Origin of the sequence: Mycobacterium pseudoshottsii JCM 15466 (assembly GCF_003584745.1) — a bacterium.
GTDB classification, from domain to species: domain Bacteria; phylum Actinomycetota; class Actinomycetes; order Mycobacteriales; family Mycobacteriaceae; genus Mycobacterium; species Mycobacterium marinum.
Genome location: NZ_AP018410.1, coordinates 922,743 through 980,413, shown reverse-complemented (window position 1 = coordinate 980,413; position 57,671 = coordinate 922,743). Strand labels below are relative to the sequence as shown.

Here is a 57,671-nt window from a genome sequence, read left to right as displayed (position 1 = left end):
CCATAGCGACCGGACCTACCCGACGCTGTGCCGATTGTTCGCCGAGCTCGGCGTGGCCACCCAAGAGTCAGAGATGTCGATGTCGGTGCGCGCCGACGACATCGGGCTCGAATATGCCGGAGCGCTGGGACCGCGCGGCCTGTTTGCCTGCTCGGCGGCATTGCGGCCGCGCTACCTGATGATGCTGGCCGAGATCCTGCGCTTCCACCGGGCCGCCTCCAGATTGCTGCGCGAGGACACCGCCGGCAGCGCTGGGGACGATCTGGAGACGCTGGAGGCGTTTCTCAAGCGGCACCGCTTCTCGTCGTTCTTCGTCGACTACTTCATCACGCCGTTGGTGGCCGCCGTGTGGTCGTGTGCCGCTGGCGATGCGTTGCGCTACCCGGCCCTGTATCTGTTCGTCTTTCTCGAGCATCACGGCATGTTGTCGGTGTTCGGGTCACCGACGTGGCGCACTGTCACCGGCGGCAGCGTCAACTATGTGCGTGCCATCGCCTCGAGTCTGGACGAGGTTCGCACCGGCGCCGCGGTGCATTCGCTGCGCCGGACGGCCGACGGGGTCGTGATACGGGCCGGTGGCGACGCGCCCCGCTGTTTCGATGCCGCTGTCGTCGCCGTGCACCCCGATCAAGCCCTGCTGTTGCTCGATGATCCGACGACCTGGGAGCGCAACGTCTTGGGGGCAATCCCCTACTCGACCAATCGCGCCCTGCTGCACACCGACGAATCGGTGCTGCCACGGCACCACCGGGCCCGGGCATCGTGGAACTACCTGGTGGCCCCCGGACAGGACCATGTGGTGGTCAGCTACGACGTCAGCAGGTTGATGCGCATTGGCGGCAACCGCCGTTTCGTGGTCACCCTCGGTGGCCACGACCGGGTGGATACCCGATCGGTGATCGCCGAGATGACCTATAGCCATCCCTTCTACACGCCGGAATCGGTTGCCGCCCAGCGTGTTTTGCCGACGCTCGACGACGATCGGGTGGTGTTCGCCGGGGCCTACCACGGCTGGGGATTCCACGAGGACGGCGCCGCATCGGGACTACGCGCGGCGCGGCGGCTCGGAGCCGACTGGCCGGCCCGAACCCGACCGGAGGCGATGTTGTCATGCTGACTCAAACCCGGGTAATGGCACCGGCGATCTACCGCACCACCATCACCCATGCGCGGCGGGTCCCGGTGCACCACTCGTTCGGATACCGCAGCTACAGCTGGTATGTCGACGTTGACGACTTACCCCGGCTGCCGTGGTGGCTACGGCCGATGGCCCGGTTCCACGCCGATGACCACTTCATCTCCCCGCCGCAGGGATCCCTTCGGGACCGCCTGGAGGCTTTCTTCGCCGAACAGGGCGCCGAAATCCCTGACGGCCGCGTGACCGCGCTGCTGCAGGCGCGCGTATTCGGCTACGTCTTCAATCCGTTGAGCGTCTTTTGGTGCCACGACCGCGACGGCAGGCTGCGCCACGTGGTGGCAGAGGTGCACAACACCTACGGGGGACGCCATGCCTACCTGCTACCGCCGGCCGAGCTGCCGGTGGCCGCCGTCAAGAATTTCTACGTCTCACCGTTCAACCAGGTCGACGGGTACTACCTGATACAAGCGCCACGGCCCGAAGCCGAGGTGGACGTCACGGTTTCGCTGCACCGCGAGAACCGGCAGAGCTTCACCGCCAACCTGCACGGGAAACGACTACCAGCGACAACCAAGCAAGTCGCGATCATGCAAATCATTGCGCCGTTGGCCCCGTTGGTGGTGGCCGCCCGCATCCGGATACAGGGGATCAAATTGTGGTTGCGTCGAGTTCCGGTGGTACCGCGATGAGTGTCGACACCGTCCGCGAGCCCCTCCAAGAACGCTCCGAAGTCATCGATTCGCGGCGCTGGCCGGCGGTGGCAAAGCCGCCGTCGGGCCCGCTTTCCGCGGTGGCTGCCGCAATCGCGCACCGCCTGCTGCGCCGCGCGGTTGCCCGCCTGCCACTACGACTGGTCTACCCGGACGGCACCTCGATCGGTGCCGCCGATGGGCCCACCATCGTGGTGCACCAGCCGGCCGCGCTGGCCCGGCGGATCGGGCGAAACGGCCTGATCGGCTTCGGCGAGTCCTACATGGCCGCGGAGTGGTCATCAAACGATCTCGCCGCGGCGCTGACGGTGTTCGCCGAGTCGGTGGCCGAGCTGATACCACCCTCCCTCCAGTGGCTGCGACCCATTGCACCGGCTTTTCGGCCGCGCTGGCGAGACCCCAGCCGCGATGAGGCCCGGCGCAACATCGCCGAACACTACGACCTGTCGAATGAGCTGTTCGCGCAGTTCCTCGACGACACCATGACGTATTCGTCGGCGCTCTTCGACCAGCTACCCGCCGCCTGGCCGGATCTGGCTGCGGCCCAACGGCGCAAGATCGATCGGTTACTCGATATGGCCGAGGTTCGCGACGGTAGCCGGGTGCTCGAGATCGGCACCGGCTGGGGCGAGCTGTGCATCCGGGCGGCGTCGCGGGGCGCGCAGGTCCGATCGATAACCCTCTCGGTCGAACAGCAGCGGCTGGCGCGCAGGCGGGTCGCCGAGGCGGGCCTATCCCATCTGGTCCAGATCGACCTGTGCGACTACCGCGATGTCGGCAGCGAGGGCGCAGCCTATGACAGCGTGCTCTCCGTCGAGATGATCGAGGCGATCGGATACCACTCGTGGCCAAAGTATTTCGCCGCGCTGCAGCGGCTGGTACGGCCGGGCGGGAAGGTGGCGATCCAGGCGATCACCATGCCCCATGACCGGATGCTGGCCAGCCGCAATACCTTGACCTGGGTGCAGAAGTACATCTTTCCGGGCGGACTGCTGCCGTCCACCCAGGCGATCGCAGACATCACCGAGCGCCACACCGCCTTGCGCACCATCGACACGGCCTCACTACGACCGCACTACGCGCAGACCTTGCGGCTGTGGCGGGAGCGGTTTCTGCAGCGCCAGGGTGAGCTGGCACAGTTGGGCTTCGACGACGTGTTCAAACGGATGTGGGAGCTGTACTTGGCCTACTCGGAGGCCGGATTCCGGTCGGGTTACCTCGACGTCTACCAGTGGACGTTCGAACGTGAGGATGGCCGGTGATCGGAGACGGAATTCTGCTGATCTCCGGCGCATCGGCCGCCGCGCTGATCGTCGTGCATTCGGTGACATTTGCGATCGGCCACCGCATCGGCCGCTACAACGTCGTCGACGCGGCCTGGGGTCTGGGGTTCGTCGCCGTTGCCGCCGTTTCGGCGGTACTGGGCAGCGGCGACCCGACCCGCCGGTGGCTACTGCTGGCGCTGGTGGCTATCTGGGGTTTGCGGCTGAGCTGGCACATCCACCGCAAGACGGTCGGCAAGGGAGAAGATCCGCGCTACACGGATCTGCTCCGCGGCGCCACGCTGGGGCAGGTGGTGCGCAAAGTGTTCGTGCTGCAAGCATTCTTGACGCTGTTCATCTCCTTCCCGTTGCAGCTGTCTGCCGTCACCGGGCCGACGCCGAAGCCGCTGCTGGCCGTCGGGGCGCTGGGCGTAGCGGTGTGGCTGCTCGGCGTCGTCTTCGAGGCCCTGGGCGACCACCAGTTGCGGGCGTTCAAGGCCGACCCCGCCAACCGGGGCGCCATCATGGATCGCGGCCTGTGGGCCTGGACGCGCCACCCCAACTACTTCGGCGACGCCTGCGTCTGGTGGGGATTGTGGCTGGTCACCATCACCGGCTGGGTCCCGCTGATCACCGTGGGCTCACCGCTGCTGATGACGTACTTCCTGGTCGACGTCAGCGGCGCGCGACTGACCGAGAAGTACATGAAGGATCGTCCCGGATTCGGCGAATATCAACGGCGGACGGCGTATTTCGTGCCCCGGCCGCCTCGATCGGCGCGTCATCAATGACCGGCCCGACGATCTTGGCGCCAACTGGCGATAGGCTACCGATCGATGACCGGACCGCCGGGGCGCAGCGACGACCTCAACGCCCTATTGCGCCAGATCGCGCGGGGCGAGCGCGACGCGTTCGCCATGTTCTACGACCACACCTGTACGCGGGTGTATGGACTGGTGGCACGGGTGTTGCGTGATGCCGGCTACAGCGAGGAAACCACCCAGGAGATCTATCTCGAGGTGTGGCGGACGGCATCGGATTACGACGCCACCAAGGGCTCTCCCCTGGCCTGGTTGCTGACCATGGCGCATCGGCGCGCGGTGGACCGGGTGCGCGCCGAGCAGGCCGGCAGCCAGCGGGAGTCGCGCTATGGCGCGGCCAATGTCGATCTGGCCAGTGACGTGGTCGCCGATTCGGCGATCGCCGGTGATGAACGTCGCCGGGTGGTGGAGTGCCTGGATGGGCTGACCGATACCCAGCGGCAGTGCATCGAGCTGGCCTACTACGGCGGGCTGACCTATGCCGAAGTGTCGCAGCGGTTGGCCACCAATCTTTCGACGATCAAATCACGCATGCGCGACGCGCTGCGCGGTCTGCGCAACTGCCTGGATGCGTCATGACCGAGCCGACCGACTTCCAACTGCTCGAGCTGGCGACACCGTATGCCCTGCATGCGGTCTCCGACGAGGAGAGACTCGACATCGAGCGCCAGCTTAGCGCAGCACCGGCGCCGGTGGCCGCCGCATTCGACGAAGAAGTTCGGTCGGTGCGCGAAACGATGTCGGTGGTATCGGCCGCCACGGCCGCGCAGCCACCAGCAGAGCTGCGCCAGGCGCTGCTCGCAGCCGCGGAGCCCGCTCAGAGCCGCCGTCAACCACGTTGGCGCACTGCAGTTTTCGCTTCCGCCGCGGCGATCGCGGTGGGGCTGGGCGCGTTCGGCCTGGGCGTCCTGACCCGACCGTCGGCATCGCCGACGGTCGCCGAGCAGGTGCTGGCCGCGCCGGATGTGCAGACGGTCTCCGGCCGGCTCGGCGGCGGAACGGCCACCGTGATGTTCTCCCGCGATCGCAACGCGGGTGTGTTGGTGATGAACAATGTGCCGCCGCCGTCTCCGGGCACCGTCTATCAGATGTGGCTGGTCGACGCCAAGGGGCCGACATCGGCGGGAACCATGGGCCCCACGGCGGTCACGCCGTCGACAAAAGCGACGCTGACCTATCTCGGCGACTCGACGACGCTGGCGTTCACCGTCGAGCCCGGCACGGGTTCGACCAAGCCGACCGGCACGGTGCTGGCCGAGCTGCCGCTACGCTGACCCGTCCGGCGCTAGTTCCACAGGCTCTTGATCATCGCGGCCACGGCACCCACCACCACCAGCGCGACGCCGGCAAGCAGCGTCAAATTCAGCCATAGATGCAGGCTGCCCTCCGCGGTATTGACCATGACATCGGCGATGCGGCGGATGTCACCCGTGGTGCGGTTGAGCGCTTCGTTGACGTATCGGCCGCCGACTTCGATGCCCGCCCAGCCGGCAGCGCCGACCATTAGCGCCGAGACACCCAGACTACTCAGCGCCTTGCCGCGGCGGCGGGCGGTGATCAGCGTCAGCAGCCCGCAGACCACCGCGAGGGCCGCCGCCCCGATGCTGACGCAGGGACCCCAGACCGCGACTCGGCGCAATTGGCCTTGATGCAGGGGCTGGGGAGTCGACACCGTCAACGGAACTCGCAAGGTGTCGGGCACCGTCACGTGATAGCTGCTCAAGACCTGCTGGATGGAACTGTCGTTGAGCATCGGCGCCAGGTCGACCACCCAGCGCTCGCCGTCGGCCGCGGACTGCGCTTCGCTGAACAACCAGTCGTGTGCCACCCGATTCGCCTGAGCGAACAACGGCGGAAATGCTGCGCTGGCGGTAAACGACATGGCCGCCTCCTGCACCGCCGACCCGTCGATCGCGTCGTGCTGGCCGCCGCGCTTGGCGATGAGCGCCATGGCACGGGTGCTGAGTTCAGCGGCCATCGCCGACTGCAGCACCGGATCATCGGCGGCCCGGCCGGCCAGCGCGGTGTAGCCGTCACGATCGATGATGTGTGTCTGCGCCCACGCGGCCGGGACCGCCACCGCCAGCGCGACCGTGGTGGCCAGCCATAAGACCACCGTCGCAAGCAATCGCACGCCTAGAACCTACTGGGCGATCCCGCGCAGGTAGGCAGCCTGTCCCAGGTGTTGGGCGCAGTCGTCGACCACGCTGATCAATCGGACGCTCGCGGTGACCGGCGGATCCCAATGGGTGTCCACCACGCGGGACAGTTCCTCGGCGGTCACACCCGCGACGTACTGCAGCGTCAGGGCGTGCACCGCGTGGTAGTAGTCGGCCAGCAGCTCGGCCGGCGCACGCACTTTAGCCACATCCTGCGCGCCGTGCCCGTAGCCGGTGTCGCCGCGGGGCAGGTCCAGCCCGAACCGGTCCACCCAGCCATCACGAGTCCGCGCCTGTTCGACCCCGGCGATGTCGGCCACCTGGACGTCCTGGACCCGCGCACTGTGCCAGATCAGCCAGGCGATGCTGTTGGCGGCCGGTGTTGGCCGGTAGTTGGCCACTTGCTCGGTCAGACCGTCGGTGAGTTCATCGACGTGTTCGATCACTCGGGTGAACGCGTCGCGCAGCAGCTCGCGGGCCGCGGCATCGGAGGTAGCCATACGGCCGACTCTACGAGCGCCATCGGACCTGGCACCACCGACCGCCGCGGTCGTAAATTGATTAGATGAGCTACGACCTCCTCATCCGTAACGGAACCATCGTTGACGGGCTGGGGGGTGAGCCGTACGTCGGCGACGTCGCGGTACGCGACGGCATCATCGTGGCCGTCGGGCCACCCGACGACTCGGTCAACGGCGACGCCGCCGGGCGGGTGATCGACGCCAGCGGCCTGCTGGTCACCCCGGGGTTCGTCGACCTGCACACCCACTACGACGGTCAGTCAATCTGGTCAGACCGACTGACACCATCATCGGCGCACGGCGTGACGACCGTGCTGATGGGCAATTGCGGGGTGGGTTTTGCGCCGTGCCGCCAGCAGGACCACGACGTGCTCGTCGACGTGATGGCCGGTGTCGAGGACATCCCCGGCGTTGTCATGACCGATGGCCTGCCCTGGACCTGGGAGACGTTCCCCGAATTCATGGACGCGTTGGAGGCGGGAGCACGCGACATCGATGTGGCCGCCTTTCTGCCGCACTCCCCGCTGCGGGTCTATGTCATGGGTCAGCGCGGCGCCGACCGCGAGCCGGCCACCCCCGAAGACCTGGCCACCATGCGGGCACTGGCCAAACAGGCCATCGAGATCGGTGCGCTGGGGTTCGCGTCGTCGCGGCTGACCATCCACAAAACCGAGAGCGGATCGCCGATTCCGAGCTACGACGCCGCCCGTGCGGAGATCGAAGAGATCGCCAAGGGCGTCGTCGACGGCGGCGGTGGCCTGTTGCAGTTTGTGCCCGACATCCCAGCCGGCGGCTACCAGCCGGTGTTGCAGACCGTGTTCGATGTCGCCGAGGAGGTCGGGCTGCCAGTCACGTTCTCGTTGGTGGTCGGCAACGTCGGCGAACCCAGCTGGCCCGATGCCATCACAATGGTCGAGAACGCGAACAAGAACGCGGGCGAGGGAACCCGCTTCACCGCGCAGCTACTGCCCCGTCCGATCGGGCTGATCATCGGACTGCAGCTGTCGGCAAACCCATTTGTGCTCTATCCCAGCTACCGCGAGATCGCACATCTGCCGTTGGCCGAGCGTGTCGCCGAAATGCGCAAACCCGACGTCCGGGCCCGCATCCTGGCCGATAAGCCCGGCGTCGGGCATCCGATTCTGTATGTGGCGCAGGCCTGGGACTGGATCTTTCCGCTGACTGAGGACCCCAACTACGAGCCGGCGGCGGCCGACAGCATCGGGGCTCGGGCTCGCGCCCGCGGCGTCAGCCCGATGGAGGAGGCCTACGACCGGCTGCTCGACGACGACGGGCACGCCATGTTGCTGGTCGCGACCAGCAACATGGAGAACAACTCGCTGGACACTGTCGGCAAACTATTGCATCGCGAAGACGTGGTGCTCGGTCTCGGCGACGGGGGCGCCCACTACGGGATGATCTGCGACGCCAGCTACTCGACCTACTTTCTGACGCACTGGGTTCGCGATCGGGCATCCGGGCGATTCAGCGTGGCCGAAGCCGTCCGCGAACTCACATCCGTGCCGGCCCGGGTGGCCGGCCTGGGCGACCGCGGACGCATCGCGGTCGGCTACAAGGCCGACCTCAACGTCATCGACCACGCCGCACTCCGACTGCACAAGCCGGTCATCAGGTACGACCTGCCCGCGGGCGGGCGGCGCTTGGATCAGACCGCCGAGGGCTATGTTGCAACCGTGGTATCGGGTCAGGTGATCGCCGAGAACGGGGTGCCGACCGCTGCCCGGCCCGGCAAGCTGGTCCGCGGACGGCAGCCAGCCCCGGTCCCGGCGTGAGGGAACTTGGGGGTTCCTGTAAACCCCCTATGGATCGACATTTTTCCGATGCCGATACGGCCACGGTAGCGGCCGTCGCCAGGTAGTTTGGGCTGGTGACAAACCCGCATTTTGCGTGGTTGCCGCCAGAGATTAATTCGGCACTAATGTTCGCCGGTCCCGGAGCGGGGCCGCTGCTTGCCGCTGCCGCGGCTTGGGGCGGTTTGGCCGAGGAATTGGCGTCAGCGGTGTCGTCATTCAGCTCGGTCACCTCCGAGTTGACCAGTGGCTCATGGCTGGGCCCCTCGGCGGCAGCCATGATGGCTGTCGCCACCCAATACATGGCGTGGCTCGGTGCGGCTGCGGCACAGGCGGAGCAGGCGGCCGCACAGGCCGCTGTCACGGCAGGCGCGTTCGAATCGGCTCTGGCGGCGACGGTGCAGCCCGCGGTGGTCACGGCCAACCGCGGGCTGATGCAGGTGCTGGCGGCCACGAACTGGCTGGGTTTCAACACCCCCGCGATCATGGACATCGAGGCCGCCTACGAGCAGATGTGGGCGCTCGACGTGGCGGCCATGGCCGCCTACCACGCCGAAGCGTCGGCGGCCGCTTCGGCGCTGGCGCCCTGGAAGCAGGTGCTGCGCAACCTCGGTATCGACATCGGCAAGAACGGCCAGATCAACCTGGGCTTCGGCAACAGCGGCACCGGCAATGTCGGCAACAACAACGTCGGCAACAACAACTGGGGCAGCGGCAACACCGGAAGCAGCAACGTCGGCACCGGTAACACCGGAAGCAGCAACATCGGTAGCGGCAACACCGGTAACAGCAACGTCGGGTTGGGCAACCTGGGCAGCGGGAACGTCGGCTTCGGCAACACCGGCAACGGCGACTTCGGGTTCGGCCTGACCGGCGATCATCAGTTCGGCTTCGGCGGCTTCAACTCGGGTAGCGGCAACGTCGGAATCGGAAACTCGGGCACCGGCAACGTCGGCTTCTTCAATTCCGGCAACGGAAACATGGGTATCGGCAACTCAGGCTCCCTCAATTCGGGCCTGGGCAACTCCGGGAGCATGAGCACCGGTTTCGGCACCGCCAGCATGAGCAGCGGCATGTGGCAATCGATGCACGGCAGCGACATGGCAAGCTCTACCAGCTTGGCCAGCTCGGCCACCTACGCAACGGGCGGCACGGCCACCTTGAGCTCGGGGATCCTGAGTTCGGCGCTGGCACACACCGGCGGCCTGAATCCGGCGCTGGCCGGCGGATTGACCCCCACCGCAGCCACCCCGGCTGCCGCCGCTCCCGCGGCCGCGGCGCCGGTAGCGGCGGCGGCTGCCGACGCCGGCCCCGTCTCTGCGGGTGCAAACAGTGGCTCCACCGCGGGCGCGGGCCTACGCAGCCCGGCTGCCGGATACTCCGGCCTGTACAACTCGGCTAACAGCGATGCGGGTGCGCGAAGCGTCGCCACCCGTGAAGCGCCGGCAAACGCCGGTGCGGGCATCCCCAGGTCCAGCTTCTATCCGAACCGCGAGACGGCTGACAGCGAAGCCGACATCCAGCTGCCGCTGCGCACGGAGTAGTCACACCCCATCCGGCCGGCATCTATCCTCGATTGCATGGCTGCCAAGAAGGTGGACCTCAAGCGGTTGGCCGACGCCTTGACCGACTACCCGTTCGCCTACCTGATCACCGTTGACGACGACCACCACGTGCACACGGTGACCGTGGAACCGGTGCTGCGTGGCCTGCCCGACGGACCGGACGGACCGCGCGCGGTCATCGAGGTCGGGCTGATCGGCGGCCGCACCCGCGCCAACCTGACCAGCCATGGTGATGCCACGCTCCTGTGGCCGCCACCCGAACCCGGCGGCTATTCGCTGATCGTTGATGGGCGCGCCGAGGTATCCGACGCCGGCACCGAAACGGCCCAGTGCGCTGTGCTGCCCACCAAGGCGTTGCTGCACCGCAACGCCGACTCTGCCGCCACAGCCAGCGGCTGCCTGCATGACTGCGTCGTGTTCTCCGAGCCTTCCTAGCGCGCCCGTACACACACGAAAAAGCCCGGCCCCCCGAAGGGAACCGGGCTTTTTCGTGCTTGCGAACTTGCGCGCCTTGCGGACTTAGAAGTCCATGCCGCCCATGCCGCCGGTCGGGTCGCCCGCGGGAGCGGCCGCCTTCTCCGGCTTGTCGGCGACAACGGCCTCGGTCGTCAGGAACAGACCCGCGATGGACGCCGCGTTCTGCAGCGCCGAACGGGTCACCTTGACCGGGTCGGCAACGCCGGCCTTGAGCAGGTCCTCGTACACACCGGTGGCGGCGTTCAAGCCGGTACCGGCGGGCGAGTTACGGACCTTCTCGGCCACCACACCGGGCTCCAAGCCACCGTTGAAAGCGATCTGCTTCAGCGGAGCCTCGAGAGCCACCCGGACGATGTTGGCGCCGGTGGCCTCGTCACCGGATAGCTTCAGCTCGTCCAGCGACGGGACCGCGTGCAGCAGGGCGACGCCACCACCGGCGACGATGCCCTCCTCAACGGCAGCCTTGGCGTTACGGACCGCGTCCTCGATGCGGTGCTTGCGCTCCTTGAGCTCCACCTCGGTGGCAGCCCCGGCCTTGATCACCGCAACACCGCCGGCCAGCTTGGCCAGGCGCTCCTGCAGCTTCTCACGGTCGTAGTCGGAGTCGCTGTTCTCGATCTCGGCGCGGATCTGGGCCACCCGTCCAGCGATGGCGTCGGAGTCACCGGCGCCCTCGACGAGGGTGGTCTCGTCCTTGGTGATGACGACCTTGCGGGCCTTACCCAGCAGCGAGATGTCGGCGGTCTCGAGGGAGAGGCCAACCTCTTCGCTGATGACCTGACCACCGGTGAGGATGGCCATGTCCTGCAGCATCGCCTTGCGGCGGTCACCGAAGCCGGGGGCCTTGACCGCCACCGACTTGAAGGTGCCACGGATCTTGTTGACGACCAGGGTGGACAGCGCCTCGCCCTCGACGTCCTCGGCGATGATCAGCAGCGGTTTGCCGCCCTGAATGACCTTCTCCAGCAGCGGCAGCAGGTCCTTGACAGTGGACACCTTGGAGCTGACCAGCAGGATGTAGGGGTCCTCCAGGACCGCTTCCTGACGCTCGGCGTCGGTGACGAAGTAGCCCGAGATGTAGCCCTTGTCGAACCGCATCCCCTCGGTGAGCTCGAGCTGCAGGCCGAAGGTGTTGGACTCCTCGACGGTGATGACGCCCTCGTTGCCCACCTTGTCCATCGCCTCGGCGATCAGGTCGCCGATCGACTGGTCGCCGGCGGAGATGGCTGCGGTCGCCGCGATCTGCTCCTTGGTCTCGACCTCTTTGGCCGACTTGAGCAGGATCTCGGTGACCTTCTCGACTGCCTTCTCGATGCCGCGCTTCAGACCGAGCGGGTTGGCACCGGCCGCAACGTTGCGCAGGCCTTCCTTGACCAGCGCCTGGGCCAGCACGGTGGCCGTCGTCGTGCCGTCACCGGCCACGTCGTCGGTCTTCTTGGCAACTTCCTTGACCAGCTCAGCGCCGATCTTCTCGTACGGGTCCTCCAGCTCGATCTCCTTGGCGATGGACACACCATCGTTGGTGATCGTGGGGGCACCCCACTTCTTCTCCAGGACGACGTTGCGACCCTTGGGGCCCAACGTCACCTTTACCGCGTCGGCGAGGGCGTTCAGGCCCCGCTCGAGGCCGCGACGGGCCTCTTCGTCGTACGCAATTGTCTTGGCCATTGCGAAGTGATTCCTCCGGATTGGGAATGAAACGGGGGTCACCGGGTAATGGCAACCCCGTTACTTACGCTGGCCGGGCGCAGTGCCCGCGACGGACGACCGAAGCCAGGTCGCAGATCACGACCAGGCCCGTTCTCACCGTCCCGACCTAGCACTCGCGGGTCGCGAGTGCCAACGTCATTTTTAGCACTCGCCTATGTCGAGTGCAAGGACGCCCCCACCCGCCGACGATACGGCGCGCGCCGCGGCGGGCGGGCGCTCGGCCCGAACAACAGCCTGTCGCGTGAAGCGTTGGGCCACACTGGGGTGATGTCGCTCGCCATGCCTGCCTACCCGCCCTATCCGCCAGCGCGCTACACCGGCGAGAAGGGAGAGGTCAGTGCTCGGCTGAAACGTCGGGACGAACCTCCCAACCTGGAGTTGGGCGGCACCAAGTACCACTACCTGGCCACCCAGAAAACCACTGACGGCGATTTTGGGCTCTACCGCGTCGATATCGCACCGGCCGGAGGTGGGCCGGGTCCGCATTTCCACAAGACGATGTCGGAGTCCTTCTTCGTCCTGTCCGGGTCGATGCGCATGCACGACGGGCGAGACTGGGTCGACGCATCCGCCGGCGATTACCTCTATGTACCGCCCGGCGGAGTGCACGGCTTCCGCAACGAGTCCGACCAGCCGGCATCGATCCTGATCCTGTTCGCCCCCGGCGCCCCGCGCGAGGACTACTTCGAGGGGTTCCCGGGCCTGGCCGACATGACCGACGACCAACGCCGGGAGTTCTTCGTCGCGCACGACAACTTCTGGGTCCAATAGTTCTGGCGGCCGGGCCGCCCGGGCCGGAAGTGAGTATGTTCTGGCCATGAGCGCTAAAGGGAAAGCCAAGAGTCATTGGTCGGCCTCCGACATCCCGGATCAAAGCGGCCGGGTGGTGGTGGTCACCGGCGCCAATACCGGGCTCGGCTACCACACCGCCGAGGCGCTGGCCGGCCGCGGCGCCCACGTCGTGCTGGCGGTACGCAACCCCGAGAAGGGCAACGCCGCCGTGGCACAGATCGTTGCGGCCAAGCCCCAGGCCGACGTCACGTTGCAGGCCCTGGACCTGAGCTCACTGGACTCGGTGCGCAGCGCCGCCGATGCATTGCGTTCGGCCTACCCACGCATCGACCTGCTGATCAACAACGCCGGCGTGATGTGGACACCGAAGCAGGTGACCAAGGACGGCTTCGAGATGCAGTTCGGCACCAACCACCTGGGCCACTTTGCGCTGACCGGGTTGTTGCTCGATCACCTGCTGCCGGTACCCGGCTCGCGGGTGATCACGGTCAGCAGCCTGGGCCACCGCATTCGGGCCGCGATCCACTTCGACGATCTGCAGTGGGAACGCAGCTACAACCGAGTCGCGGCATATGGACAGTCCAAGCTGGCCAACCTGCTGTTCACCTACGAGCTGCAGCGCAGGCTCGCGGCGGACTCCCAGGCCGCGACGATCGCCGTCGCGGCCCACCCCGGCGGCTCCAATACCGAACTGGCCCGAAACCTGCCACGGATGTTGGTTCCGCTAGCCAACATTCTCGGCCCGGCGCTGTTCCAGAGCGCGCAGATGGGTGCTCTGCCGACGCTGCGCGCCGCCACCGATCCCTCGGCGGCCGGCGGCCAGTACTACGGTCCGGACGGTTTCGCCGAGCAGCGCGGCCACCCGAAAATCGTCCAGTCCAGCGCTCAATCTCACGACGAGGACCTGCAACGTCGGCTTTGGACGGTCTCCGAGGAGCTCACCGGGGTCAGCTTCCCCGTCTAGCGGGCCGATAATGGCCGCATGCGGTCGGTCGAGGAGCATCAGCGGGTCGTCACCAACATGGTCCGGGCCCGTCCCGTCGCCAAGGTCCCATTGCAGCAAGCGCAGGGCCTGGTGCTCGCCGACGACGTGGTCGCCTCACTGCCGCTACCGGTGTTCGACAACTCCGCGATGGACGGCTACGCGGTGCGGGCCGAGGACACCGTGGGCGCGAGTGCGCAGCACCCGGTGGTGTTGCCAGTGGCCGAGGACATTCCGGCGGGGCGCGTCGACCAACTGAGGCTGCACCCGGGGACGGCGCACCGGATCATGACCGGGGCGCCGGTACCCGCCGGCGCGACGGCGATCGTGCCGGTGGAAGCCACCGACGGGGGCCTCGAGACGGTACAGATCGGCCAGCCCGCTGTCGCGGGCAAGCACATCCGGCGCGCGGGTGAAGATGTCGCCGCCGGTACCACCGTCCTGCAAGCCGGCCAGCTGGTGACACCGGCAGCGCTGGGCTTGGCCGCCGCGCTGGGGCTGGCCGAGCTCAGCGTGATCCCCCGCCAGCGCGTGCTGGTGGTCTCCACCGGCACGGAGCTGGTACCGCCGGGCACGCCACTGCAACCCGGACAGATCTACGAGTCCAACGCGGTCATGCTGACTGCCGCGGCCCGCGACGCCGGTGCGGTCGTGGTAGCCACCGACACCGCTGGGGACGACGTCGCGCAGTTCGTCGCGATTCTCGACCGACACGCGGGTGCCGCGGACCTGATCATCACCAGCGGGGGCGTCAGTGCCGGAGCCTATGAGGTTGTCAAAGACGCCTTCGGCCGCGAAGGCGATCAGGGCGTCGAGTTCGTCAAGGTGGCGATGCAACCGGGAATGCCCCAGGGCGTCGGCCTGGTGGCCGGCACGCCGATCGTGACCCTGCCCGGCAACCCGGTCAGCGCGCTGGTGTCCTTTGAGGTGTTCATCCGTCCCGCGCTGCGCCTGACCATGGGTCTGCCGGATCCGCGGCGACCACAGCGGACCGCGGTGATGACCGAGACGGTCACCTCACCGCGCGGCAAGCGGCAGTTCCGGCGCGCGATCCTCGACATAGGCACCGGACAGGTCACCAGCTACGGGCCGCCGGCCTCGCACCACTTGCGCTGGCTGGCCTCGGCCAACGCCTTGCTGGAGATTCCGGAGGATGATGTGGAGGTGTCCGCCGGAACCCAGGTACAAGTCTGGGATTTGACCTAAACCACGGCGACCGCGCCCGATATCGGTCCAACGCCCGACTGATCGCGCCCCGGATCCAGGCCGGGAGCCCGCGGATCGACTATCCCCAGAAAATGAGATACCGAACGCAAAAATGAGACGATATTGTCTCGACAATTACATTTATGGATCTGGCATAAACCCGCCTCTGTAAAAAGGCTTTACATTTAGCCTACTAAATATAACGTTTTGATAACTCTTGACAGATCTCCAGAGTGATCAAGAATGCGAAACAAATACGATCCGTTCGACTGCTGCTTAATCGCCAAAAGCCAGGGAAACGAACGGGATACGCATGTCTTATCTGATAGCGACACCAGATTTATTGAGCGCGGCGGCAACGGATTTGGCCGGTATTGGCAACACCATCGGCCAGGCCAGCTATGCGGCGGCCGCCCCGACGACCGCGGTGATATCCGCCGCCGCCGATGAGATATCAATGCAGATCGCGGCGCTTTTCGGCGCGCACGGCCAATCTTTCCAGGCAGTCAGCTCCCAAGCGGCACTATTTCATGATCAATTCGTGCAGGCCTTGACCACCGGCGCGAGCTCATACGCGAGCGCCGAGGCGGCGTCGCAAAATCTGCTCAACTTGGTGAACGCCCCCACCCAGGCGCTGCTGAATCGCCCGTTGATCGGCAACGGAGCCAACGGGGCCGCGGGAACCGGCGCGAGCGGTGGCGACGGCGGAATACTGATCGGCAATGGCGGGGCCGGCGGATCGGGCGCGACCGGCCTCACCGGCGGGGCCGGCGGCAACGGCGGCGCCGCCGGGCTGCTGGCCGGCACGGCCGGCGCGGGAGGCTCGGGTGGCCTCGGAGCGGCCGGCGCCGTCGGAGCCGGCGGCCAAGGCGGAACCGGTGGGCTATTCAGCGCGGGCAGGGCCGGCGGCACCGGTGGGGTGGGCGCCAGCGGTGGCACCGGCGGTGCGGGCGGCCTCGGGCTGTTCGGCGCCGGCGGAATGGCCAACGCCACGGTCGGCGGGACCGGCGGGGCCGGCGGGGCCGGCGGGGCCGGCGGGGCCAGCCTGCTGTTCGGCAACGGTGGCGCGGGCGGGCTCGGCGGCGGCGGAGCGACTGCCGGGGGCGCGGGCGGGCAGGGCGGCGACGCCGGCACCTTCTACGGCGACGGCGGCGTCGGCGGGGCCGGCGGCAACATCCCCGGCAGCAGCGGCGGGGCCGGTGGGGCCGGCGGCAACGCCGGCCTGTTCCACGGCGACGGCGGGGCCGGCGGCACCGGCGGAGTCGCGACCAGCGCCGGCGGTGCAGGTGGGGCCGGCGGCAACGCCGCCGACCTGGTCGGCACCGGCGGGGTCGGTGGGGCCGGCGGAACCAGCTTCGATGCCGGTGGGGCCGGCGGCATCGGCGGCAGCGCCGGCGCCCTGTTCGGCGCCGGTGGAGCCGGCGGGTCGGGCGGCTTCGGCCAAGTCAGCGGCGGCGCCGGCGGGAACAGCGGCATGGTCTACGGCGACGGCGGGGCCGGCGGCATCGGCGGCGCTGCTGCCGGCGGCAAGGGCGGCGACGGCGGGGATGCCGCAACGCTCTTCGGCTCCGGCGGGACCGGCGGCCACGGCGCCGCGGGCGCCGTCGCCGGCGGCGATGGCGGCCGCGGAGGCACCGGCGGCGGGCTCGCCGGCTCCGGTGGGACCGGCGGCAACGGCGCCGTGGGCACCGTCAGCGGTGTCGGCGGCGACGGCGGCAACGCCGCCGGCCTGTTCGGCGACGGCGGGACCGGCGGCAACGGCGGCCTGGCCACCGCGGGTGGGGCCGGCGGCGACGGTGGGGCCGGCGGCAAGGCAGCACTGATCGGCAGCGGCGGCAACGGCGGCGCGGGCGGATCCGGCACCGTGGACCCCGGCGGTAACGGGGGCCGAGGCGGTGACGCCCAGCTATTCGGAACCGGCGGCAACGGCGGCAATCCCGGCTTGGGCGTCCCAGCTGGGACAGCGGGCGAAGCCGGCGCTCCCGGGCTGGCCACGTCAAACCAGGCTCTTCTCGACTTAATCAACGCGCCCACCCAGGCGCTGCTGGATCGCCCGCTGATCGGCAACGGCGCCAACGGCGCCGCGGGAACCGGGGCCAACGGCGGCGACGGTGGGATCTTGTTCGGCAACGGTGGCGCCGGTGGTTCCGGCGCGGTCAACGGCCTGGGAACCGGCCAGGCCGGCGGCAACGGCGGGGCCGCGGGGCTGCTGTCGGGCGGCGCAGGGGTCGGTGGCACCGGCGGAATCGGGGCCGTTCTCGGTGGGGCCGGTGGCACGGGCGGCATGGCAGGTCTATTCACCGCCGGCGGTGCCGGCGGTGAGGGCGGAGGCGGCCAGAGCGGCGGGGCCGGCGGCGCTGGAGGCGTTGGACTGTTCGGGGCCGGCGGCAATGGCGGCACCGGCGGGTTCAGCCTGGTGACTGGCGGGGCCGGCGGAGCCGGCGGCGACGGCGGTGCCGCCGGGGCGTTCTCCGGCAACGGCGGGGCCGGCGGCGCCGGTGGCATCGCTCCCGCAGGCACCGAAGGCGGGGCCGGCGGAGCCGGCGGCAACGCCGGCGTGTTCTCCGGCACCGGTGGCGCCGGCGGGGCCGGCGGAGCCCGCCAGACTGTCGGTGGCGCCGGCGGCACCGGGGGCGGCGCCGCCACTCTCTTCGGTGCCGGCGGTGCCGGCGGAGCCGGCGCGATCGGCCTCGACACCGGCGGGGCCGGCGGAGCCGGCGGCTCGGCTGGCGCCCTCTCCGGTACCGGCGGGGCCGGCGGGGCCGGCGTCGGCGGCGGCGGAGGCGGCGGTGGTGCCGGCGGGGCCGGCGGCAACGCCGGCGTGGTCTATGGCGACGGCGGAGCCGGCGGCGCCGGAGGCGGCGGCACGGTCGCTGCCGGTGCGGCCGGCGGATCCGGCGGCAACGCCGCCATGCTCTTCGGCGACGGCGGGGCCGGCGGGACCGGCGCGGTCGGCGCGGCAGTCGGCGGGAACGGCGGAACCGGAGGCGACGGCGGCGGGCTCAGCGGGTCCGGCGGGGCAGGCGGAAACGGCGCAGGTGGCGGCACCGGCGGGACCGGCGGCGACGGCGGCAGGGCTCGCGGGCTCCTTGGCGACGGCGGGACCGGCGGCGACGGCGGCTTTGGCGGTATCACTTCCGGGGACGGCGGCAACGGCGGCACCGGCGCCCTGATCGGAGACGGCGGCAACGGCGGCGCGGGCGGGATCGGCCTCGGGGCTGCGCCGGGTGGTGACGGCGGCAAGGGCGGCGACGCCCAGTTGGTCGGCACGGGCGGCAATGGAGGCATTCTCGGTCTTGGTTTGCCACCGGGCACCGCCGGAACGGGAGGCACTGGCGGCACACTGATAGGCGAGAACGGGCACGACGGCGCATGACCTTGTTGACGGCGCCCCGGTGTGCTCAGGCACATCGGGGCGCCGTCCGTACACTGACCGCCACGGCGCTCCGTAAGATGGCCGCGTGGCACGACGTCCCCGCCGTTCCGACTCATCCTCCGCGGAACCGACTCTGAGCCCGCAGCATCTGCTGGCGTTGGTGCGATCCACCATCCCGCCGATACACCCGGCCGGGCGCCCCTTCATCGCTGCGGGCCTAGCCGTGGCCGGTGTCGGATACCGGCACCGCTGGGCGCGCCGGACGGGGCTGCTGGCCGCCGGCGCCTGCGCCGGCTTCTTCCGTCACCCGCCCCGGGTACCACCGAGCCGGGCCGGCGCCATCGTGGCACCCGCCGACGGCGTGATCTGCGTGATCGACACCGCGGCACCACCGGCCGAACTCAGTATGGGCGACGCGCCGCTCCCCAGGGTCAGCATCTTCTTGTCGGTATTCGACGCCCACGTGCAGCGGGCCCCGGTCAGCGGCGAGGTCGTCGCCGTCCAGCACCGGCCCGGCCGCTTCGGGTCGGCCGACCTGCCCGCGGCGAGCGACGACAACGAACGCAACAGCGTGCGCATCCGCACCGCCAACGGTGCTGAAGTGGTCGCGGTACAGGTTGCCGGGCTGGTAGCGCGCCGCATCGTGTGCGACGCACACGTCGGAGACAAATTGGCGATCGGCGACACTTACGGTCTGATCCGTTTCGGCTCTCGCCTGGATACCTACCTGCCACCGGGCACCGAGCCGGTGGTCATAGTTGGCCAGCGCACGATTGCCGGCGAGACCATATTGGCTGACCTGCCATGACGACCAAGCCTCGGAGCAGGCGCGCGGTAAACCTGCAGATCTTGCCCAGCGCAATGACGGTGCTGTCCATCTGCGCCGGGCTGACCTCGATCAAATTCGCCCTCGAACACCAGCCGGTGCCCGCGATGGCGCTGATCGCGGCGGCGGCCATTCTGGACGGACTCGACGGCCGGGTGGCCCGCATTCTGGACGCCCAGTCGCGCATGGGCGCAGAAATCGACTCCCTGGCCGATGCGGTGAATTTCGGCGTGACGCCCGCGCTGGTGCTCTATGTCACGATGCTGTCGAAGTGGCAGGTCGGTTGGGTTGTGGTGCTGCTCTACGCGGTGTGCGTCGTGCTTCGGCTGGCGCGCTTCAACGCGCTGCTGGATGACGGCACCCAGCCCGCGTACGCACACGAATTCTTCGTCGGAATGCCCGCACCGGCGGGCGCGGTTTCCATGATCGGCCTGCTGGCCTTGAAGATGCAGTTCGGTGAGGGCTGGTGGACCTCGGTGTGGTTCCTGGCTTTCTGGATCACCGGCACATCGATGCTGATGGTCAGCGGGATCCCCATGAAGAAGATGCATGCCGTGGCGGTGCCGCCCAATCTGGCCGCGGTGCTGCTGGCGGTGCTGGCCATCATGGCGGCCGCCGCGGTGCTGGCTCCCTACATCTTGATCTGGGTGATCATCATCGCCTACGTGTGTCACATTCCGTTCGCGGTGCGCAGCAAGCGCTGGCTGGCCGAGCATCCCGAGGTGTGGGGCGACAAACCCAAGCAACGACGCGCCGCGCGGCGCGCGATTCGCAGAGCGCAGCCGCATCGCCGGTCGGTGGCGCGCCGTTCGGTGGCGCGGCTGGGGCTGCGCAAGCCGGGCGGGCGGTTGTGACCAGCCCCTATGGGGCTCCACAGCTGACGCTGACCGCCCGGCTGAACACGTCGGCGGTGGACTCACGTCGCGGCGTGGTGCGGTTGCACCCGAGCGCCATTGCCGCCCTCGGGATCCGGGAGTGGGATGCGGTTTCGTTGACCGGGTCCCGAACGACCGCGGCGGTGGCCGGCATGGCTGATGACCAGGTCCCGGTCGGCACCATATTGCTGGACGACGTGACCCTGTCCAACGCCGGACTACGCGAAGGCACTGCGGTGCTGGTCAACTCGGTCACCGTCTACGGTGCACGGACCGTGACGCTGAGCGGCTCGTCGCTGGCCACCCAATCGCTTTCGCCGATCACCTTGCGCCAGGCGCTGCTGGGCAAGGTGATGACCGTCGGCGACGCGGTGTCGCTGTTGCCCCGCGACCTGGGCCCGGGCACCTCGACTTCGGCCGCCAGCCAGGCCTTGGCGTCGGCGGTCGGCATCAGCTGGACATCGGAGCTGTTGACCGTCACCTGCGTCGATCCCGATGCGCCGGTCAGTGTGCAGCCGAACACGTTGGTCACCTGGGGCACCGGGGTGCCCCACACCGCGCAGTCATCCCAGGCCGAGCGGGTCAGCGTGGCGACCCCGGAGATCCAGGTCGAGGAGCTCAAGGGTGCCCAGCCGCAGGCGGCCAAGCTCACCGAATGGCTCAAGCTCGCCCTCGATGAACCTCATCTACTGCAGTCTTTGGGTGCGGGCACCAATCTGGGCGTGCTGGTGTCCGGTCCGGCTGGCGTCGGCAAGGTGACGCTGGTGCGCGCGGTGTGTGCCGGACGCCGGCTGGTCGAACTCGACGGTCCCGAGGTTGGTGCGCTGGCCCCGGAGAATCGGCTCAAGGCCGTGGCCGCCGCCGTCGCGACGGTTCGCGACGGCGGCGGGGTGCTGTTGATCACCGACGTGGACGCGCTGCTGCCGGCCACCGCGGAACCGGTTGCCGCGCTGATCCTCGGCGAGCTGCGCACCGCGGTCGCCACCGATGGCGTGGTGCTGATCGCCACTACCGCCGCGCCCGACCAGCTCGACGCCCGGTTACGCGCGCCCGACCTGTGCGACCGGGAATTGGGGTTGCCGCTGCCCGACGCGGCCACCCGCAAGGCCCTGCTGGAAGCCCTGCTGCGGCACGTACCTACCGGCGACTTGGATATTGACGAAATAGCCAGCCGGACGCCGGGGTTCGTAGTTGCCGACCTGGCCGCGCTGCTGCGCGAGGCGGCGCTGCGGGCCGCTTCGCGAGCTAGTACCGATGGTCAGCCACCAGAGCTCAACCAGGAAGACCTGCTTGGCGCGCTGACCGTCATCCGCCCCCTGTCGCGTTCGGCGAGCTCGGAGGTCGCGGTGGGAAGCATCACCCTCGACGATGTCGGGGACATGGCCCAGGCCAAGCAGGCCCTGACCGAGGCGGTGCTGTGGCCCTTGCAGCATCCGGACACGTTCGCCCGGTTAGGGGTGGAGCCCCCGCGGGGGGTACTGCTCTACGGCCCTCCCGGGTGCGGCAAGACCTTCGTGGTCCGGGCATTGGCCAGCACCGGGCAGTTGAGCGTGCACGCGGTCAAGGGCTCCGAGCTGATGGACAAATGGGTTGGCTCCTCGGAAAAAGCCGTCCGTGAGCTTTTTCGTCGGGCCCGCGATTCGGCGCCGTCGTTGGTGTTTCTCGACGAGGTGGATGCCCTGGCGCCCCGACGCGGGCAAAGCTTCGATTCGGGTGTTGGGGATCGGGTGGTCGCCGCCCTGCTGACCGAGCTCGACGGCATCGAGCCGCTGCGTGACGTGGTGGTGCTGGGGGCGACCAACCGCCCCGATCTGATCGATCCGGCGCTGCTGCGCCCGGGCCGGCTGGAACGTCTGGTGTTCGTCGAGCCGCCCGATGCCGAGGCGCGCCTCGAGATCCTGCGCACCGCAGGCAAGTCCATCCCGCTCAGCGCCGACGTCGACCTGGATGAGGTGGCCGCGGGGCTCGACGGCTACAGCGCCGCCGACTGCGTGGCATTGCTGCGCGAGGCGGCGCTGACCGCGATGCGCCGTTCCATCGACGCGGCCGACGTCACCGCCGCGGACCTCGCCGCCGCGCGCCAGGCCGTCCGCCCGTCATTGGATCCGCTGCAGGTGGATGCGTTGCGCGCGTTCGGCGAAGAGCTCTGAGCCGGACTAGTCGGACAGCTGGAAATCGACCATCGCCTCGACCGAGTCCACCGCCTCGGCAAGTGCGGCCAGCCGATCAGCGGCCGACCGCGCCGACAACACCGCGTAGCCGTCGGCCGGGCCCATCGGAACCCGAGACGCCAACTCGTACAACAACGTTCCCGCGTCAGCGGCGATGTCGTCGGACTGGTAGTCGAACACCACATCGCGACCCGGCAACTCGATGCCACGGGCGGTGGCGATCCGTTCGAACAACGCCATCACCCGGTCTTCGGTGTCGCGAAACTGGGCCGCACTCACCGCTGCGCCCGGCTCATCTGGCCAGATCTGTACCGTCGCGCGCGGATAGGGGTCGTCCGGGAGCCAGTCACATACCCGAATCCGTTCCCCAGTGCGGCACAACAACTGATAACGACCCGCGCCCTCGTCGACGTATTCGGTGATCCTGGCCAGCGTCCCGACGTCGTATCGTGACTCACCGCCACCCACCTCGCGCCCACCGGCGATCAGGACCACACCGAACGGATCACCAGTATCGAGGCAGTGTCGCACCAGCGCGCTGTAGCGAGGCTCAAAGATGCGCAATGGCAGATCCTGGCCGGGCAGCATCGCCGCCTCCAGCGGAAACATCGGTGCTTCGAAGGGCTTCGGAACGGCCACCATGCCCCCTCAATCCGGGTCTGCCACACCTGCCAGACAACAGTCGCGGCCACGCCACGATCGCAGGGTTGTGCAGAAAGGCAGCGTATCGCGCAAGGCGGGGTGATCACCAAGCCCCGGCTCACCGGCCGGTCGCGAGGTCAAGCGCAGCTCGTCGAACACTCCTGCAGACGTTCTCCCTCGACAACGTCCTCGACAGCGTCCGATCCCGACTTCCGGGAAGGGGTCAACGTGTCTTCCAGATAGCGGGGCTTGCAGGCGTGATACCCACCGGCCAGCAGTGCAATCAGCGGGACCAGGAGAAATCCGAACGACAGTTCCCACCGTCCGGTGGCGTTGTAGAGGATTCCGAAGATCAGTGGTCCTGGGCTGGCCAACAGATAGCCCATGCCCTGGGTGAAACCGGACAGCGCCGCGGAGCCGCTTTCGGTGCGCGACCGCAGATTGATGAGGGTGATCGCGGCCGGGAAGGTGCTTGGGCCGAGTCCGAGAAATATCGCCCAGACGATGGGCGCGGTCAGCGGAGCCCACAGCAATCCCGCGAAACCGACGAGAAAGCACAACGCAGAAGCGGCGACAATGGGGAACGGGTTGGCAGCCCTAGCGCACAGCCTGGGCGTGACCAGCGCTGCAAGGAACCCGACGCCGGAGAAAGTCGCAACCATGGCGCCTCCGAGCGCTTCGCTGCCTCCGGCAGATGTCACGATCACGGGAAGCCAGGCAAACATCGCATAGGTGATCAGCGACGTCATGCTGAACATGAAGGTCAGGCCCCAGGAGATCGGCGAGCGCCAGATCGGCCCGATCTTTTTTCCCGTCCGGGCAGCGTGATCGGTGCCATTGGTGCGGCGGCGGACGAGGACGAGTATCCACGGTAGAACTGCGACCGCGGGAATGAGCGCCCAGATTGCGAGCGAGGCCCGCCATCCATAGGACTCGGCCAGTGGCACCGCGGCCACGGCCGGCATGATGGTGCCCAGCTGTAGGCAGGCGAGGTAGATCGCGCTCATCAAGGCGACGCGATCGTTGAAGTACTTCTTGACCAGCGGCGGGACCACAATGTTTGCGATGCCCATGCCGACGAGGGCAAGCGTGGTGAACGCCATCAGCTCGGACGTGTCGGACGCCATCGAGCGGCCGGCAGTCCCCGCCGCTGTGGCCAAGACACTGAGCAGCGCCAGACGTTCCGGGCCGAACCGGCGGTTCAGGGGCGCGGCGAACCCGGCCAAGGCGAACATGGCGGTGGGGAGCATCCCGAAGACGCCGATGACGGTACCGCCGAAGCCCATCGTGTCTGCGACCCTCGCCAGCAGGGGCGCCATCGAGGTGACGGCGGACCGTATGGTGAAGGCGGACAGTGCGATCGCCAGCAAGACCGTCACCCTGCTGGCAAACAACGACCGGCTGGCGGTTGGGTCGTGGATCACCGGTGCCGCCACAGCAGTCATCGGAATTCCCCCAATCCAGTGTTGGACAACGGTAGGCATCATGGGATGAATGGATGTATTGGGCAAACTGCCTATGCTGGTGGCATGCAGACAGTGCGCCGCCGGACACTCATCGCCCAGGTAAGCGATCAGCTGCGCGATGAGATCACGTCAGGGCGCTGGAAAGTCGGTGATCGCATTCCCACCGAACCCGAACTCTGCGAGATGACCGGAACCGCCCGCAACACGGTGCGCGAAGCCGTGCAGGCCCTGGTGCACGTGGGAATACTCGAGCGACGACAAGGGTCGGGCACCTACGTCATTGCCGACGTAGAACAAGGCAGCGCCCTCGCCGAATATTTCGCGGCCGCCCGCGAACGTGATCTCTGGGAACTGCGCGAGGCGGTAGAGGTCACCGCCGCCGTCCTGTCCGCGCGCCGGCGTGATGCCGCCGACATCGAGGACCTTCGGGCCCTGCTCGCCCGGCGCAACGAACTGTGGAGCCGAGAGCCGGCGAACGACAAAGAACGCACCGAGATGACTTCGGCCGACACGGCGTTGCACCGCGCCATCGTCGCGGCCAGCCACAACGAGATATATCTACAGTTCTATGACCTGCTGTTGCCAACCATCCATCGGGCGGTGGAAGCGGGCCCGGTGGGGACATGCACCTCATACGAGCGCGAACACACCGAGCTGGTCGAGGCCATCATCGCCGGTGACCCACAGCGCGCAGAGGCGGCGGCACAGGTGTTCATCGCGCGACTGCGCGCCTAAATCCGGCGGCAGCCCGGATCCGGTCGTGTGCGCCCACCGCATCGCGGGGGCGAGCGTGGCGGTCGAACTAGCGCGCGAATCCATCCGACGGCGTGTCCGGCAGGTCAGATATCCAGCTCGGCGATCAGTGCGTCTACCACCGCCCGCAAGTCTCCGTCGTGTTCCTCGGCCACCCGCCGCTGGCGCTGGTAAGAGGCGCCGACTCGCGGGATCTCTGCGACCGCGGCCAGCTCGTCCGCGCAACTCAACGACCGCGCAACCGGTTCCAACCGCGTCAGCACATCGTCGAGGTCGTCGGTAACCAGCCGTTCGTTGCTTTCGGCGTCCAAGATGATCACCGCGTCCAGGCCGTAGCGCGCGGCGCGCCACTTGTTCTCCTGGACGTGCCAGGGCGGCATCGTCGGCAGCGTCTCACCGGCATCAAGCCGGCGATCCAGGTCCACCACGAGACAATGCATCAAGGCCACCAGTGCACCGAGCTCGCGCAGATTGGAAACACCGTCACAGATCCGCAGCTCGATGGTGCCCAGGTGCGGCGAAGGCCTTATATCCCAACGTATTTCGTTGATGTGATCGATGATGCCGGTTTTCTTCTGGTCATACACGAAGCCTTCGAACTCCGACCAGGTCTGGAACTGGAACGGCAGCCCGGCGGTAGGCAACTGCTGAAACATCATCGCCCGGTTGCTGGCGTAACCGGTGTCTTCGCCACCCCACCAGGGCGAGGAGGCGGACAGCGCCAACAGGTGGGGGTAGTAGTTGAGCAGCGCAGAGATGATCGGCATCACCTTGTTCGCCGAGGAGACGCCGACGTGGACATGGACGCCCCAGATCAGCATCTGGCGGCCCCACCACTGGGTGCGCTTGATCAGCTCGGCGTAACGCGGTGCGTCGGTGAGCTTCTGGGTGGACCATTGCGCGAACGGATGGGTGCCCGCACAGAACAGCTCCATGCCACGGGCATGCACGATCCGGCGGGCCGGGCCCAGGGTGGTGCGCAGATCCTCGATCGCCTCGCCGGCAGAGCCGCACACACCGCTGACCACCTCGACGGTGTTGCGCAGCAGCTCCTTGTGCACCCGGGGGTTTTCACCGATCTCGGCGATGACCGCCGTGGCTTCATTGCTCAGATCCCGGGTCTCGGCGTCGACCAGGGCGAACTCCCACTCCACTCCTACGGTCGGCCGCTGCGAACGCGCGAAATCTATCCGGTTTGCGGTCCGACCCGCCGACGAGCTAGCCGGAGCCGATGACACCGCACGCCACCCGCTTACCGGCATCACCGGTGGCGAGCGTGGTCTGATCGGGACCCGCGGTCCCGTTCGTCTGGTTATAGCGATCCGCCGGAATGTTCGCGAAGTTGTCGGCGCCGGCGTGAATGATGATCGCGGTTTTCTGCCCGCTCGTCAGGTCATCCATGGTGAATGCATCGGTCGTGGTCACCAGCGTCCCGCTGCCGTCACTACGCACCTGCAGCGACGTCAGGTCACCACTGGACTGCCCGGGCACGGGGCGCCCGGACACCTGCAAGTGTCCTCCCGCAGACAGAAAGTCACCCACCGGGCCGCCGGTCGGACCGGCCGAATTGGCCTCGCACTTGCCCACCTTGTGGATGTGCACTCCATGAAAGCCAGGGGCCAGGTAGCCGGTGCCGGTAGTCACGATGGTGACGGTGGCGAATCCGTCCGCGAAATCGAACTTGGCCGTGGCAACCTCGGTGCCATCCGGTGCCCGCAGCTGAGTCGCCAGACCCTCCGATTCGGACGCCCCCTCGCGATGCTCGTTGGTGCCGGCCGGCGCGGGTGAAGCGGTCCACACCGAGGGTGTGGTGCCCGGAACCGTCGACGCATGTTGAGGCGACGAACACCCGCTCAACAACGCGACACAAGCGGTCGCGGACAGAGCGGACATGGTGACAGCTGCGACATTGCGATGACCGGCTGGCTTAGGCATAGCGAGAGCCTAACCTGGCGACCCTCGAGTCATCGAGCGGGCCGAAACGACCCGGGCTGGTGTCGCGCCGGCTCACTCCGTGACCAGGACAATGACGCCGGGGGGCTGGTCGGAAATTTCGGCTATCCGCCGTTCGACGGGCACGCCCAGCTTCTCACCCACCGCTTCGGCGGTGGTCTGTTCGCCTTCGGCATCGCCGAAATAGACGGTGGTGACCGGCACGTCCGATACCGAAAGATTGGTGACCTCAGTCACATTGAAGCCGGCCTCTTTGAGTTGGTCGGCGGTGCGCCCAGCGACACCCTCGAGACCAGAGATGTTGTAGACCCGCACCTCCGCCTGGGGGGCAGCGGGTTTGGCACTCGTCGAGGTCGGCGACTTCGTGGCGCTGGGCGACGTCGGCATCGTGGTTAGCGACGATGAGTCATCCACCGCCTTCCCGGACGAGTCCAGGGCCTGCCAACCCAGCAGCAAGAAGATGACGCCCAGGAACAGCAGCACCATCACCATGGCCCGCAGAGGAAGCCCCGAAGAGTCGGGTACGCGCTCGTTCATCGAGCCCACTGTAGCCAGGAGAGGCCCAGAACTTGAAAAAGCACGGACAAAACCGGGACCAGTGTCAGGTCACCTCGAAGCCGAGCCGCCGGGCGGCCCGCGCCTTCTGACGGCTGGCCCGCAGCCGGCGCAACCGCTTCACCAGCATCGGATCCGCCGCCAGCGCCTCCGGCCGATCAACCAGCGCATTGAGCACCTGGTAGTAGCGCGTCGCCGACATCGAGAACAACTCCTTGATGGCGTCTTCCTTGACACCCGCGAACTTCCACCACTGGCGTTCGAACGCCAGGATGTCATGTTCCCGACGGGTCAAACCGTCGGCAATTTCAGAGTCGTCCCCCGCTCGATTTGCCCGCGCCATAGCGCCGTCCATATCGCTTCCCCTGGACCCTTCCGGCGAATGCTTATTTGCTTTATTTGCTCGAATGACTTGACCTACAAAGGGGCATGTTCCGACGTATTCAACCACGCCGGGAACTGTTGCCCCGTAACCGCGACCCGCGAGTCGGCAGATTGGGCGGATTGCCTCCGACCCGGCGTCGCGCCCAACCACCCGACTCCTCCGCCGCCGAGCGGCGGGCGTCGTCACCGGGCCCAGTCGCCCCGCATAAGCTAGCCGACCATGGCAGTGGTTCCTATTCGGATCGTGGGCGATCCAGTCCTGCACACTCCGACTTCTCCCGTCCCGGTCGGAGCCGACGGTTCGCTACCTGCCGATCTGCCCGAGTTGATCGCCACCATGTACGAGACCATGGATGCCGCGCACGGCGTCGGCTTGGCCGCCAACCAGATCGGATACGGCCTGCGGTTGTTTGTCTATGACTGTGCCGACGATCGCGGAAAGGCCGCGCACCGCCGGGGCGTGGTCATCAACCCGGTGCTCGAGACGTCCGAGATCCCCGAGAACATGCCCGACCCGGACAACGACGACGAAGGGTGCCTGTCGGTTCCCGGCGAGTCGTTTGCTACCGGCCGCGCCACCTGGGCCCGCGTTACCGGGCTCGATGCCGAGGGGAACCCCGTCGAGCTCGAAGGCTCCGGCCTGTTCGCGCGCATGCTGCAGCACGAAACCGGGCACCTCGACGGCTATCTATACCTGGACTGCCTCATCGGCCGGCATGCCCGCAGCGCAAAGCGTGCGGTCAAGTCACACGGCTGGGGGGTTCCCGGCCTGTCGTGGTTGCCGGGCGAGGGGCCCGATCCGTTCGGTCACTGATGACGGCGCCGTGGCCGGACCTCGGAACGCGAGTCACGATTCGCTACCGCCGACCGGCCGGGTCCGTCCCGCCGCTGACCGATGCGGTGGGACATCTGCTCGCGATTGCCCCGACGGTGCGCGTGCAAACGAAGACCGGAGCGATCGCCGAGTTCGCGCCGGCCGACGTGGTGGCACTGCGGGTGCTCACCGATGCGCCCATCCGCACCGCCGAGATCAGGGCCCTCGAACATGCGGCGGCCGCGGCGTGGCCCGGCACCGACCGGAGCTGGCTGGACGGCTGGCTGCTACGCGCCTGCCACGGAGCCCCGCTATGCGCTAATTCGGCGGTCCCGCTGGACATTTCGGCCCGCCCCGACTCGATACCCGCGATCCTCGACTGGTACACGCAGCGCGGCCGCACGCCGCGGCTGGCCATTCCCGACCGGCTCATGCCGGATCCGGCCGGCCTGACCGGTGAGCACACCGAACGTGTCCTGGTCGGCGAGGTCGCGACCCGCCAAGCCGACCCGTCGATCACGGTGTCGCCCCGGCCCGACGATGTGTGGCGAGGCCACTGCGACCGCGAGATCGCCGAGCATGCCCTCACCGCGGTCATCGACGGCGAGCTTGCATTCGGTTCCGGCCCGCAAGCGGTGGTCGCACGCGCGGCGGTAACCGACGCGCCGGACGGCACCCGCTGGGTTGGGGTGTCGGCCGCCTGCACCATCGATGACCAGTCCCCGACCGGTCCGGCCGCCCTGCTCTACACGGCGTTGCTGGCCTGGGGCGCCGGCCGAGGTGCGACCCGTGGCTACACCTGCGTGCCCGGCACCGCCACGCCCGGCTGGGCCGAGTCGCTGGGGTTGCGGCCGCACCATCGTCGTCGCTATCTGCGGACACCCGCTAGCCTCTAGCCATGCCCGATGGCACCCTGCGGCTTGCCACCTGGAACGTGAACTCCATTCGCACCCGCCTACCCCGCGTCCTGGACTGGCTGGAGCGCGCCGACGTCGATGTCCTGGCCATTCAAGAGACCAAGTGTTCGGACACCCAGTTTCCGGCGCTGCCGCTGTTCGAACTCGGCTACGAGGTCGCCCACGTTGGTTTCAATCAATGGAACGGCGTGGCCATCGCTTCGCGCGTCGGCATCGACGACGTCCAGATCGGCTTCGATGGCCAGCCCGCCTGGAGCGGCAAGCCAGAGGTCGCCGCGGCCGCCGAAGCTCGCGCGGTGGGCGCAACCTGTGGCGGCGTTCGGGTGTGGAGCCTGTACGTGCCGAACGGCCGCGCGCTGGAGGATCCGCACTACACATACAAGTTGGATTGGCTTGCTGCGCTGCGGGATACGGCCCAATGTTGGCTGAAAAACGATCCCGGCGCGCCGATAGCGCTGGCCGGCGACTTCAACATCGCCCCCACCGATGAGGACGTCTGGAGCACCGAGTTCTTCACCGGGGCCACCCACGTCTCCGAGCCAGAACGCAAGGCGTTCAACGCCATTGTCGATGCACAGTTCACCGATCTGGTACGGCCTTTCACCCCGGGGCCGGGTGTCTACACCTACTGGGACTACACGCAGCTGCGGTTCCCCAAAAAGGAGGGAATGCGCATCGATTTCATCCTGGGCTCGCCGGCATTGGCCGGCCGCGTGGTCGACGCGCAGATCGTTCGGGACGAGCGCAAAGGCAAAGCCCCCAGCGACCACGCACCGGTTTTCGTCGACCTGCGCCCCGGCCCAGCCGCCTAGCCACTGGACACTCCCTAACAATGTTCGTTGTCTGCGCGTTTGTAACGTGGCAGGCTTCTAATAGATGCATGCTGAAGACAGCGCTGTCGATGTTGTGCAGCATGGGACGCAGCGATAGATCGGTGAGAAGTCAGGGAGCAATTATGGGAGTCGTCGGCGGAGCAGTCCGCAACGTTGGTCAAACGGTGAATCGGGCCGCGACGGCGACCACGGCGGCCGCGGGTGCGGTGGGCGGCGCGGCGGTCAACGGCGTCGTCGGTAGCGTCAAGGGAGCCGCCGAAGGCATCCAGCGCGGGCTCAGCACCGGCAGCAAGTCGACACCGGCCGCCGCCTTGGCCATGGGCGCGCTGGGAGTCGCGGGCATCGTGGAATGGCCGATCCTGCTCGCCGTCGGCGGCAGCGCGCTGCTGTTGCGCCGGATGAGTCAGCGGCCCGAGGCCTCCGCACCAGCGGCAAAGGCGAAACTCGCGCCGGTACCCGACCAGGAGGAGCCGGCCAAGGCCGCCCCGCAAAAGGCGCCGGCCAAGACCGCGGCCAAGAAGTCAACCGGCCGTCGAGCGGGCGCCGCCGAACTGCGCAGCACCAATTGATGGCGGCGCTGAGCACCCATTGAGCATTGCTACATCCATAAAAGGGGCTCTGCCGCTGCGCGCGCTCGCCACGGGCATCCAGGCAACCAGCGCGATGGCCACCGCGTCGGTGATGACCACCGCAGCCGTCGCCGCAACCCTGGGCAGGACGACCGGTTCGGTAACCAAGGCGTGTTTGGAGTTCGGTGCCGCGCCGCTACGCGAGGGCGCCAAGGCGCTCTCCGGTGAGCTGTCCCCCGAGACACTCACCCGGCACTGCTGGCGCGGTGCGGGCCGCGCCTGGATCGAGGTTCGCGGCCTCAATGACACACCCGACGGTGAACTCGCACGCATGGTGCGCGAGGCCATGCGCACCCACCCGGGCATCGCGTCGGTTCGGATCAACTACCCGCTGTCGCGGGTTGTCGTGGACATCGATGCGGCTACCTCGTTGCCGCAGCTGTGTCGCCTAGTCGAAGACACCGAAAAGCGTTATCGCGCAACGCAAGACACTTACCGGCCAACGCCCGCTATCAGCCTGCCGGGCGACAGCGTGGTACTGGTGAACCGGGCCGTGACCGTCGCCACCAACGCCGCCGGGCTCGGGCTGGCACTCACCGGCCGGGCGCTGCGCTGGCCGCGGGTGCCGATCACCTTGCTGGCCGGCGTGGTGGCGGTCGACTACCAGCCCCGGCTGCGCAGCCTGCTCGAGGACCGCATCGGCGGGCCGGCGACGGACACGGTCATGACATTGGCCGTAGCCGCGGCAGAAACGCTCACCCAGGCACCGGCATCGTTGTCGGTGGGGCTGGCGATGCAAACCCTCAAAGCCGCCGAAGCCCGGGCGGGGGCACTGGCCTGGCAGCACCACGAACCGGAGTTGGCCCAGTACGCGGAGCAACCGGCGACCAGCGCGCCCTACACCGCGCCCCGGCCGGCACCGGCGCGTGCCGCCGAACGAAATGCCGATCGCTTTGCGCACATTCAGACGATCAGCGCGACGCTGGTCGGGCTGGCCACCCGCAACATGGACATGGCGGCGACCGCCGCGCTGGTGGCGACCCCGAAGGCCAGCCGAACCACCCCGGAGGCGTTTGCCGCTGCGCTTGGTCAGGGTCTGGCACAGCGGCACGGGGTCTTGCCCATGCGGCCGGATTGCCTGCGCCGCCTCGACGAGGTCGACGCGGTCGTCATCGACCCGCGAGTGCTGTGCACCAACAAGCTACGGGTCGCCCGGATTCGCGGCGCGGATGAGGACCAACTGTCGGCGGCGTGGAACCGGGCCCAGTTGCTGCTGGAGCGCGACGATCTGAGCCCGGGGTGGCATGCGGTCCCGGAAAATCCGGATAGCACCGGGGTTTTCGAAGCCGAAGCACTCTTTTTGCCCGCGCATGATCCGCTCGCCTCGGCCGTGGTCGCCGAGGCGCATCGCACCGGAGCGGATCTGGTGTCGGTCGATGACGACTCGCTGGGCGAGCTGCGGCCGGCATTCGACGACATCCGGCCGCTGCGACACGGATCCATCGATGACGCCCTGACCGACGCGGTGGTCGCACTCAGGCAGGCGGGGCGCACCGTTGCGCTGTTGTCGTCGCAGAGCCGCGCCATTTCGTTGGCCGACGTGGCACTTGGTGTACTGCCGCGGACCGCCGACGCCGTCCCACCCTGGTACGCCGATGTGCTGCTGCCCGATCTTGGTGCCGCATGGCGGATCATGCATGCGATTCCTGCCGCCAAGGCGGCACGCCGGCGGGGTATCGAAATATCCGGTGGCGCATCGGCTTTGGGTGCCCTACTGATGGTGCCGGGCGTTCGCGGACTCGGCCCGGGACCGGTGACCACCGGCGCGGGCGCCGGACTGCTGTCGGGGTATCTGCTGGCGCGAAAGGTTGTCGGCGCGCGCCCGCCTCGACCCGCCGCGTTCCACGAATGGCATGCCATGTCCGTTGAGCAGGTCCAGAAACTGTTGCCGCCAACCGACACCTCGCCTCAACCGGGCGCACCCCATTCGACGTTGGCGACCCGCGCCCTCAGCAGCGGCGCGCACGCGGCAAAGCGTGGCGCACAACTCGGCGCCGAGCCCATGCAGGCGATCGGACAGTTCCTCGGCGCGGTCCGCGCAGAACTTTCCGACCCACTGACACCGATGCTGGCTCTGGGCGCAACGGCGAGCGCGGTATTGGGCTCACCCGTTGACGCGGTGATGGTCGGGTCGGTGCTGACCGGTAACTCGATACTGGCCGCAACGCAGCGACTCCGCGCCGAGAGCCGGCTCAACCGCCTACTGGCGCTGCAAATTCCGCCCGCGCGAAAGGTGGTCACCGGCCAGGACGGACAGCCTGGCTACGTCGACGTCGTCGCCGAACAACTGCGGCCCGGCGACGTTATCGAGGTCCGGACCCACGAGGTGGTTCCCGCCGACGCCCGGGTGATCGACGAGACCGATGTCGAAGTCGACGAGTCCGCGCTCACCGGCGAATCGCTGTCGGTGACCAAACAGGTCGAGCCCACACCCGGAGCCGATCTGGCGGACCGTAGCTGCATGCTCTATGCCGGCACCACCGTGGTAGCCGGGACCGCAGTTGCGGTGGTGACCGCGGTCGGGGCGGACACCCAGGAGCGGCGGGCCGCCGACCTGGTGTCCGGCGACCTGTCCAACGTCGGTCTGCAACACCAGCTCAGCCAGCTCACCAACCGGGCCTGGCCGGTCAGCATGACCGGCGGCGCCGTGGTCACCGGACTCGGTCTGCTGCGTCGCCAAGGCCTGCGCCAAGCGGTGGCCAGCGGCATTGCCGTCACCGTGGCCGCGGTGCCCGAAGGCATGCCGCTGGTGGCGACTTTGGCGCAACAAGCCTCGGCGCGCCGGCTCACCCACTTCGGCGCCCTGGTCCGCATCCCGCGATCGGTGGAGGCCCTCGGTCGCGTCGACATGGTTTGCTTCGACAAGACCGGAACGCTCAGCGAGAACCGGCTGCGCGTGGCGCAAGTACATCCCGGCCCCGGCTTTTCGGATCACGATGTACTGCGCTGCGCGGTCCATGCCGCGCCGGCCGCCAACGGTGGACCGCAGGTACACGCCACCGATGTCGCGATCGTGGCAGCGGCACCACCGGAATTGGCCGCCGAACTCGACCGGTCCGACGCTCACCTGCCATTCCGCTCCGGCAGGTCGTTTTCCGCCTCGGTGTCAGACACCGAACTGGGCATCAAAGGCGCCCCGGAGGTGGTGTTGGCCGCCTGCGGAGCCAACGGCCCGAGCATTGACCGCCAGGTCGCTGAACTGGCCGCCGACGGGCTGCGGGTGATCGCGGTGGCGCGGCGCGAGCTGAGCCCACAGCAGGCCCGGACCGTTGTCGACGACCCGGACGCCATCGCTAACTTCTGCCACGACGGCTTGGCCCTGGTGGGCTTTCTAGGGCTGTCCGACACGCCGCGCCCCACGGCAGCGGGTCTGCTCGCCGAGTTGAGCGGACACGGGCTGGACGTGCGGCTGATCACCGGTGATCACCCCATCACCGCCGCGGCCATCGCCGAAGAGCTGGGCCTGCGGGTGAGCGCCAAACAGATCATCAGCGGCGCGCAGTGGGATGCCCTGTCGCGCAAGGACCAGGAGCGTGCGGTCGCCGAGCGCGTGATCTTTGCCCGGATGACACCCGAGAACAAGGTGCAGATCGTGCAGACGCTAGAGCGTGTCGGGCGGGTCTGCGCGATGGTCGGCGACGGCTCCAACGACGCCGCCGCGATCAGGGCGGCCACCGTGGGCATCGGTGTCGTCGCGCATGGCAGTGACCCCGCCAGCGTGGCCGCCGACATGGTGTTGCTCGACGGTCGCATCGAATCACTGCTCCCGTCGATCCTGGAAGGGCGTGAACTGTGGCAGCGGGTGCAGGCGGCCGTTTCAGTGTTGTTGGGCGGCAACGCCGGTGAAGTGGCATTCGCCATCATCGGCAGCGCCATCACGGGAACCTCGCCGTTGAACACCCGGCAACTGCTGCTGGTGAACATGCTCACCGATGCGCTACCCGCCGCGGCGCTGGCGGTCAGCAAGCCGCGCGGCCAGACCGACCCCAACGCGCGCGGACCGGATCAGCAGGCGCTGTGGCGAGCGGTCGGCGTTCGCGGCACCACCACCGCTGCGGCGGCCACCGCCGCCTGGATGATGGCCGGGGTGACCGGATTGCCGCGTCGGGCATCCACGGTGGGATTGGTCGCCCTGGTGAGCGCGCAGCTGGGCCAAACCCTGCTGGACTCACACGACTGGCTGGTGGTCCTCACCGCGCTGGGCTCACTGGCCGCGATGGGTACCCTGATCAGTATTCCTATCGTCAGCGAACTGCTCGGTTGTACCCCGCTCGACCCGGTCGGGTGGGCGCAGGCCCTGGGAGCCGCCGCTGCTGCGACCGCCGCGATGGCCGTTGTGGACCGTGTTCTGGATGGTCGTGCTCAGCAGCCGGATCCTCCAGCCCCTCCTGCACCCAACACGAGCACGTCACCGACACCCGAACCCGCGACGGCTCCCGCTGGACGATCTCCACGAGCCCGACGCGCCACGACAGCGCATAAATCTCCCGCAACGGCACAGTCAGCACCGCAGCAAACGACGAAACTAGCGGATCGGCCAGGGCGTCGGTCCTCGACATACTTCAGACGGTGACCGCACGACCCTGCTCGGCGGCAAACCCTTCGTTACTGGAAGGCAAATGATGGTGGAAAAGCAGGCGCGCAGAGCGGTTTCACAGCGCGATGCGGTGAAGAAAATCAGGGAAAGCGAGACTTTCGTGGTGAATCTGCCATTCGTCGGCCAGGTTGAGGTCCCCCGGCCTGAGCAGCTGGCCTACTACGGCGGTCTGGCCGCACTGGCCGCACTCGAACTCATCGAATGGCCGGTAGCGGTGGTCATCGCCGCCGGTCACGTCATGGCGAGCAATCACCACAACCGGCTCCTCGAGGAGCTCGGCGAGGCGATGGAGGAGGCCTAGCTAGTTCACGGCCAGAGTTCACGGCCAGTTCACGGCCAGTCCACGGTGGCGGCGTCGAACTGCAACACGACTCGTGTGCCCTGCGGGGTACGGACGGTTTCGACCTGGTTCGCGAGCCCGCTCATCACCGTGAGACCGCGCCCGCGCCGCTGGCTGCGCAGGCTGGCCGACGGGTCTCCGGTCCACCGGCCCTGGTCACTGACGGTGACCGCAATCGCATCCTGATCCAGGAATGCCTCGACGGACACCGTCTTGCCGGCGTCACAGCCGCTGCCGTGCTCGATCGCATTGGTGACCGCCTCGCCCGTCGCGAGCAGGATGGCACCCTTGCGCACGGGTTCGACCCCGATCGCGGTCAGCCACTGCGCCATCCGCCGGCGCGCCACCGGGATCTCGGCCGGGACGGCGGTCAACACGGTGGCGAAGCTGCGCGGACCGGCATGGCTGGGACGCAGCGCCAGCACCACGACATCATCGCGGTAGCCCTCGGCCGGGCACATCCGGTGCAGGAGTTCGGCGCACACCGCCGCCACCGGCATGGCGGAGCAGTCCGCCGCCGCATCCGCCAGCCGGGCAAAGCCGTCGTCGAGAGTCTCCCCCCGCCCGCTCCATCAACCCGTCGGTATAGAAGATGATCAAACTTCCCGCGGGCAGGTCCGCACGCGCGGTGACGTCGGTCGAGTCGGTCCCACGGGTGGCCACCGGCGGACGCCGTCCCGACTTGAGGAAGACCGGGCTGGCATTCGGGGAGACCACCAACGGATACGGATGTCCCGCGCAGATGTAGCTCATGGCGCCGGCACCCGCCGGTGTGGTGTCGATCAGGGCGTAGGCGACCGTGGCGCAGCTGGCGCCGGGAACGGTTGCCGCATATTTGTCCAGCGCTCCCAGAACATCGGCGGGTTCGGCGGTGTTCAGCGCGGAGGCGGCCACGGCGGCACGAAGTCTGCTCATCACGATCGCCGCGGCCAGGCCGTGACCGACGACGTCACCAACGGATATCGCGATCCTGCCCGGATGCGCCAGCGGCGTCACCGAATACCAGTCACCACCCACGCGCATCGCTTCGCCGGCCGGTTGGTACACCGCCGATACCACCGCGCTGGTCGATCCCCGGTCCAGGTCCAGGAGATGCTCCTGGAAGTCGACGGCAATGCGATGTTCGCGGGTCATGACGCGCACCCGATCCAGTGCGATCTGGGTAATCTCGGCGGTCCGGGTGAACATCTCGAGTTCGGACGCGTCGAATTGTCGCGGAGTGGGCCACAGCAGGGTCAGCACCCCGATGACACGTCCGTCGGCGTTGCGCAGCGGTTGGGCGACACAGGCCCGAACAATTTCGGCGGTGTCCTGCACCGCGTGCTGATAGCGCGGGGGCAGGTCCAGCGTGTCGGTGATCAGCATCGGCTCGCCGCGGTGAATGACGTCGGTTCCCACCAGCGGGCTGTCCAGCCTGGCCACGTGGTAGCGATCGCGCAATTCCGCGGGGATTGCGCCGGCATACTCGAACCGGACATAGTCCCCGTCGACAACTCCGATTGCCGCCGCGGCCGCGTCACCCGACGCCAGGCGGTAGTGCAGGACGGCCGCGAGGATTCCGGCCACCGAGTCGGTGGCCTGTAGGGCGGCGTCGAGCTGCATGAGCCTGGCGGCGAGTCCCTGACGGGTGCGCTCGCGGGCAACGGCGGCCAGCCGCGAGGTCACCCGCTCCACCAGCTCCTGGGAACGGAAGGGCTTCAACAGATAATCGTCGGCGCCACCGGCGAAGCCATCGCTGACGGCCTCCGCTCCGGCCCTGGCCGACAACATCCGGACTGGCGTGGCCGCCAGCCCGGATCCGCGCGGATGGCGGCGATGAACTCGAAACCGTCCAGACCGGGCATCATCACATCGGTCACCACCAGGTCGGGGTGCAGGCTGCGGGTTGCGTTGAGCGCGGACTCACCATCGGCGACCAGAACGGTCTCCCAATGCGGCGATAGCACTCGATGCAGATGGGCCCGCATGTCCGCGTTGTCGTCGGCGATCAGCACCAGCTGGCGGGGCTGTTCCGGTGCCGCCTGTACCTGCGCGGGCGATGAGACCAACCACTGGCTGGCCTCCTCCACGTACGGGTTGGTCTCATCAAGCAAGGCGGCCGGCGACTGGTCGGCGGCCGCACCGGTCGGCGACCTCGGCAGCCGGATGGTGACCGCGGTGCCGCGCCCCGGTTCGCTGTCGATGTGCACGGTTCCGCGTTGCAGCTCAACCAGACCGCGTACCAGGGACAGCCCGATCCCGCTGCCCTCGGCACTGCGGTCGCCGGCATTCTCGGCGCGATAGAACCGCTCGAACAGACGCTGCAGGTCGGCTGGCGCAATCCCGGTTCCGGTGTCGCGCACCACGAGTCGGCAGTGCGCGGCCTCGCTGCGCACCTCGACGGCGGTCGATCCTTTCATTGTGTATTTGACCGCGTTGGACAGCAGATTGAGCACGATGGTTTCCCACATGCCCGGATCGACATCGGCCAGCGCTGGCGCGCAGTCGAGTGCAAGGTCGAGCCCGGCGCGGGCGCAGAGTTCGGTGAACGACGACGCGATATGCGACGTCAGCGTGCCCACGTCGGTGCACACCAGCCGCGCGGTTGCGCGACCGGCTTCGATCCGCGAGAACGCCAGCAGCGAGTCGACCATCCGTTGCAAACGCCGCGCATTGCGTCGTGCGGTATCGAGCCGATCGGCCAAGACGGTGTCGCCGCCGGCGTCGGCGAGCGCATCCTCGACCGTACCGAGCAACAGGGTTAGCGGAGTGCGGAACTCGTGGCTGACGTTGGTCAAAAACGCGGTCTTGGCGCGATCGAGCTCCGCTAGCGCATCGGCTCGCTGCCGTTGCCGTTCGTAGGAGACCACCGATGCCAGCGCCGCCGACAGCTGATCGACGAGCAGCTGGCAGAAGCCCCGATACAGCGCATCCAATGGGCGCCGCGGGCTGATGCCGATCACCACCGCCCCGGGGGTCGAGCCCTCACTCAACGGCAACACCAGCGCCTGGGTCGGGCAGTCGTCGGTGAAAACCTCGCAGATGCCGGGAATCACCCGGGCAAGCTCACCGACCACATGCGCCGACTCCCGTGACCGCGAAGCCATGTCCCAGTCCGTCAGCTCGGCCAGCAGCTGGGGCAAGACGGGCAAAACCGACGGTGTGGCTCCCCGCAGCGTGATCCGATGCTGGCCGGCGCCGGCATCGGCACCGTCGGCGGCCACATACACCGCGATGAACGGAGGGTCCGCGGGCTGCGCGGCACACGCGGTGACGGCCGCACCGATCGCGTCGTCGATGGTGTGGGTCTCCAGCACGGCCGACGCCACCGCATTGAGCAGATGCAGACGCCGATCGCTCAACACCCGTTGCGTCGTTTCGATGACCGCGCAGAAGATGGCCGGGACGGCCCCGCCACTGATGATCGGGCTGTAGGTGAAGGTGAAGTAGCGCTCTTGCGGAACGCCTGCCGTCATCAACAGCAGCATCAGATCGGTCGACCAGGTGGCCTTGCCGGTCGCAACGACGCCGGCGAGCATCGGCCCGATCCCCGTCCAAATCTCGGGCCACACCGCCTTCCCGGCACTGCCCAGCGCCGCCGGGTGCTTGTCGCCCAAGATCTGGGCATAGGCGTCGTTGTACATCAGGAACAGGTCGGTCGGGCTCAGCCACAACACGATGGGAAACCGCGAAGTCAGGGTCATCGCCACCGCCGCACGCACTTCGGGTGCCCAGTCCCCGGGCGGGCCCAACCGATGGTGTGCCCAGTCGAACTCGGCGAAGCGGCGCCCCATCTCGCCGCCCAGCGCGATCGCGGCCTGCAGGTCCTCGGGCAACGGTTGCCTATTGGGCGTCCCCGGGGCCGCAGCGTTGGCGCTCATCGTGGCCGCTCGACATCCTCGAGATCGTGCTCACCGGGTTTGCCGGGCCGCAATGCCCCGGCCAGCGTCGGGTAAATCTCGAAGATGCGATCCAGCTCGGTAACTTGGATCGGCGCAAGCACCTGCCCGTGGTCGGCCACCAGCCGCACCGATGTGCCCGCCGCCATCCCCTGTTCATGACACTCCAGCACCGCGTTCAATCCCGCGCTACCGAAGAAGGTCACCGGCTGCAGATCGATGACGACCAGGCGCGCAGGGTGGGTCGCCGCCAATTGCATGGCAGCCGCCAGATGGACGACGAGCTGCTCGACGGTGCTCGAATCGACATCACCCTTGGCCCGCACCACGACGGTGTCCTGGCGAACCTCATGCTCGACCGCCAGCAGGTCCATGGCCTTCACCGCCCGCGAATGTGTCAAACGTTAGGCGGCTGAGACAGGGAGCCCGATCCACCGTCTGCACCGTCCAGGATTAGCTAGAGCCTAACCCGATCCCCACCGCGCGGTCTGCAACCCGCGACGATCAGCTCGCGGACTCGGCGGGAATACGCTCGTGCACCGTTAAGAGCAAGTGGTCGAACTGGCTTTGCACCAACGCCGACACCGGCGGCAAGGACGCGACTTCGGCGACCACTTGTTTGGCCAGCGCACGAAGCTTGGTGTTTGTCTCCTGCGACCGCCACTGCAGCACCCGGAAGGCCTGCTCGGCGCTGACCCGGTAGACGGCCATCAGCACACCTTTGGCTTGCTCGATCGCGGCGCGGTTCTCGAACAGGTCGGGCAGCGCCTCGTCAAGCACCTCCTGACGCGTTTCGTCGAAGGTGTTGGTGAGGTCGATGTAATAGCCGGATGTTCCCTGGACCACGCCGGATTCGTTCACCATGCGGTCAGCCACCACGATTGCGTCGTGCACCACGCCCGCCGTGTCGACAAAGCGATGGCGACTGGAAAACGACTCCCCCGACCGCAACGCATAGTCCAGCAAGTCCTGGACGTGGGCACGATCGTCGGGATGCTTATGCGACAACAACAGTTTCGTCGTCGGCACCACGGCGCCGGGCTCATATCCGTGCATCCTGGCCACCTCGTCGGACCACTCCCAGCGCTGGCCGATGAACCAGAAACGGAAACTGCCGATGCTCAGATGGTTATCGACCGCCCCCGATATCGGGGTGGCAAACGAGGGCGTACCGCGGTCAGGGCGTTCCTCGCCGGTGTGGGCGGTCTGCTGCACGTCTGAAATCATCGCACCCGACCCGCCTGGCAGCCACCACGATCCAAGACGCACCTGCACACCGGCGCCGCACTGCGCTAGCGTGGAGGCCGACCCAATTAACGCACGCGGGAGCGCACACCAACTGCGCTGAGAGGACGGCTGGAGGCCGTCGACCGTAGGAACCTGACCGGATAATGCCGGCGTAGGGAGATGACAGGGAGATGACAATGACCGTTACTGTTGAGCCGTCCATCACGACTGGCCCCATCGCGGGCAGCAGCAAGGCCTATCGCGAGGTGGCCGGCCCCGACGGGGTTACGCTGCGCGTCCCGTTGCGGCGGGTACACCTGTCCACCGGCGCCGACTTCGACTTGTACGACACCTCCGGGCCGTACACGGACCCGAATGCCGTGATCGACCTTGCCGTCGGCCTGCCGGCCCGGCCGGGGCTGGTCCGCGACCGTGGCACCCAGTTGCAGCGCGCCCGCGCCGGCGAAATCACCGCCGAGATGGCCTTCATCGCCGCCCGTGAGGGCATGTCCGCCGAGCTGGTGCGCGACGAGGTGGCCCTCGGCCGTGCGGTGATCCCGGCCAACCACAACCACCCCGAGAGTGAGCCGATGATGATCGGCAAGGCCTTCGCGGTGAAGGTCAACGCGAACATCGGCAACTCCGCGGTGACGTCCTCGATCGCCGAGGAGGTCGACAAGATGGTGTGGGCCACCCGCTGGGGGGCCGACACCATCATGGACCTGTCCACCGGCAAGAACATTCACGAGACGCGGGAATGGATCCTGCGCAACTCGCCGGTGCCGGTTGGCACGGTGCCCATCTATCAGGCGCTGGAGAAGGTCAAGGGCGACCCGACCGAGTTGACCTGGGAGCTCTACCGCGACACCGTGATCGAGCAGTGCGAGCAGGGTGTGGACTACATGACCGTGCACGCCGGGGTGCTGCTGCGCTACGTGCCGCTGACCGCCAAGCGGGTCACCGGAATTGTTTCGCGCGGCGGGTCGATCATGGCGGCGTGGTGCCTGGCGCACCACCGGGAATCGTTCCTGTACACCAACTTCGAGGAACTCTGCGACATTCTCGCGCGCTACGACGTGACCTTCTCGCTTGGTGACGGGCTGCGGCCGGGCTCCATCGCCGACGCCAACGACGCCGCGCAGTTCGCCGAGTTGCGCACCCTGGGCGAGCTGACCAAGATCGCCAAAGCCCATGGGGTGCAGGTGATGATCGAGGGCCCCGGGCACGTTCCGATGCACAAGATCGTCGAGAACGTGCGGCTGGAAGAAGAGCTGTGCGAGGAGGCTCCCTTCTATACGCTGGGCCCGCTGGCCACCGATATCGCCCCGGCATACGACCACATCACGTCGGCGATCGGCGCAGCGATCATCGCGCAGGCCGGCACCGCGATGCTCTGCTACGTCACTCCCAAGGAACACCTCGGACTGCCCGACCGCAAAGACGTCAAGGACGGGGTCATCGCCTACAAGATCGCCGCGCACGCCGGCGACCTGGCCAAGGGCCACCCGCATGCGCAGGAGCGCGACAACGCCTTGTCACAGGCGCGTTTCGAGTTCCGGTGGAACGATCAGTTCGCGCTGTCGCTGGATCCCGACACGGCGCGCGAGTACCACGACGAGACACTGCCGGCCGAGCCCGCTAAGACCGCCCACTTCTGCTCGATGTGCGGGCCGAAGTTCTGCTCCATGCGCATCACCCAGGATGTCCGCGACTACGCGGCCAAGCACGGGCTGGACAGTGAGGAAGCCATTGAGGCGGCCCTGGAAGCGGGGATGGCGGAGAAGTCAGCCGAGTTCGCCGACCACGGCAACCGGGTGTACCTGCCGATCACCCAGTGAGTTGGTTGCCGTTGGCGCCGCCCGGGGCGACGCCGTTGCGTGCGCTAACCATCGCCGGCTCTGATTCCGGTGGCGGTGCCGGCATCCAGGCCGACATGCGGACCATGGCACTGCTGGGCGTCCACGCCTGCGTTGCGGTGACCGCGGTGACCGTGCAGAACACGCTGGGCGTCAAAGGTTTTCACGAAACACCCGAGGACGTGGTGGCCGGCCAGATCACCGCGGTGGTCGAGGATATCGGCATCCAGGCAGCCAAGACGGGGATGCTGGCCTCGCCCCGCATCATCGATGCGGTCGCGGCCACCTGGCGTCAGCTCGAAGTGGCGGTTCCGCTCGTCGTGGACCCGGTCTGCGCATCCATGCACGGCGACGCGCTGTTGGCCGCGTCCGGGCTGGAATCGCTTCGGGAACAACTGTTTCCGCTGGCCACCTTGGTGACACCGAACCTCGATGAGGTGCGCCTGCTGGTCGGCATCGACGTGATCGACACCCAGTCGCAGCACGCGGCCGCGCGGGCCTTGCACGGGCTGGGCCCGCGGTGGGTACTGGTCAAGGGCGGACACCTGCGATCCTCGACGCGCAGTTGCGACCTACTCTATGACGGCACCGACTTCTTCGAGTTCGACGCGCCGCGAGTGGCCACCGGCAACGACCACGGCGGTGGCGACACCCTGGCGGCCGCGACCGCGTGCGCACTGGCACACGGGTTCACCGTGCCCGACGCGGTCAGCTTTGCAAAAAAGTGGGTGACCGAGTGCATTCGCGCCGCCTATCCGCTGGGCCGCGGCCATGGCCCGGTCTCACCCCTGTTCAGGCTGTCATGAACCTCGATCAGATCGCCGGTATCGCACACGAACCCGTGACCGGCCCCGGCCAGCCACCAAACGGCATAGTCATACTCACCCACGGCGCCGGAGGAAACCGGGATTCACTACTGCTGCAACAGGTTTGCGATGCATGGGCACAACGCGGCTGGCTTGCGGTCAGATACAACCTGCCCTACCGGCGCCGGCGCCCCAAGGGGCCGCCATCGGGGTCAGCGGCCACCGACCGGGCCGGCATCGTCGAAGCGATCGAGTTGTGCCGCGGCCTGGCCGAGGGCCCGTTGATCGCCGGCGGGCACTCCTATGGCGGTCGGCAGACATCCATGGTGGTGGCCGCCGCACAGGCCCCGGTGGATGTGCTGACGCTGTTCTCCTACCCCGTCCATCCGCCCGGCAAGCCGGAGCGGGCCCGCACCGAACACCTGCCGGACATCACCGTGCCCACCGTCTTCACCCACGGCACGTCGGATCCGTTCGGCACGCCCGCCGAGGTCCGCGCCGCCGCGGCGCTGATCGCCGCACCTACCGAGGTCGTCGAGATCACCGGCGCGCGACATGACCTGGGTTCGAAGACCCTCGACGTCGCCGGCCTGGCGGTGGCGGCGGCGCTGCGTCTGCTTGGGCCGGCGTAGGGCCAAACAAGGTGAGCTCCATCAGCTCCCGCACACATGCTTGCACGTAGGCGGACTGTCCCGCCGAGTCTTGCGGGTCAACCATCCGGCCCAAGTCGACCACCAACGCCATGGCGGCATGCACCAGGAAGCGCGCCCGCGTCGCCGACAGCGACGGGCGCGCCGAAGTCAGCAGCCGCACCCACGAATCGATGATCGACAGCTGAATATTGTGCAGCAGCATCTGGTCGGCAGGTGTCAGGTTGGCCCGCTCGGTGTAGTAGACGGCCGCCAGTTCCGGGTTGGCGAACGACGTCGCCACATAGGCGTCGATCAGCAGCGTCAAAGCCTGGCGCGGTTCGGTGAGCGCGCCCACGATCGGCGAGAGCTGGCCGGACACCCGATCGGCCGCCCGGCGCAGTCCGGTCGCCAAGATCTCGCACTTTCCGGAGAAATACCGATAGATCCCCGACACCGGCACCCCCGCCGCCGACGCGATCTGCGCCATGCTGGTCTGGGCGTAGCCACGGTCTTTGAACAAGACCATCGAGGCGTGCAGCAACGTTTCATAGACGCTGGCATCCTCGGCGAAGATCCGCCAACTGGCTTTGCGCACCGCGACGTCTCCTGGCTCCGGAAGCTCGGCGCAGACAATCGCCGACGCCGCCTCGCCCAGCAATGCCCGGATCTCGTCGGCCGCCAGCCGCGCCGGATGATCGACAATGCTGCCGATCACGCTCAGCACGCCCGCCGACAGCATCCACCGCTGGGCGGGCCGCAATGACGGACGAATCACCGTGAGCGGCTTTTGGATTCTGCGGTTGACCACCTTGAGCACATCGGCCACCGCGGCCTGATCCTCGGCCCGCAGATACCGGGACTGCCAGCGGTACAAGCCTCCGGACAGGCGGTTGTCCAGCGTCACCTCGATCAGCGACGCGATCAACCGGTCCAGCAGCTGCGCCGGATCGTCGGAGTCATCCAGTTGCGTGCAGTCGACCAGTTGTTGACTCAGCGCCAGCACGGCACCGCGGAACAGCTCGTACTTGCCGGCGTAGTGCCGGTACAGCGCCGGCGCCGAGACGCCGACCTTGGCCGCGATGGTCTCCATGCTCACCGCGTGATAGCCCTGCGCGCTGAACGACTCAGCTGCCGCACGGGCGATCTGCGCCTTGCGGTCCTTGGGCCGCCGGCGAATACCGTCTGCGGCCGCGCCGGGCGAGACGCTGGCAGCGGACATCACCTCACCATAACCCGAATCCGTCCCGACCAAACCCTCCAACGACCTATCGCGGTTGCAGAATCTCCATTAACATAAATCCCCACCGGAGGGCCGCAGGCGGTTTCCCGGACCTATCGCCGGAGGGACCAAGCGTGTTGGAGAACGTACGCCGAGTGCTGGCCTACCAGCTCTCCATCGGCCAACTTCTCGGCATTGCACTGGCCTTCGGCACGCCATATCTGCTGGTGGGTGTCATATGGTCAACGACACACGCTGAGCATTTACACCAGATGCACGGAATGGATCTGGTGGTGTCGTTCTTGGGGTCGATCGTGTCGTGGCCGGTTCTGCTGTTCTCGAATGTGTGCATGACATGACCCCAACGGCAGGATCAGGCATTCACATAGAGAGCCGTGGAGAAGCTGTGACTCATCGCCAGTTGTACCTGGGAATCGCCGGCGTTGTAGTGGGGATCATCGGTCTGTTCGCGCTATGGCTGCCGGTCTATCTCGATCACTACGACCTGTATGGCATGAAGGTCAGCTGCGGCCGGGGCTTCACCTCAGACCTCACCCAGGCGACCCAAGGTGGCGGTGGCGCCCTGGTGGATCAGTGCGACAGTGCGTTGTTGTTCCGCCGTGCCTGGGCGATTCCGGCCGTTGCCATTGGATGGCTGCTGGTCACGGCGTTCCTGGTGAGCTGGGTGCACCACGGTCAGCGCGAAGAACAGCTCAGCTGAGCGAGTTGGCGGTGCTGGGGGCTGCCAGCGCCCGGCGGATATCGTCGGAGACCGACGTGAACACCGCCATCAGTTCGCAAATCCCGCCATCGACGCCGCAGTCGACGACCTTGGCGAATACCTGCGCGCCGGCCACATCGAGCACCAGGTCGCAAAACGGCGCGACCTGCAGGCCGGTGCGCACCCGAACCGCGCCGTCGCCGCTGCCGACCACTTCCGCCGGATGCGCGGCGCCGATGATCTTGTTCTCGATGACCGCGATGCCGATCGGCTTGGGCACCACAAGCGGAATTACCTTCCGGTCGATGCTGGGAAGCCGAAGGTTGTTCCTGCCCGCCAGCCCGGTGATGTCGTGCACGGTGATGGGTTCGGTGAGCCCCTTGACCCGCACTTGAGTTGAGCCCGAAGTGTCTGCGATCGCGCAGATCTCGTGATAGGTCGACTCGGAAACCAGCACCTGCCCGCCGACGGTATTCGACTCGATCCGGGCCACCAGATTGACGTTCTTGCCGATCGCCGTGTACTTCTGCCGGCGCGGTGAGCCAATGGTGCCGACCACGGCCTCGCCGGTGTGAACACCGATCCCGATCCCCAGCTCGGGAAGCCCTTGTTCGCGGTGGCTGACGTTGAGCTCGCCCATCGCCAGCTGTAGCTCCAGAGCGGCCGCTACCGCATGCTCCGCCGCTTCGCCGTCCGTGTTGGGCACACCGAAGAAGACGAGCAGACCATCGCCGAGGATTTCGTTGATCGTCCCGTTCCAGCGGATGACGACATCGGTCGCGCGTTCCAGGTATGCGTTGAGCACCTGCAGCGCTCGTTCGGGCGAGAGTATCTCCGACAGTCGGGTGAAACCTCGGATGTCGGCCATCAGCATCGTCAACGTGCGCCGTTCGCTGTTCTGGTGTCCTTCCGGGCACGCCAACAGGTGCGTCTTCACCTCCTCGCTCACATAGCGGCCGAAGATGTTTTCCACCCGGCGATTTTGGTCGGCGAGTTCCAGGGCGCGCTGGCGTGCCGCTTCACCGGCCTGCAGTTCCCGCACAATCGTGACCGCCTTGGAGATCGTGACCCGCAGATCTTCCAAATCCAGCGGTGTCAGCTGAAAGTCGAAGGCGCCGCGCATCATTGCCGCTCGGATGTTTGCCAGGTCATTGCAGGCGGTGAGCACGATGGTCTTCAGCGGGCGCCCGAGTTTGGCGACTTCCGTCAGCAGGTCGAGTCCGTTCATCTGCGGCATGTTGAGATTGGTGACCAGGACCTCGATGTCTGGGCTGTCCCCGACCATCTTGAGCGCCTGAACCGGGTCGTTGGAGAAGCTCAAGTCATATTCGTCGCAGCGCAGCTCAGTGCGAAAGCGGGCCCCGAACAGCGTCTCCACACCGTCGGCATCATCGACCACGAGAAGTCGCACCGGCGGCTGGGGACCCGGTATCGCGGATCGCTCGTCCAGGGGCGCACAGCAGATCGGCGATGCGGCCACCTGCTGCGCCGCGAGGCCTCCAAAACCGTTCACGTGCATCACACGCCCCCTACGGCGACTGGGTTCTCCGCGTGGTCGCAGCAACCCCAGGGCTCCGGCGTTGTTGATTAGCAGGCTTGTGAGCTGGGTTGATGATCTTTGGTGCCGCGCTATTGGGGCCGGAGTGTAGGCACGGGCTATCTGGAGAACGATCGAGTTGGTTACTGTTCGTCGTTGGTCTGGAGTTGCCCGTGCCTACCGTTTCAGTATTGCCTGTGTCGTCGGTTCCAGAGGTGTTCGACCGCTGGAGTCCTGGTGAGCGCAGCGAGCTCATCGGATCGGAGTTTCTCGATGTGTTGGCCTCGGTGCCAGACCCGAGGGACCCACGCGGTCGGAGGTATTCGCTGATGGCTTTGTTGGCGATCGCGGTTCTGGCCACTGCCGCGGGGATGCGCGGCTATGCTGGTTTTGCCACATGGGCGGCCACCGCTCCCGATGATGTGTTGGCCCAATTAGGGGTCCGGTTCCGGCGGCCCAGTGAGAAGACCTTCCGCGCTGTTTTGTCTCGGCTAGACCCCGCCGACCTCAACGCCAGGATGGGCAGTTACTTCACTGCACACGTGGCCAGCCGCGACCCCAGTGGATTGGTGCCGATCGCGTTGGACGGCAAGATGCTGCGTGGTGCTTTACGCGCCAAAGCGACAGCCACGCATCTCGTGTCGGTGTTCGCCCACCGTGCCCGATTGGTGCTCGGTCAACTCGCTGTCGCCGAGAAAAGCAATGAAATTCCCTGCGTACGTGCCCTGCTCACGCTGCTGCCGGGTAGCTTGCGGTGGCTGGTCACCGTGGATGCGATGCATACCCAGGTCGTCACCGCGAAGTTGATCTGCGCCACCTTGAAGTCGCACTACCTGATGATCGTCAAGTCCAACCAAGCCAAAATATTTGCGCGTATCACCGCGCTGCCCTGGGCCGAGGTGCCCACAGCCGCTACCGACGACTCCCGCGGCCACGGCCGTGTCGAGACCCGCACCCTGCAAATCATCACCGCTGCACGAGGAATCGGCTTCCCCTACGCAAAACAAATCATCCGGATCACTCGTGAACGCTTGATCACCGCCACCGACCAGCGCAGCGTGGAGGTGGTCTATGCCATTTGCAGCCTGCCGTTCGAGCACGCCCGCCCTACCGCGATCATGACCTGGATGCGTCAACACTGGGGAATCGAGAACAGCCTGCACTGGATACGCGACGTCACCTTCGACGAAGACCGTCAAAGGGCACATACCGGAAACGGCGCACAGGTCCTAGCAACGCTACGCAACACCGCGATCAATCTGCACCGCCTCAACGGCGCCGACAACATCGCCGAAGCCTGCCGGATCACCGCTTTGACCGCCAACCGCCGCCTAGACCTCCTCAATCCACAATTCCCCAGCTCACAAGCCTGCTAATCAACAACGCCGGAGCCCTGGCGGCAACCCTGATTTGGTTGTTGCGCAGAATACGTTCAACCTAGCCCAAATTCCACTCGAAATATTGCTTTTTTATTCCCAGTACGATGAATTCTAATTCCAGCTACGGCGAATTATTACCTGGCCGAAACGCGGCGTATACGCACTGGTCACCGGCCGATCTGGGCGTCGGAAATTCACCAGATAAAGAATTATGAAAATGATTTAAAGGGGTTTACTTGCGCGCTGTTAATCGTAGACTACCGGCCACCCAGTCCGATTCACGATAGACACGAGGTGAATGGAGACAATGGTGAATTTGTTTAGCTTAGACACCGATCTCGCAGCGTGAAAAAGAGAAGTAAAAATGGCAACTACACCAACATCAATGACCATCAAGACCGCAGATAGGGTGACGCCCCGTCACCGCACGAGCGCGGGCGGAACACCGGCGCGAGTGCACCTTTCGGCACCGGCGGAACGCAGCGCGCTCACCAGCCGCCGCCAACCTTCGGCCACCGCCGTGCTGCTGGTGGCATCGTTCGGGGCATTCCTGGCGTTTCTCGACTCCACCATCGTCAACATCGCCTTCCCCGACATCCAGAGATCGTTCCCGTCCTACGACATCAGCAGCCTGTCCTGGATCCTCAACGGCTACACCATCGTCTTCGCGGCCTTCCTGGTCGCGTCGGGTCGGCTGGCCGATGTGCTGGGCCGCAAACGAATGTTCGTGTTCGGAGTGGTGCTCTTCACGATCGCATCCGGGCTGTGCGCCGTCGCCGGTGACGTCGAACAGTTGGTGGGCTTCCGGGTGCTGCAGGGCATCGGCGCGGCGGTGCTGGTACCGGCCTCGCTGGCCCTGGTCGTCGAGGGATTCGATGCCTCGCACCGTGCGCATGCGGTTGGGCTGTGGGGAGCGGCGGCGGCCGTCGCATCCGGCTTGGGCCCGCCGGTCGGCGGGATGCTGGTCGAGGCATCCAGCTGGCGATTGGTGTTTCTGGTCAACATTCCGCTCAGCATCGTCGCGGTGTTGGTGGCCGGTCGTGTGCTCACCGAAAGTCGCGCGTCGGGACGACGGCGAGTACCCGACTTGCGGGGTGCGATGCTGCTCGGTGTCGCCCTGGGCCTGATGACCCTCGGATTGGTCAAGGGCCCCGAGTGGGGCTAGATCAGCACCGCAACCATCGGGTCGTTTGTGGCCAGCTCCGTCGCCCTGGTCGCATTCGTCGCGAGTTCGCGGTCTCATCCCACACCGCTGATCGACCCGGCATTCCTGCGAGTCCGCTCGTTTGTGGCAGGCAACCTACTGACCCTGGTCGCGGCGGCCGGCTTCTACTGCTACGTCCTGACCCACGTGCTCTACCTCAATTATGTATGGCACTACTCGCTGCTCAAGGCGGGTTTCGCGATCGCACCGGCGGCGCTGATCGCCGCGGTGGTCGCGGCCGTGCTGGGGCGCATCGCCGACCAGCGCGGCCACCGGCTGGTCGTCATGGCCGGCGCGATCATCTGGGCCGGCAGCCTGGTGTGGTACCTGCAACGGGTCGGGACCGAACCCAATTTTCTGCGGGAATGGCTGCCGGGCCAGCTGTTGCAGGGGATCGGAGTCGGCACGACCCTGCCGGTGCTGGGCAGTGCCGCGTTGGCAGGTCTGACCAAGGGAGGCAGCTACGCCACGGCGTCGGCTGTGGTCAGCACCACCCGCCAGCTCGGTGCCGTGATAGGCGTGGCGCTGCTGGTCATCCTGATCGGCAAACCGGCTCCTGGCACCGGCGTCGACGCGCTGCGACACGGTTGGGTGCTGGCGGCGGTGTGCTTCGCCGCGGTGGCGGTCTTGGCCGGTTTTCTGGGCCGCACCCAACAGGGCGCCGACGTCGCCGGTGCGCCCGAGTCCGGCGTCGCCCGTGCGCCGGCCCGGCCGCAGCCGGTTACCCCACGGCCCGCCGCCGCGCCAGCGCGGCTGCCTCAGACCACGGCCGACGGCGACCTCCTCAGGCAATTGCCGCTATTTGCCGGACTGCCCGCGGCCACCATGGCCGAACTCAGGCACCACACCGATGAGATTGAGCTGCAAGCGGGTTCGTACCTGTTTCACGAGGCCGACCCGTCCGATGCTCTTTACGTGGTGCGCAGTGGCCGCCTGCGGGTGGTGCAGCGCGACTTGGTGCTTCGCGAACTGGGCCGTAGCGAAGTCGTCGGCGAACTCGGGCTGCTCATCGATGCGCCGCGCTCGGCGTCGGTTCAGGCGATGCGTGACTCCGTGCTGATACGGCTGAGCAAGGCGCAGTTCAATCGGATTGCCGACCGGGGCGTATTGGCGGCACTGGTCGGCACGCTGACCACTCGGCTGCACACCGCACCACCACCCACCGTTGGCCGCCCGGCGTCGCCGGAAGCGGTCATCGCGGTAATCGGTCTCGGCGCCGCGGTGCCGGTACGACCCGTGGCCCTGGCGCTGCTCAATGCGCTTTCAGCGCGGGTCACCGCGGTCGATCCCGGTCGGGTCGACCGCGCCGGCCTGGAGCGCGCGGAAGCCTCCGCGGACAAGGTGGTGCTGCATGCCAGTGCCAATGACAGCGGCTGGCGCGACTTCTGCTTGCGCGCAGCGGATCGAATCGTGCTGGTGTCGGAGGGGCCGGCGCCGCGGGACACGCAGCTGCCCGCGCGTGCCGTGGGCGCCGACCTGGTTTTGATCGGTGCCCCCGCCAGCCAGGAGGATCGCAGCCGATGGGAAGAGCTGATCTCACCGCGCTCGGTCCATTCGGTCAGCTACCGCAGCCTCAAGGACGACGTGCGCCCGCTCGCCGCACGCATCAGCGGCGGCTCTGTCGGACTGGTGCTCGGCGGCGGCGGCGCGCGGGCCTTCGCCCACCTAGGTGTTCTCGACGAACTGGAGGCCGCCGGAATCGTCGTCGACCGCTTCGCCGGCACCAGCATGGGGGCGGTGATCGCCGCGCTGGCCGCCAGTGGCCTCGACGCGGCCGGAGTGGACGCGCACGTATTCGAATACCTGGTGCGGCACAACCCACTCGGCGACTACACGCTGCCGAGCAAGGGGTTGGTTCGTGGCCGGCGCACGATGGCCCTGCTGCGCGAAGCCTATTCGGGACGGATGGTCGAGGAGCTGCCCAAGGAATTCCGTTGCGTCAGTGTCGATTTGCTCGCCCGGCAGGCCGTCGTGCACCGGCGTGGGCCGGTCGCCGAGGTGGTCGGGTGTTCCCTGCGGGTGCCGGGACTCTACCCACCCCAGATCTACAACGGCCAGCTACACGTGGACGGCGGAGTGCTCAACAACCTGCCGGTCACGGCGCTCACCCGCGCCGAAGGCCCGATGATCGCGGTGAGCGTGGGGTTTGGCGGAAACCCGTCCGGTGGCCAGCCCCGACGCAGCGGCCCGATACAGGTGCCCGGCATTGGCGACACCCTGATGCGCACGATGATGATGGGCAGCCGCACGGTGGCCGACGCCGCACAAGCGGAGGCTCTGGTCGTCATCCGGCCGGACACCCGTGCGGTTGGACTGCTGGAATTCCACCAGATCGACGCCGCCCGCGAGGCCGGGCTCGCCGCGGCCCGTGCGGCACTGCCACAGATCATTCCGTTGCTGCGATCGGGGCCGGCCGGTCAGACCACCGGCCGCGCCATTGACCGCAGCGCCCGCGCGCTCCGCACCGATGCGCGGCGGCCGGCCTGATGTCGTCCCCGTTGATCGCGCGCCGAAGCGTTATCCCGGATACCGGGAGTAGCACGCCTCCATGTCGCCACTGACTCCGGCACGGAACGCGGCGATCCGGGTGAACCCGGCCGGCACGCTGATTCCGTCGGCATCACTGGCGACCATGCGGTTGGTAAGCAGCCCTGAAACCGCTTCGTCGAGGTCCCCGACGGTGAGGACGAGTTGCTGCCCGGACGGCAACTCGATGGGCTCGGCCATCTCGCGGTGCACGACTCCGGTCAGGCACGCGGTCCGCAGCGCAGTCCACGGGCTCTGCATCGGCAGATCACGTTGATGCTGCACTGACAGCGCGTATCGCGACATCACGATGGACAGTGCGGTGTCGTCGCCTTGCGGCAGGCTGTGCTGTTTGGAGTCGGCGACCTTGCCGATCGCGGCCAGGGCGGGCAGGTCGACCGTAATGGTGTTGGTAGCCGGGCAATAGGACGCCGGTGGGCTGGGTTTCGCGTCCGGACAACCGGCCTGCTGATAGGACAACGTCGGCGGATCCGTCGGCGAGAAGATCTTGCCCAGCAGCTCCATCAGCGTGGTCAAGGTGTCCTGATTGATCGGTACCTCACCGGTCTCCGGGTTCCCGCTGCTGTCCACCCGCAAGCCGGTCGGCAGATCTCCGCGGCGTCGCACGATCTCCGACTCGTTGATCGCCGCACAGGCGGGGGTGCCGCTGAGAAAGCCCATCTGAAACGCGCTGACCCGGTCCAGCGCCGACCCATGCTCGTCGTCGTTTTGCTCATCGGTATCCATCACCGGGTCCCGCGTCGTGATGATCCCGGCGAGCACGTGGTCAAGCCCGTCCGCGGTGCTCAACCGGAACCGGGGCGACTTACCTTCGGCCACCCAGTACAGATAGACGCCCGCGAAGCAGTCCGCCTGCTGCTCACGGACGATGGTGGGGTCGCGCCTGGTGACCAGCTTGGCCATCACCTGCAGGGCATGCCCAAACTCATGCGCCAGCACGCCAGTCACCGAGATCTCACCGAAATACTCCTGCGCCACCGGCATGAAGACGCCGCGGTCCCAGGCGATCATGTTGCAGCGGGAGGTGAAGAAGGCGTTGACCAGCTCGTAGGTGTCGTTGTGGCAGACAATCGGGCTGTTGGGGTCGTTGGAGTCGTAGGACACCAGTTTGCTGACCGGCCTGAACGTGCCCTGCAGGGGCTCGTAGTTGGTTTTCCAGTAGTCCTGGATGTCGTTGACCGACAGTAGCGAGAGCTTGTCGATCGGGCCGTTGTTGGTATTGATCACCGTGCCGGTAGGCGGGGGTCCATCCGGCCGAGGGCCGCTAGGCCCGTTGGTCGCGGGTAGACCCCCGACCCGGAACGGATCGTTGAGGATCGACAGCGCACGTCCGTCGACGATCGTGGTACAGCCAGCCACCACCAACAGTGCTGTCAGGAAGGCCGTGGCCGCCCACAGCGAGGCGATCAGCCCGCTGTGGCGCGACCGACGCACACCAAGCCATTTCCGCCCGCGATTATCCATTCGACCAACCCCGTCCCACACTGGTCTGCACGGCAGCAACAAAGGAAATTATCCTAGTTCGGTTGCCCTGCGGTTACCGTCGGAATGCGCCGACGAGCGATGTCGGCCATCATCACGACACTCGCGCGCGGTGGCGCTTGTCGTGCGGGGTGACGCCGTTGACACCCCTGATGGACTCCGCATACGCCCCCACCGCGAACGCCACTCCCGAGCCCATGACCTCCAATGCCTGTCTGTTGATGTTGTCGATGGTGTCGCCGACGCTCAGATACTCGGGATCGAACGCGACACCGGCCTGTCCACCCCAAAGCCTGGCCTGCACAGTAGTTTTCGTCTGCGAGGCGCCGGTGGTCATGCCCCCGATCGGCACCCCCGCCACCAGAAACGGGTGGTAGTCGGACCTGATACTCAGCGGCATGTCCGCTGGGCGCTTTCCCGCCAGGTTCAAATACCCGGCCAACGTCCGCTCAATGGCCGCTGAGCCTTCCGGCACATCTGCCGATCTCACGCCGGTCCCGGGCAGACCGGACTGATCACCGTCATCGGTGAAATAGCCGGCGTTGGGGGATCCAAGCATGTCGAAGTTCAAATACAACGCGATGCTGTTGAGCTGTTCGCTATCCATTCCGAAGACGTAGTCCATGGCGCCATTGATCCCGTCCCCCCAGAAAGCGAACCGCACCGCATTGGTCACCGGCGGCAGCGGACCCAACTGCAACGCCGTTTCCAGCACAGCGGCCACCCCGGAACCCGCGGAGTTGATCCCCGGACTTCCCGGCGGGCTGTCCAGGCGCGCGCCGACCATGACCACCTCATCCGGCGTGCCGGTTTTGGTTTGTGCCAGCACATTCCGGGACTTGATCTGGATGTTCTCGGTATCGAGCACCAGCCGGATCGGCGCGTTGGTGCGGGCCAGGGCTGCGGCGCCGCTGACGCCGACCACCGCGACCGGCACCTTGAGTTGGTTGTAGTAACCGGGACCGAACAGGTTGGCCGAGCTTCCCCGATCCGGTGCCGCACTGATCACGATCAGCCCGGCAGCGCCCTTGGCCACCGCACTGTTGTGCTTATCGACCACCGAACACCCCGTATCGTCGACCACGGCGATCGCGTTGTCGGGCAGCGCTGGCGGGTAGTCGGCCACGGCGCAACCGTCTGACCGGCTGGGCCGGACCGGCGGTCCGGCCAGCCCGCCCGGTGGCGTCTGGACCAGCAGCGAGGCCTGGTCCACCGAATAGCTGCGGCCGGCGACCGTCAGTGTCGGTTTCCCCTCCGACACGGTGTACAACCGTTGGAATTCCGGGGTGGTTACCTCAAATCCTTTGGCCTTTAACGCTTTCACCACGTAGTCGAGGCTTGCGTCGTAACCCGGTGTCCCCGTTGCCCGATTTCCGCCGTTTGAGTCGGCGACTGTCTGCAGCGCCCGCAGATGCGCAAACATGCCGTCGCCGGTGACCTTTGCCGCCAGGTCACGACTGAGGTCCGGCGCCGCGGTCGGGGGTAGTGATTTAGGCGCCGCGCATCCCGCCAACGCACAAGCCAGTACCAGTGTCGCGCCGAAACGCTGCACCGTTGCCCGGATCATGGTTTGGCGAGCACGTGGCGGGTACGGTCCCCGATGACTGGAACGCCGTTTCGGCCGGTCAGGTCTTGCGCGTACAAACCCACGGCGTAGGCCACGCCGCCTCCCTGGATGCCCAGCGACGTGCGGTCGATGTGGTCGATGGTGTCGGATTTCTGGTGATAGTTGGGATCGAAGGGCTCATCGGCGGTGCCGCCCCACAGCTTTGCCTGTTCCTCGGTCATTTTGACCTCAGCACCGGAAAACAGGCCGCCCGAGGGGATCCCCGCCAAGGTGAATCCGTCGTAGTCGGAACGACCGTTAAACGAGGTGTCCTGCGCGATCTTGCCGGACAACCTGAGATAGGAGACCAGAGTGCGCTCGATTCCCGCCGAACCTTCGGGCACCACCGGCTGGCCGCGCTCATCCAGCGGTAGCGACTGATCACCGTCATAGGTGAAATATCCGGGATTGGGCGAGGCCAGCATGTCGAAGTTCAGATACAGCGCAATGTTCTTGAGCTCATCGAGGTCCAGGGACTGGACGTAGTTGCGCGATCCAATCAGGCCCAGCTCCTCGGCGCCCCAGAACGCAACGCGAACAGCGTTGTGCACGTGTGGCGAATTACCCAGCTGTACCGCGGTTTCCAATACCGCAGCCACGCCCGAACCGTTGTCGTTGATGCCTGGCCCCTGCGGCACGCTGTCCAGATGCGCACCCGCCATCACGGCATCGCTGGTAGACCCCGTCTTGGTCTGAGCAATGACGTTGCGGGCCTTGAAGCTCTGACTGCTCGCCGTGAGCTTGATCGTCGCGGGCCCGGACTTGCCGCGCAGCTGCAGCCCCACCGACTTGGTGACACTCACTACCGGGATCTTGACGTCGGTGTTCACCCCCAAGGTGCCGCCCATCATCTGCTCGTCGACATTGTCGGCGATGATCAGTGCAACGGCGCCGCGCTGCGCGGCGGCGTCTTCTTTCTGAGCGAACTGACACTCGCCGCGGTCCACCAGTACCACCGCGCCTTTGACCGGCAGGTTGTCGTAGTCGGAGGGAGTGCAACCCGGGCTGTCATCCGACGGCGCGAGCAGCAACGGCCCGGTTACCCCGTCCGGCGGGGTGCCGAGACTGTACTCCAGCGCGTGCGCCTCCGCAGTCATCCCGCCGACGTCCACCGATCCCTTTTCGGAATGGAACACCCGGGCCGAAAACTCGGGCGTCTGCACGTCAAAACCACTGTTGCGCAGGATGTTGACCACATAGTCGACACTGGCCTCATAGCCAGGCGTGCCCACCGCCCGCGTGCCGTTGTTCGCGTCGGCGATCTCCTGCAACTTGGCCAGGTGCCCCATCAT

Annotated in this window: 48 protein-coding genes, 1 pseudogene and 1 riboswitch (2 of these 50 cut by a window edge); of the genes and pseudogenes, 30 read left to right on the top strand and 19 right to left on the bottom strand. The window is 67.3% G+C overall.

Translation table 11 applies throughout. From position 1 onward, the window contains the following. The 6 genes in view from MPSD_RS04430 to MPSD_RS04405 are tightly spaced (at most 45 nt apart) and all read left to right on the top strand, a layout consistent with a single transcriptional unit that may run on beyond the window. A protein-coding gene (locus MPSD_RS04430) for an NAD(P)/FAD-dependent oxidoreductase (RefSeq protein ID WP_086085293.1) crosses the window boundary here: on the top strand, nucleotides 1-1,117 show its 3' portion. 200 nt of this gene lie to the left of the window's left edge; the window shows 1,117 of its 1,317 coding nt (coding positions 201-1,317); the start codon falls outside the window, past its left edge; its stop codon occupies nucleotides 1,115-1,117. Then, nucleotides 1,111-1,827 (top strand): DUF1365 domain-containing protein, encoded by a 717-nt coding sequence (locus MPSD_RS04425; protein ID WP_020788749.1) that lies wholly within the window; start codon nucleotides 1,111-1,113, stop codon nucleotides 1,825-1,827. The genes MPSD_RS04430 and MPSD_RS04425 overlap by 7 nt, the downstream gene beginning before the upstream one ends. Continuing rightward, nucleotides 1,824-3,110: a class I SAM-dependent methyltransferase gene (locus tag MPSD_RS04420; protein WP_020788750.1), complete on the top strand. Its 1,287-nt coding sequence runs from the start codon at nucleotides 1,824-1,826 to the stop codon at nucleotides 3,108-3,110. The genes MPSD_RS04425 and MPSD_RS04420 overlap by 4 nt, the downstream gene beginning before the upstream one ends. Nucleotides 3,111-3,127: 17 nt before the next feature. Continuing rightward, on the top strand, nucleotides 3,128-3,901 hold the full coding sequence (locus tag MPSD_RS04415) for a DUF1295 domain-containing protein (protein ID WP_119571754.1): 774 nt from the start codon (nucleotides 3,128-3,130) through the stop codon (nucleotides 3,899-3,901). Nucleotides 3,902-3,946: 45 nt separating this feature from the next. Then, entirely contained in the window at nucleotides 3,947-4,510 is a 564-nt protein-coding gene (locus tag MPSD_RS04410) for a sigma-70 family RNA polymerase sigma factor (protein WP_011739564.1), read from the top strand. Then, nucleotides 4,507-5,205, top strand: coding sequence for an anti-sigma factor (locus tag MPSD_RS04405; RefSeq protein WP_086085295.1), 699 nt, complete (start codon nucleotides 4,507-4,509; stop codon nucleotides 5,203-5,205). The genes MPSD_RS04410 and MPSD_RS04405 overlap by 4 nt, the downstream gene beginning before the upstream one ends. A gap of 11 nt (nucleotides 5,206-5,216) precedes the next feature. Here the strand turns inward: MPSD_RS04405 and MPSD_RS04400 are convergent, their stop codons facing one another. Next, a complete protein-coding gene (locus MPSD_RS04400; RefSeq protein WP_086085296.1) occupies nucleotides 5,217-6,065 on the bottom strand; it encodes a hypothetical protein in 849 nt (282 codons plus the stop codon). Nucleotides 6,066-6,074: 9 nt separating this feature from the next. Beyond that, nucleotides 6,075-6,590 (bottom strand): mycothiol transferase, encoded by a 516-nt coding sequence (locus MPSD_RS04395; RefSeq protein ID WP_020788754.1) that lies wholly within the window; start codon nucleotides 6,588-6,590, stop codon nucleotides 6,075-6,077. A gap of 65 nt (nucleotides 6,591-6,655) precedes the next feature. Here MPSD_RS04395 and MPSD_RS04390 point away from each other — a divergent pair, with 65 nt between their 5' ends. From MPSD_RS04390 to MPSD_RS04380, 3 genes are all read left to right on the top strand, one after another. Further along, a complete protein-coding gene (locus MPSD_RS04390) occupies nucleotides 6,656-8,404 on the top strand; it encodes an N-acyl-D-amino-acid deacylase family protein (RefSeq protein WP_020788755.1) in 1,749 nt (582 codons plus the stop codon). A 95-nt stretch (nucleotides 8,405-8,499) separates the two neighbouring features. Continuing rightward, a complete protein-coding gene (locus tag MPSD_RS04385; protein ID WP_012392709.1) occupies nucleotides 8,500-9,966 on the top strand; it encodes a capsule stability/integrity protein PPE10 in 1,467 nt (488 codons plus the stop codon). A 36-nt stretch (nucleotides 9,967-10,002) separates the two neighbouring features. Beyond that, nucleotides 10,003-10,422, top strand: a complete 420-nt coding sequence (locus MPSD_RS04380; RefSeq protein WP_015354423.1) for a pyridoxamine 5'-phosphate oxidase family protein — start codon at nucleotides 10,003-10,005, stop codon at nucleotides 10,420-10,422. Between the two features lie 84 nt (nucleotides 10,423-10,506). Here MPSD_RS04380 and groL read toward each other — a convergent pair whose 3' ends face one another. Next, complete coding sequence (groL, locus tag MPSD_RS04375; protein ID WP_015354422.1) at nucleotides 10,507-12,132, bottom strand: chaperonin GroEL; 1,626 nt, start codon at nucleotides 12,130-12,132, stop codon at nucleotides 10,507-10,509. 309 nt (nucleotides 12,133-12,441) lie between these two features. Here groL and MPSD_RS04370 point away from each other — a divergent pair, with 309 nt between their 5' ends. The 7 genes from MPSD_RS04370 (at nucleotide 12,442) to MPSD_RS04340 (ending at nucleotide 22,381) form a co-directional block, all read left to right on the top strand. Next, nucleotides 12,442-12,945 (top strand): cupin domain-containing protein, encoded by a 504-nt coding sequence (locus MPSD_RS04370; RefSeq protein WP_036427526.1) that lies wholly within the window; start codon nucleotides 12,442-12,444, stop codon nucleotides 12,943-12,945. Between the two features lie 46 nt (nucleotides 12,946-12,991). Beyond that, nucleotides 12,992-13,930, top strand: coding sequence for an SDR family NAD(P)-dependent oxidoreductase (locus MPSD_RS04365; protein WP_015354420.1), 939 nt, complete (start codon nucleotides 12,992-12,994; stop codon nucleotides 13,928-13,930). 18 nt (nucleotides 13,931-13,948) lie between these two features. Next, the gene (gene moeA, locus MPSD_RS04360) at nucleotides 13,949-15,154 is read left to right on the top strand and encodes a molybdopterin molybdotransferase MoeA (protein WP_020788757.1); all 1,206 of its coding nucleotides are present in this window, start codon (nucleotides 13,949-13,951) and stop codon (nucleotides 15,152-15,154) included. A gap of 313 nt (nucleotides 15,155-15,467) precedes the next feature. After that, nucleotides 15,468-18,530 (top strand): PE family protein, encoded by a 3,063-nt coding sequence (locus MPSD_RS04355; RefSeq protein ID WP_119571704.1) that lies wholly within the window; start codon nucleotides 15,468-15,470, stop codon nucleotides 18,528-18,530. A gap of 85 nt (nucleotides 18,531-18,615) precedes the next feature. Then, nucleotides 18,616-19,338, top strand: coding sequence for a phosphatidylserine decarboxylase (locus tag MPSD_RS04350; RefSeq protein ID WP_084472646.1), 723 nt, complete (start codon nucleotides 18,616-18,618; stop codon nucleotides 19,336-19,338). Further along, the gene (pssA, locus tag MPSD_RS04345; RefSeq protein ID WP_020728031.1) at nucleotides 19,335-20,210 is read left to right on the top strand and encodes a CDP-diacylglycerol--serine O-phosphatidyltransferase; all 876 of its coding nucleotides are present in this window, start codon (nucleotides 19,335-19,337) and stop codon (nucleotides 20,208-20,210) included. The genes MPSD_RS04350 and pssA overlap by 4 nt, the downstream gene beginning before the upstream one ends. Then, on the top strand, nucleotides 20,207-22,381 hold the full coding sequence (locus MPSD_RS04340) for an AAA family ATPase (protein WP_086085298.1): 2,175 nt from the start codon (nucleotides 20,207-20,209) through the stop codon (nucleotides 22,379-22,381). Before pssA ends, MPSD_RS04340 begins: the two co-directional genes overlap by 4 nt. A 6-nt stretch (nucleotides 22,382-22,387) precedes the next feature. Here the strand turns inward: MPSD_RS04340 and MPSD_RS04335 are convergent, their stop codons facing one another. Both MPSD_RS04335 and MPSD_RS04330 read right to left on the bottom strand, forming a co-directional pair. Further along, a complete protein-coding gene (locus MPSD_RS04335; RefSeq protein ID WP_015354414.1) occupies nucleotides 22,388-23,044 on the bottom strand; it encodes an LON peptidase substrate-binding domain-containing protein in 657 nt (218 codons plus the stop codon). Between the two features lie 137 nt (nucleotides 23,045-23,181). Further along, a complete protein-coding gene (locus tag MPSD_RS04330) occupies nucleotides 23,182-24,489 on the bottom strand; it encodes an MFS transporter (RefSeq protein WP_086085299.1) in 1,308 nt (435 codons plus the stop codon). An 84-nt stretch (nucleotides 24,490-24,573) separates the two neighbouring features. Here MPSD_RS04330 and MPSD_RS04325 point away from each other — a divergent pair, with 84 nt between their 5' ends. Continuing rightward, a complete protein-coding gene (locus MPSD_RS04325; RefSeq protein WP_174524089.1) occupies nucleotides 24,574-25,245 on the top strand; it encodes a FadR/GntR family transcriptional regulator in 672 nt (223 codons plus the stop codon). Between the two features lie 104 nt (nucleotides 25,246-25,349). Here the strand turns inward: MPSD_RS04325 and MPSD_RS04320 are convergent, their stop codons facing one another. From MPSD_RS04320 to MPSD_RS04305, 4 genes are all read right to left on the bottom strand, one after another. Continuing rightward, nucleotides 25,350-26,525, bottom strand: coding sequence for a glutamate--cysteine ligase (locus MPSD_RS04320; RefSeq protein WP_086085300.1), 1,176 nt, complete (start codon nucleotides 26,523-26,525; stop codon nucleotides 25,350-25,352). Next, entirely contained in the window at nucleotides 26,482-27,198 is a 717-nt protein-coding gene (gene sodC / locus MPSD_RS04315; protein ID WP_020788764.1) for a superoxide dismutase[Cu-Zn], read from the bottom strand. The genes MPSD_RS04320 and sodC overlap by 44 nt, the downstream gene beginning before the upstream one ends. A 72-nt stretch (nucleotides 27,199-27,270) precedes the next feature. Further along, complete coding sequence (locus MPSD_RS04310; protein WP_051153739.1) at nucleotides 27,271-27,753, bottom strand: LytR C-terminal domain-containing protein; 483 nt, start codon at nucleotides 27,751-27,753, stop codon at nucleotides 27,271-27,273. Nucleotides 27,754-27,817: 64 nt separating this feature from the next. Next, on the bottom strand, nucleotides 27,818-28,126 hold the full coding sequence (locus tag MPSD_RS04305; RefSeq protein WP_012392693.1) for a DUF3263 domain-containing protein: 309 nt from the start codon (nucleotides 28,124-28,126) through the stop codon (nucleotides 27,818-27,820). Nucleotides 28,127-28,375: 249 nt separating this feature from the next. On the opposite strand from MPSD_RS04305, the gene MPSD_RS04300 reads away from it, so the two are divergent. The 6 genes from MPSD_RS04300 (at nucleotide 28,376) to MPSD_RS04275 (ending at nucleotide 36,246) form a co-directional block, all read left to right on the top strand. Continuing rightward, nucleotides 28,376-28,969, top strand: a complete 594-nt coding sequence (locus MPSD_RS04300) for a peptide deformylase (RefSeq protein ID WP_036426947.1) — start codon at nucleotides 28,376-28,378, stop codon at nucleotides 28,967-28,969. Next, a complete protein-coding gene (locus MPSD_RS04295; protein ID WP_012392691.1) occupies nucleotides 28,969-29,865 on the top strand; it encodes an N-acetylglutamate synthase, CG3035 family in 897 nt (298 codons plus the stop codon). The genes MPSD_RS04300 and MPSD_RS04295 overlap by 1 nt, the downstream gene beginning before the upstream one ends. 17 nt (nucleotides 29,866-29,882) lie before the next feature. Then, nucleotides 29,883-30,698 carry an exodeoxyribonuclease III gene (locus MPSD_RS04290; protein WP_174524090.1) on the top strand — a complete coding sequence of 272 codons (816 nt, stop codon included), beginning with the start codon at nucleotides 29,883-29,885 and terminating at the stop codon, nucleotides 30,696-30,698. Between the two features lie 143 nt (nucleotides 30,699-30,841). After that, the gene (locus MPSD_RS04285; protein ID WP_086085301.1) at nucleotides 30,842-31,288 is read left to right on the top strand and encodes a hypothetical protein; all 447 of its coding nucleotides are present in this window, start codon (nucleotides 30,842-30,844) and stop codon (nucleotides 31,286-31,288) included. A 49-nt stretch (nucleotides 31,289-31,337) separates the two neighbouring features. Further along, entirely contained in the window at nucleotides 31,338-35,921 is a 4,584-nt protein-coding gene (locus tag MPSD_RS30495) for a cation-translocating P-type ATPase (RefSeq protein ID WP_174524091.1), read from the top strand. 49 nt (nucleotides 35,922-35,970) lie between these two features. Then, a complete protein-coding gene (locus tag MPSD_RS04275) occupies nucleotides 35,971-36,246 on the top strand; it encodes a hypothetical protein (protein ID WP_086085304.1) in 276 nt (91 codons plus the stop codon). Between the two features lie 29 nt (nucleotides 36,247-36,275). On the opposite strand, the gene MPSD_RS28855 is transcribed toward MPSD_RS04275, so the two are convergent. From MPSD_RS28855 to MPSD_RS04260, 5 genes are all read right to left on the bottom strand, one after another. Then, nucleotides 36,276-36,785, bottom strand: a complete 510-nt coding sequence (locus MPSD_RS28855; RefSeq protein ID WP_232022750.1) for an ATP-binding protein — start codon at nucleotides 36,783-36,785, stop codon at nucleotides 36,276-36,278. Next, the gene (locus MPSD_RS28850; RefSeq protein WP_232022749.1) at nucleotides 36,718-38,055 is read right to left on the bottom strand and encodes a GAF domain-containing SpoIIE family protein phosphatase; all 1,338 of its coding nucleotides are present in this window, start codon (nucleotides 38,053-38,055) and stop codon (nucleotides 36,718-36,720) included. The genes MPSD_RS28855 and MPSD_RS28850 overlap by 68 nt, the downstream gene beginning before the upstream one ends. Beyond that, nucleotides 37,983-40,145, bottom strand: a complete 2,163-nt coding sequence (locus MPSD_RS28845) for an ATP-binding response regulator (RefSeq protein WP_020788772.1) — start codon at nucleotides 40,143-40,145, stop codon at nucleotides 37,983-37,985. Before MPSD_RS28845 ends, MPSD_RS28850 begins: the two co-directional genes overlap by 73 nt. Then, on the bottom strand, nucleotides 40,142-40,537 hold the full coding sequence (locus MPSD_RS04265; protein WP_015354407.1) for an STAS domain-containing protein: 396 nt from the start codon (nucleotides 40,535-40,537) through the stop codon (nucleotides 40,142-40,144). Before MPSD_RS04265 ends, MPSD_RS28845 begins: the two co-directional genes overlap by 4 nt. A gap of 130 nt (nucleotides 40,538-40,667) precedes the next feature. Next, complete coding sequence (locus MPSD_RS04260; protein ID WP_015354406.1) at nucleotides 40,668-41,390, bottom strand: PAS and ANTAR domain-containing protein; 723 nt, start codon at nucleotides 41,388-41,390, stop codon at nucleotides 40,668-40,670. Between the two features lie 85 nt (nucleotides 41,391-41,475). Beyond that, nucleotides 41,476-41,587: riboswitch (TPP riboswitch) on the top strand. On the opposite strand from MPSD_RS04260, the gene thiC reads away from it, so the two are divergent. The 3 genes from thiC to MPSD_RS04245 are packed head-to-tail and all read left to right on the top strand — an operon-like array spanning nucleotide 41,588 to nucleotide 44,684. Continuing rightward, nucleotides 41,588-43,228 carry a phosphomethylpyrimidine synthase ThiC gene (thiC, locus tag MPSD_RS04255; RefSeq protein WP_036427530.1) on the top strand — a complete coding sequence of 547 codons (1,641 nt, stop codon included), beginning with the start codon at nucleotides 41,588-41,590 and terminating at the stop codon, nucleotides 43,226-43,228. It abuts the riboswitch before it with no gap. Continuing rightward, complete coding sequence (gene thiD, locus MPSD_RS04250; protein WP_012392683.1) at nucleotides 43,225-44,052, top strand: bifunctional hydroxymethylpyrimidine kinase/phosphomethylpyrimidine kinase; 828 nt, start codon at nucleotides 43,225-43,227, stop codon at nucleotides 44,050-44,052. The genes thiC and thiD overlap by 4 nt, the downstream gene beginning before the upstream one ends. Next, complete coding sequence (locus MPSD_RS04245) at nucleotides 44,049-44,684, top strand: alpha/beta hydrolase family protein (RefSeq protein WP_012392682.1); 636 nt, start codon at nucleotides 44,049-44,051, stop codon at nucleotides 44,682-44,684. The genes thiD and MPSD_RS04245 overlap by 4 nt, the downstream gene beginning before the upstream one ends. On the opposite strand, the gene MPSD_RS04240 is transcribed toward MPSD_RS04245, so the two are convergent. Further along, nucleotides 44,593-45,903, bottom strand: a complete 1,311-nt coding sequence (locus tag MPSD_RS04240; RefSeq protein WP_086085831.1) for a TetR/AcrR family transcriptional regulator — start codon at nucleotides 45,901-45,903, stop codon at nucleotides 44,593-44,595. The two genes, MPSD_RS04245 and MPSD_RS04240, sit on opposite strands and share 92 nt — an antisense overlap. 134 nt (nucleotides 45,904-46,037) lie before the next feature. Between MPSD_RS04240 and MPSD_RS04235 the strand changes: the two genes are divergently transcribed. After that, nucleotides 46,038-46,262 (top strand): membrane protein, encoded by a 225-nt coding sequence (locus tag MPSD_RS04235; protein ID WP_012392680.1) that lies wholly within the window; start codon nucleotides 46,038-46,040, stop codon nucleotides 46,260-46,262. 47 nt (nucleotides 46,263-46,309) lie between these two features. Continuing rightward, a complete protein-coding gene (locus MPSD_RS04230; RefSeq protein WP_011741342.1) occupies nucleotides 46,310-46,624 on the top strand; it encodes a hypothetical protein in 315 nt (104 codons plus the stop codon). Here the strand turns inward: MPSD_RS04230 and MPSD_RS04225 are convergent. Continuing rightward, nucleotides 46,617-48,143: an adenylate/guanylate cyclase domain-containing protein gene (locus tag MPSD_RS04225; RefSeq protein WP_036426949.1), complete on the bottom strand. Its 1,527-nt coding sequence runs from the start codon at nucleotides 48,141-48,143 to the stop codon at nucleotides 46,617-46,619. The genes MPSD_RS04230 and MPSD_RS04225 overlap by 8 nt on opposite strands. A gap of 191 nt (nucleotides 48,144-48,334) precedes the next feature. Between MPSD_RS04225 and MPSD_RS04215 the strand changes: the two genes are divergently transcribed. Both MPSD_RS04215 and MPSD_RS04210 read left to right on the top strand, forming a co-directional pair. Beyond that, nucleotides 48,335-49,537: an ISAs1-like element IS2404/ISMul1 family transposase gene (locus MPSD_RS04215; RefSeq protein WP_420811869.1), complete on the top strand. Its 1,203-nt coding sequence runs from the start codon at nucleotides 48,335-48,337 to the stop codon at nucleotides 49,535-49,537. Nucleotides 49,538-49,994: 457 nt separating this feature from the next. After that, a pseudogene (locus MPSD_RS04210) lies at nucleotides 49,995-53,231 on the top strand (MFS transporter). A gap of 30 nt (nucleotides 53,232-53,261) precedes the next feature. On the opposite strand, the gene MPSD_RS04205 reads toward MPSD_RS04210, so the two are convergent. From MPSD_RS04205 to MPSD_RS04195, 3 genes are all read right to left on the bottom strand, one after another. Then, complete coding sequence (locus tag MPSD_RS04205; RefSeq protein WP_036426950.1) at nucleotides 53,262-54,755, bottom strand: neutral zinc metallopeptidase; 1,494 nt, start codon at nucleotides 54,753-54,755, stop codon at nucleotides 53,262-53,264. Between the two features lie 112 nt (nucleotides 54,756-54,867). Next, complete coding sequence (locus tag MPSD_RS04200) at nucleotides 54,868-56,340, bottom strand: M28 family peptidase (RefSeq protein WP_020788782.1); 1,473 nt, start codon at nucleotides 56,338-56,340, stop codon at nucleotides 54,868-54,870. After that, nucleotides 56,337-57,671: the 3' portion of a M28 family metallopeptidase gene (locus MPSD_RS04195; protein WP_086085184.1), read on the bottom strand. It continues 195 nt past the right edge of the window; only the last 1,335 of its 1,530 coding nucleotides appear in the window; the start codon falls outside the window, past its right edge; its stop codon occupies nucleotides 56,337-56,339. Before MPSD_RS04195 ends, MPSD_RS04200 begins: the two co-directional genes overlap by 4 nt.

Bases quoted from the DNA above. Each gene is read 5' to 3' on its own strand.
- MPSD_RS04425 (WP_020788749.1), top strand. From the start codon at position 1,111: ATGCTGACTCAAACCCGGGTAATGGCACCGGCGATCTACCGCACCACC.
- MPSD_RS04420 (WP_020788750.1), top strand. From the start codon at position 1,824: ATGAGTGTCGACACCGTCCGCGAGCCCCTCCAAGAACGCTCCGAAGTC.
- MPSD_RS04410 (WP_011739564.1), top strand. From the start codon at position 3,947: ATGACCGGACCGCCGGGGCGCAGCGACGACCTCAACGCCCTATTGCGC.
- MPSD_RS04405 (WP_086085295.1), top strand. From the start codon at position 4,507: ATGACCGAGCCGACCGACTTCCAACTGCTCGAGCTGGCGACACCGTAT.
- MPSD_RS04395 (WP_020788754.1), bottom strand. From the start codon at position 6,590: ATGGCTACCTCCGATGCCGCGGCCCGCGAGCTGCTGCGCGACGCGTTC.
- MPSD_RS04390 (WP_020788755.1), top strand. From the start codon at position 6,656: ATGAGCTACGACCTCCTCATCCGTAACGGAACCATCGTTGACGGGCTG.
- MPSD_RS04380 (WP_015354423.1), top strand. From the start codon at position 10,003: ATGGCTGCCAAGAAGGTGGACCTCAAGCGGTTGGCCGACGCCTTGACC.
- groL (WP_015354422.1), bottom strand. From the start codon at position 12,132: ATGGCCAAGACAATTGCGTACGACGAAGAGGCCCGTCGCGGCCTCGAG.
- MPSD_RS04370 (WP_036427526.1), top strand. From the start codon at position 12,442: ATGTCGCTCGCCATGCCTGCCTACCCGCCCTATCCGCCAGCGCGCTAC.
- MPSD_RS04365 (WP_015354420.1), top strand. From the start codon at position 12,992: ATGAGCGCTAAAGGGAAAGCCAAGAGTCATTGGTCGGCCTCCGACATC.
- moeA (WP_020788757.1), top strand. From the start codon at position 13,949: ATGCGGTCGGTCGAGGAGCATCAGCGGGTCGTCACCAACATGGTCCGG.
- MPSD_RS04355 (WP_119571704.1), top strand. From the start codon at position 15,468: ATGTCTTATCTGATAGCGACACCAGATTTATTGAGCGCGGCGGCAACG.
- pssA (WP_020728031.1), top strand. From the start codon at position 19,335: ATGACGACCAAGCCTCGGAGCAGGCGCGCGGTAAACCTGCAGATCTTG.
- MPSD_RS04335 (WP_015354414.1), bottom strand. From the start codon at position 23,044: ATGGTGGCCGTTCCGAAGCCCTTCGAAGCACCGATGTTTCCGCTGGAG.
- MPSD_RS04330 (WP_086085299.1), bottom strand. From the start codon at position 24,489: ATGACTGCTGTGGCGGCACCGGTGATCCACGACCCAACCGCCAGCCGG.
- MPSD_RS04325 (WP_174524089.1), top strand. From the start codon at position 24,574: ATGCAGACAGTGCGCCGCCGGACACTCATCGCCCAGGTAAGCGATCAG.
- MPSD_RS04320 (WP_086085300.1), bottom strand. From the start codon at position 26,525: ATGCCGGTAAGCGGGTGGCGTGCGGTGTCATCGGCTCCGGCTAGCTCG.
- sodC (WP_020788764.1), bottom strand. From the start codon at position 27,198: ATGCCTAAGCCAGCCGGTCATCGCAATGTCGCAGCTGTCACCATGTCC.
- MPSD_RS04310 (WP_051153739.1), bottom strand. From the start codon at position 27,753: ATGAACGAGCGCGTACCCGACTCTTCGGGGCTTCCTCTGCGGGCCATG.
- MPSD_RS04305 (WP_012392693.1), bottom strand. From the start codon at position 28,126: ATGGACGGCGCTATGGCGCGGGCAAATCGAGCGGGGGACGACTCTGAA.
- MPSD_RS04300 (WP_036426947.1), top strand. From the start codon at position 28,376: ATGGCAGTGGTTCCTATTCGGATCGTGGGCGATCCAGTCCTGCACACT.
- MPSD_RS04295 (WP_012392691.1), top strand. From the start codon at position 28,969: ATGACGGCGCCGTGGCCGGACCTCGGAACGCGAGTCACGATTCGCTAC.
- MPSD_RS04285 (WP_086085301.1), top strand. From the start codon at position 30,842: ATGGGAGTCGTCGGCGGAGCAGTCCGCAACGTTGGTCAAACGGTGAAT.
- MPSD_RS04275 (WP_086085304.1), top strand. From the start codon at position 35,971: ATGGTGGAAAAGCAGGCGCGCAGAGCGGTTTCACAGCGCGATGCGGTG.
- MPSD_RS28855 (WP_232022750.1), bottom strand. From the start codon at position 36,785: ATGCCGGTGGCGGCGGTGTGCGCCGAACTCCTGCACCGGATGTGCCCG.
- MPSD_RS28850 (WP_232022749.1), bottom strand. From the start codon at position 38,055: ATGTTGTCGGCCAGGGCCGGAGCGGAGGCCGTCAGCGATGGCTTCGCC.
- MPSD_RS28845 (WP_020788772.1), bottom strand. From the start codon at position 40,145: ATGAGCGCCAACGCTGCGGCCCCGGGGACGCCCAATAGGCAACCGTTG.
- MPSD_RS04265 (WP_015354407.1), bottom strand. From the start codon at position 40,537: ATGGACCTGCTGGCGGTCGAGCATGAGGTTCGCCAGGACACCGTCGTG.
- MPSD_RS04260 (WP_015354406.1), bottom strand. From the start codon at position 41,390: ATGATTTCAGACGTGCAGCAGACCGCCCACACCGGCGAGGAACGCCCT.
- thiC (WP_036427530.1), top strand. From the start codon at position 41,588: ATGACCGTTACTGTTGAGCCGTCCATCACGACTGGCCCCATCGCGGGC.
- MPSD_RS04245 (WP_012392682.1), top strand. From the start codon at position 44,049: ATGAACCTCGATCAGATCGCCGGTATCGCACACGAACCCGTGACCGGC.
- MPSD_RS04240 (WP_086085831.1), bottom strand. From the start codon at position 45,903: ATGTCCGCTGCCAGCGTCTCGCCCGGCGCGGCCGCAGACGGTATTCGC.
- MPSD_RS04225 (WP_036426949.1), bottom strand. From the start codon at position 48,143: ATGCACGTGAACGGTTTTGGAGGCCTCGCGGCGCAGCAGGTGGCCGCA.
- MPSD_RS04205 (WP_036426950.1), bottom strand. From the start codon at position 54,755: ATGGATAATCGCGGGCGGAAATGGCTTGGTGTGCGTCGGTCGCGCCAC.
- MPSD_RS04200 (WP_020788782.1), bottom strand. From the start codon at position 56,340: ATGATCCGGGCAACGGTGCAGCGTTTCGGCGCGACACTGGTACTGGCT.